Origin of the sequence: Jiangella mangrovi, from assembly GCF_014204975.1 — a bacterium.
Classification (GTDB): domain Bacteria; phylum Actinomycetota; class Actinomycetes; order Jiangellales; family Jiangellaceae; genus Jiangella; species Jiangella mangrovi.
The window spans coordinates 1,999,679-2,057,349 of record NZ_JACHMM010000001.1 but is presented as its reverse complement, the minus strand read 5'-3'; the positions used below and the strand labels follow the sequence as shown (position 1 = coordinate 2,057,349).

Sequence of the window (57,671 nt, the reverse complement as noted above, 5' to 3'; positions counted from 1 at the left end):
ACGGCGCCGACCTGGGTGCCGTCAGGGAGGACGATCCAGCCGCCGACGACCTCGGCGCCGCCGGACACGGTGTCGGCGAAGCGGTACAGCCCCTCGGGCGGGTCGACCTGCGCGATGGTGAAGGTCCAGTTCTGCCCGTCGACCGTCGTCTCCCCTTGGACGACCGTGCCGTCGAAGGCCGCCGACAGCGACCCGCGCTCGCCCGTCAGCTCGATGCGGCCGTCGCTCGCGGTGCCGGCCAGCCAGGCCTCGCGGCTCGCGCCGTCGCACACGTAGGCGATCGCCTCGGCCCCGTCGATGATCACGGCGACCGAGGCGCCGCCGCCGTCGACGTAGCCCACGTAGGTCTCGGGCTCGGCCGGAGCGGGCGGCTCGGGTGGGGGCGTGGTCGGCTCGGGCGTCTCTTCCGGTGCCTCGGTCGCCGCCTCGGTGGCGGTGGGCTCGGCGGCCGGCGTCTCCGTCTCGGCGACCGCCGGTTCGGCGTCGGCCGCCGGCTCCTCCGGCGTCGCGGCCATGCTCGCGATCAGCAGACCGGCGCCGAGCGCACCGCCGGCGAGCAGCGTCACCAGCGGACTGTTGCGAGGCATGCTCCAACCTCCGCCGTCGCTGTCGGGGCGTGCTCATGCTAGGGCCGGGCGCCCGGCCTGGGTAGGGAGTTCCTACGCAGATCCGGCACCCGAATCCCGCCATCCCGCCAATTGATCGTTTTCGCCCACCTCGCGGTGGTCTCCTCGCTAGCCTGGGAGCAGGTCACGGATGCTTCCGGTCGCGATGCCCGGCGAGTTTGCAAGCGGCATCACTATCGGTCAGGCATTCTTGACACAGGGTGGGAACGCGCCGCGGGGGTGGCGCACGAACAGACAGCGAGGAGCACCATGAGCGCACAGGTGGCCATCGTCTGCGACCAATGCGGCGACCTGGGTACCTTGGGTTCGACGCCGCACCACGCACGCGCGACGCTTTCCGGCTGGACCCGCCGGCACGGGCTCGACCTGTGCCCGCTGTGCCGGATCATCGCCGAGAACCGCGCCCGCATGGCCTCCACGGCCTGACCCGCACCGGGGCTGACCTGCGCTCGCGTGTCACACTGTCGGCGTGACTCGCACGGTCTACGGCCCTCCCACCCAGCTCGCGGTCCGCGGCGTCGGCGTGGGCGCGGCCGGCCTCGGCCTGGTCGTCATCGCACTGACGGTGGTGCTGTCGGCCGGCCTCTCGGGCTGGCTGCGCGGCACACTGCTCGTGGTCCTCGCGCTGGCCGGCCTCGTCGCGCTGGTCGTCCTGGTGGTGGGGGTGCTTCGGGTGTTCGGCCGCGGCACCCGGCTGGTGCTCGACGACGACGGCTTCGTGAACGCGACGGGGTTCGGCTTCGGCCGGCGCGTGCCCTGGCGCGACGTCCGCAAGGTGCAGACCGACGGCGCGGTCGTGTCCGTCGACCTCTCCGGCGGCCGGCAGAGCCTCATCCGCACCGCGTCCATCGACGTCGAGCCGCGGGTGCTGGCCCGCGAGCTGCGCGGCCGGCTCAACCGTGACCGCGGCTACCGGCCACTGTCCGGTCACGACGATCTCGGCTGAGGTTCGCATGTGGTCCCGGCATTCCGGGCACACTGCAACGAGTGCGTAGATCACTCGTCCTGCTGACGGCCGCCGTCCTCACGGCGGCCGGGTGTGCCGCGGGCACCGGCGTCACCGACACCGCGCGCACGCCCACACCCTGGTCCGCCTCGTCGTCGTCGCCCGGGGAGACCCGGACCCCGTCGGCCACCCCGTCGCCGTCACCCACCCCGTCACCCACCCCCAGCCCGACGCCGTCGGCCACTCTGCCCGGAGGCGGGACGACGATCCTGCCCGAGCACCGGTTGGTCGGGTTCGCCGGCGGGCGATCACCGGCGTTCGGGCGGCTCGAGCCCGACGCGCTGGACGCCGCGGCGGCACAGATCGACGCCCTCGCCGCCGAGTACGCCGTCGACGGCCGCACCGTCCTGCCGGTCTTCGAGCTGATCACCGTCGTCGCGCACGGGTCGCCGGCCGCCGACGGGCTGTACCGCACGCACGAGCCCGACGACGTCATCGCCGCCTACCTCGAGGCCGCGCGCCGCCACGGCGCGCTACTGCTGCTCAACATCCAGCCCGGCCGCGCCGACTTCCTCTCCGAGGTCACCCGGCTGGAGCACTGGCTGCTCGAGCCCGACGTCGGGCTGGCGCTGGACCCGGAGTGGGCGGTCGGGCCGGGCGAGGTGCCCGGCGACGTCTACGGCAGCACCACGGGCGCCGAGCTGGACTCCGTCGCCGCCTACTTGTCGGCGCTGGTGCAGGAGCACGACCTGCCCGAGAAGGTCATGGTGTTCCACCAGGTGCACTCGTCGGTGGTCGAGGGCGAGTCGGCCCTGGTGGCTCATCCCGGCGTCGTGCCGATCAAGAGCGTCGACGGCATCGGCAGCCGCGCCGACAAGGAGAAGACCTGGACCACGCTCATGGCGACGAAGCCGGCGACCGTGGCACCCGGCTTCAAGCTGTTCTTCGACGAGGACACCGCGCTGGGCCCGCTGATGACGCCCGCACAGGTGCTGGCGCTGGTACCGACGCCGGACTACGTGCTGTACGAGTGAGTCAGCAGACGGCGCCGGTGTCGACCGGCTCGTCGGCGGCGGGCTCCTCGGCCTCGCCGCTCTCGCCGTCGGCGGGCTCCTCGGTGGTGCCGGAGGTCTGCTGGATCGAGGCGGCCCGGTCGGTGCCGGCGTCGCTCGCGGACTGGCCGGTGGCCTCGGTCGTGTCGCTGGGCGGCGCGGTCTCACCGGCCGGCGGGGCAGCCGGGGTGGCGGCGAGGATCTCGGCGATGCGCGCGTGCAGCTCGTCGTAGTCGGGGTCGCTGGACGTGGTGCCCATGCTGCCGAAGAACTCGTTGTCGAGGGTCAGGCTCTCGAGCGGCTGCGAGCGGACCTTGACCATGAGCTTGATCAGCTCGGGGAAGAGGTCGGCCGGCACGTCGGACGTGACGATGTCGCCGGCCGCCGTCGCGAGGCTCTGGTACTGGCTGAGCAGCGTCGTGGGGTCGACCTTGTCGACGATGGCGTTCATGACGCAGCGCTGGCGCTCCATGCGCTCGTAGTCGTCGCTGCCGCACCGCGACCGCGCGAACCAGAGTGCGTGGAAACCGTCCAGGAGCTGGTCGTCGCCCTCTTGGATGTAGCCGTTGGCCTGGGTGCAGCTGCCGTCCGGGAGGCTCTTGTTGCCCCACGGGATGTCGCGCGGCACGTCGACGGTGATGCCGCCGAGCGCGTCGACGACCGCCTCGAAGCCGTTGAGGTCGACCATGATGAAGTAGTCGACCTCGATGCCGAGGGCGCCCTCGACGGCCCACTTGGTGGCGTCGGCGCCGGGGTCGCCGACCCCCGCGAACACGTCGGGGTGGTCGCGCGGGACGTTGCGGTAGACGGCGTTGAGCATCCACTCGCCGGCGTCGCCGCCGCCCACGAAGCCGTCGGGGTACGCGTCGGCGAGCGGGGTGCCCTCGGGGAACGGGAAGCGCTGGAGGTTGCGCGGCAGCGAGATCATGGTCGTCGCGCCGGTCTCGGTGTCGATGCTGGCGAGGATCTGGGTGTCCGGACGGAGTCCCTCGCGGCCCTCGCCGGCGTCGCCGCCCAGGAACAGCACGTTCAGCCGCGGCTTGTCGGCCCACGGGTCGGACACGTCGACCTCGGGCGTGGTGTTGCTGGCGCCGGACGACGCGAGGTTGCCGACCAGCTCGCGCTGGGTGAAGGCGTACCGCGAGCCGAGCGCCATGGGCGCGACGACGACCGACGCGCACAGGATGACGACGAGGGCGCCGGCCAGCCGCTTGCCGCCGGTGAGGCCCTGGGGCTCCAGCGAGCGGTGCGTGCCGAGGGCGATGAGCAGCCAGGCGAGCGCGCCGGCCGCGAGCAGCGTGCCGACGATGAGCATCATCTGCCGGTCGCCACCGTACGAGAGCAGCTCCGACCTCGGGACGAGCGCGAGCACGGCCAGGCCGAGGATGGCCAACGCCGCCAGGACCACCAGCACCGTCGTGCCCAGACGCCGCTTGCCCGCGGCGATGAGGCCGGTGCCCGGGATCAGCGAGCCGAGTGCGGTGAAGCCGATGAACCGGCCGTAGCGCTCGTTGCGCTGCTGCCGGCGCGACTGCAACCGAGCGCGTCGAGCACCCTGAGCTCGTCGGGCACGCGCCACCTGCCGGTCACCCCTCCTCGCTCTCGCGTCGTCGTCAGCTCTCATGATCCGCTCTATTCGCCGAAGCCAGGATAATCACACCGAGGCCTGGCCCAGCCGGACGTCCGTGTAACCGTCTCTGTTACAAGACGCCCGAACAGCCACAAAGGTTGCCGACGTGACGACGATCACCGGCACGATCGCCGGCACGATCAGCGGCCCTGTCACCGGCCCAGCAGACCCCGGACGTCGGCATCCTCGACCTGAGCGAAGTCGTCGTACCACTCGCCGACCGCGTTGAACGACGCCGGGATCCGCAGCACCACGACGGCGTCCACGGTGGCGGCCAGATCCTCGACGGTGTCCCTAGGCCCCACCGGCACCGCGACGAGGACGCGTCCCGGCCCCGGCTCGGCCGACGCGAGCAGCTCGGCCGCCGCCCGGATCGTCGCGCCGGTCGCGATGCCGTCGTCGACGAGGACGACGGTCCTGGCCCTCAGCCGCGGCGGCGGGCGGTCGCCGCGCAGCAGCCGCTCCCGCTCCTCGGCGGCGCCCTGCGCGCGGCTGAAGGCGTCCTCGACCTCCGCCGTCCCCAGGTGGATGCGGCGGGCGACCTCGCCGTTGACGACCCGGTGTCCCGACGCGGTGACGGCGCCCAGCGCGAGCTCCGGCTGCCACGGGACGCCGACCTTGCGCACCACCAGCACGTCCAGCTCCCCGCCGACGGCGGCGGCCACCCGTGCCGCGACGGCCACGCCGCCGCGCGGCAACCCCAGCACCAGCACGTCCTCGACGTCGCCGAGCTGCTCCTGGACCGCCGCACCGAGCTGCTCGCCCGCGTCGCGGCGGTCCCGCCAGAGTCGTGCACGAGGCCTCACACCACCTGACTTTGCCGTCTCCGGCCGTGGAACGGTAGCCTTGCGTCGCCCGGTCTTGCACCCGGGCGAAGGAGGCGTCGCCTAGCCCGGTTTATGGCGCCCGCCTGCTAAGCGGGTTGAGGGCTCAAACCCTCTCGCGGGTTCAAATCCCGCCGCCTCCGCACCACCAGCACCATCGCAGGGCCGGTCCGAGACACGGACCGGCCCGACGTGCATCCGACTGCAGTTCTCGCGAGACTCGAATCAGCCTCTTCTGCATCATCGCGACCGCGTGCGCCGCGCGGACCCGACCTCGACGGGTCAGGGCCCAACACCTGCATACTCACCGCGATGGCGCCGTGCTCATAGAGGCCTTCTGGTCCCGCACCGTGCCGTTGGCACCACGGGTGCCGCTGCGTGATCGCTACACCCACGTCGACCCACCCTGTCGAACCAACGACCCGCAGCCATGACGCCTCAGTTGGCCTGCAACTTGGCATTTCAGGTAGATTGTCGCCGTGCTTCTGGCGTACGTCGATGAATCCTTTAGTCGAGACTGGTACTATATGGCCGCATTGTTGTGTGACGGCGCAGGTGCGAAGGCCATTGGGCAGGCGCTCGACGGTGTAGTCGAGAAGGCAATTAAGGACCATGGCGTACCCGCGGACGCAGAGCTTCACGGCTACGAACTTTTCCAAGGTGAAGGCTGGTGGAAGGACCTGCCGCCGCGCGCAAGGATCGGCGTCTACAACGACGCATTCAGCGTGATCGGCGAACACGCGAGAGCAATCATCCTTCGCGGCTTGGACTCTGCGGGCCTGCGCGACCGTTATCCCCAGCCGGACCCGCCACATTCTCTCGTGCTGATGGCTCTACTCGAACGTATAGATGAGTATTCGAGGGCGGCCGGCGAACACGCACTTGTGATCGCAGATGAAGTGGGTGAGCAAGCCAAGCACCGATCCGACCTGGCTAGTTATCGGAAGTCAGGCACGTGGGGGTACCGAGCCGCGAAGATCACACAGATCGTCGATACTCTGCACTTTGCGCCGTCGAATGCCTCACGCCTCGTCCAAGCGATCGATCTGGTGGTCTTCCTGTATCGGCGAATTGAGACACATGTTGAGCCGAACGAGAAGGCGAGGCGTGCGAACGCCAACCTATGGGCGAGGATCGAGCCGAAGGTGGCTCATCGCAGATGCTGGTACCCGATGGCGAATCGCACCTAGATGCACGAAGACCCCGCACTTGAGGCGGGGTCTAAGGCGGGTTCGGAACATGTTCCTGGCTTTAAGGTTACGCTTGCTGAGCGTCGCTTGGCAAGCAGCCGGTCGGATGCGACAACTTCGAGGCTGAGGTGTCCACCTCCTGACCACCCGCAAGAATACTGGGACAGGACCCGATCGGGTCCGGCCCGACGTGCATCGGGGCCATGGACGGGGAGGCTCACGTGGCCGAGACGCTGACCGAGACGACGGTGGCCGAGGTCATGGCCGAGCTGGCCGCGCTCGAGGACCCGAAGGCGCGCGAGGTGAACGAGCGGCACGGCGACGACCACGGGGTCAACCTGAGCAAGCTGCGCGCCGTCGCGAAGCGGCTGAAGACCCAGCACGAGCTCGCCCGCCGGCTCTGGGCCACCGACGACACCGCCGCGCGGCTGCTGGCGCTGCTGATCTGCCGCCCGAAGGCGTTCGAGCGCGACGAGCTGGACGCGATGATCCGCCAGACGCGCGCCCCCAAGGTGCACGACTGGCTGGTCAACTACGTGGTGAGGAAGAGCCCGCACTGCGAAGAGCTGCGGGTGGCCTGGTTCGCCGACCCCGACCCCGTCGTCGCGAGCGCGGGCTGGGCGCTGACCACCGACCGCGTGGCGAGGCAGCCCGACGGCCTCGACCTCGACGGACTGCTCGACCTCGTCGAGGCCGGCATGAAGGACGCGCCCGAGCGCCTGCAGTGGGCGATGAACCACTGCCTCGCCCAGATCGGCATCGAGAACCCCGCCCTGCGCGCCCGGGCCATCGGCATCGGCGAGCGCCTCGAGGTGCTGAAGGACTACCCGACCTCGCCCGGCTGCATCCCACCGTTCGCGCCCACCTGGATCACCGAGATGGTCCGCCGCCAGGGGGCGTGAGGCCGGGTCAGTCGGTGTAGAGACAGAAGGGGTGGCCCACGGGGTCGAGGCAGACGCGGACGTGGGCCTGCGGCTGGAAGTCCGCCACCCGCGCACCGCAGCCGACGGCGTGGGCGACCGCCGCCTCGAGGTCGTCGACCTCGATGTCGAGGTGCATGAGCATCTGCTGGTGGTCGCCGTCGGCCGGCCAGACCGGCGGCCGGAACCGCGACTCCCGCTGGAACGCGATCGTCGGCCCGACCGCGGGGCTGCGCAGGACCACCCACTCCGGTGCGTCGTCGCGGACCTGCCAGCCGAGCAGGCGCCGATAGAAGTCGGCCAGGGCGCGCGGGTCCGGCGCCCCGATGACGAACCCCGACAGACTGAAGGTGGGCGAGTCGGACATCGCGGAGACCTCTCGACGGCGGCGTTGTTCCTGGACCGTTACCCGATCCGCCATCGATATCCGGCATTTCAGTTGCTAGTGTCAGGACCTGCTTCGACGTGCTCACGAGAGGTATCCGCAGATGCCCACTTCGTCCAAGCGGTCCGCGGTCGCGGCTGCCCTGATCGTGGCGGCCGGCGTCGCGCTGGCCGGGTGCGGTGGCGACGACCCCGCCGAGGCCTCCGGCGACCCGTCCGCAACACCCGCCTGGGACTCCACGCGCGCCCCCGGCGGCGCCACGGAGCCCGGCGCGACCCCTGCATCCGACGCACCCGCCGACGCACCGGCGGCCGACTCCGGGCAGCCCGCCGCCGAGGGCGGCGATACCCCCGGTGACCAGGCCGGCGGCGATGCCGCGGGAGCACCGGCCGGTGGCGACGCGGCCGGTGAGGCACCGGCCGGGGCCGACGGCGGCACGGGAGGGACGGGCGGCACCGGCGGTACCGCGGGCGACGGCGGCACCGAGGACCCGCCCACCGATCCCATCGCGCAGCCCGTCGACGCCTGCACGCTGGGGGTCGACGAGATCGCCGGCGTGCTCGGCGCCGGCCCGACGCCCGAGGACATGTCCGACCCGGCCGAGTTCGGGCCGGTCTGCGCCTGGACCGGCGCCAGCGGCCACGAGCTCATCGTCAACGTCGCGGGCTTCGACGAGTGGGTCGGCATCGACAGCCTGCTGGGCGGCGGCGCGGAGGAGATCGACGACCTCGGGTCCGAGGCATGGGCGTCGCTCGGAGCGCCGTCGAACGTGCAGGTGGCGTGGCGCCGCGACGACATCTCCGTGTCCGTCGCCGCCAGCCTCGAGAGCGGCGGCGACGCCGTCCTCGACGTCGCCCGCGCCATCGACGCGGCCCTGCTGGCTGCGGGCTACTGAAACGCAGCCGTCAGCTGATCTCGTACTCGTCGCCGACGGCGCGCTGCAGGTCGTCCTTCGTCACCGTGTCGTCCGGCGCCGTGATGTGCCAGCGGTGGCCGAACGGGTCGTAGAGCCAGCCGCCGCGGCCGTGCGGCGAGTCGGTGACCGGCCGGTCGACGGTGGCGCCGGCGGCGATCGCCCGCGAGAAGAAGCCGTCGACGTCGTCGACCTCGAGGACCAACGACACCGACGTCCGGCCCGGGTCGGGCGCGTACACGCCGCCGTCGGGCCACTCGTCGGCGATCATGACGCGGGCGCCCTCGACGGTGAACTCGGCGTGGCCGATGCTGCCGGTCGAGGGGTCGGTCCAGCGCGAGGTCTCGACCGCGCCGAACGCCGTCGCGTAGAAGTCGAGCGCGGCGGCGGTCTCCTTGGCGCACAGATACGGCGTGACGGTTCCCATGGCGGCCACGCTAGGCCCGAGTCGGTACAGCGGGCTTGGACGAATGTGACCCCGTCACGCGGCCGAGTACAACCCGAGGTCGACGGCGCGCAGCGCGAGCAGCAGGTCGGCCCTGATCAGCTCGTCCGGACCGGCCAGCCCGAGCAGGGACGCCACCCGGCGCAGCCGATAGGACACCGTGTTCTCGTGCACCGCGAGCCGCTCCGCCGTCCGCCGCACCGACAGCCCGGTCGCGAGGTACGCCCGGACGGTGTCGACGAGCTGCCCGTGCCCGGCCAGCGGCTCCAGCGCCCGGGCCGCCAGTCGCCGGGCGTCCAGCGGGTTGTCGATCAGCATGACGTCCGCGATGACCTGGTCGAACGGGACCACGACGCGGTCGAGCCCGGCCCGGCGTCCGGCCTCGAGCGCGGCCACCGCCTCCCGGCACGACGCCGCCGTCTCGCCCAGGCGGTCCCGCGGCTCGCCCAGCCCGATCACCGTCCCGGCCGCCACGCCCGGACGGACGGCCGCCCGCGCCAGCATGTCGCTGATGCCGGGCAGGTCGGGCAGCACCAGCAGGATCGTCGCGTCCTTCGCGCCGACCAGGATCCGCGACCGCAGCCGCGGCCGCAGGGCGTCGAGGATCTCGCGCTGCGCCCGCGCCAGCCGCAGCGGGTCGTCGCGCTGCGGGTCGTCACCGGGACCACCGCCGACGGCGACGGCGCGATGCGGCACCTGGGCGGCCACGCCGATCAGCCGGGCCCGTTCCTCGACGTGCGCCGGGTCCAGCGGCTCGCCGCCGGCCAGCCGCGACACCAGGTCGGTCGCGATCTGGTCCAGGTGCGCCGCCGCCTCGGTGCGCGTGCGCCGGTACGCCTCCGTGGACACCGCGACCATGACGTCGACGGCGGCGGCCAGCAGCCGGGCCAGCCGCGTGTACTCCTCGGGCGGCATCGGCGGGCCGGCGGCGACCAGCTGGTCCAGCAGCCGGCGCTCCGCCGAGTGCCACGACGCCACCACGCCCTCGATCGGCACGCCCTGCACCGCCCGCCGCTCGCCGAGCTGGGCCGCGGGCGTCACTTCGTCGGGGCGCAGCCCGCGGTTCCCGGCCACCGCGACGAGCAGCGCGCGCAGGTTCGGGGTCACGACGCCGACCAGATCGTCGAGGTCCATGCGCGCGTCGTCGTAGCCGGGCAACCGCTCCCACACGTCGGACACCAGCGTTTGTGCCACGTCGGAAACACGGCTGAGAAGAAGCTCGGCCCGTTGTGTCAGATCCACAAAACGTAGTGTGGCAACTTCCGGAGATACCCCATAGAGCGACGGGCGGATTGTGGACACCATGGCACCCCAACAGGCAGCCGGCCGACCGGGGAGGCATCAGTGAGCACCGAGAGTGACACCACAGCCGTCCAGAGCACCGTGGCCGCGGACATGGAGGACCACGCCCTCGAACCGGTGCCGGCCGACCGCCGCAAGCCGCTGATCCAGCTGATCGTGGTCCAGATGGGCTGGAACATCAGCGTCAGCAGCTTCCTGGTCGGCGGGGTCGTCGGCGGCGGCACCACGCTCACCGAGGGCCTGCTGGCGATCCTGCTCGGCAACGTCCTGCTCGCGATCGTGGCCAGCCTCGTCGGCATGGTCGGCTTCCGCACCGGCCTGACCAGCTACCTCACCTCGCGGGCGGTGTTCGGCGTCCACGGCGCGGTCATCGTGTCGCTGTTCCTGGGCGTGGTCGCCATGGGCTTCATCGGCGTCCTGATGGACACCTGGGGCCTGGCGGTGAACCAGCTCATCCCGGAGATCCCGAAGTGGGCGTTCATCCTCGCGTTCAGCGCGGCGATCCTGACGACGGCGATCTTCGGCTTCAAGGGCCTGCACCGGTACTCGGCCATCGCGGTGCCGGTCCAGGTGGCGATCGCCCTGTTCGCGCTGGTCCGCATCGCCGACCTCGACGGCGGTTTCGGCGAGGTCGTCGACTACGCTCCCGCGGCCCCCATCGGCTTCTCCGTGGCGATCGGCGCGGTCATCGCGACGTGGGTCACGGGCGCCGCGCTGGTCGGCGACGTGCAGCGCTACGCCGTCCGGGCCCGCGACGTCGTGATCTCCACGTTCTGCGGCTTCGCCGTGGGCGCCGCGATCTTCGAGACCATCGCCACCGTGTCGGCCATGAAGGTCGGCAACAGCAACTTCGTCGTCGTCATGCAGGGCCTCGGGCTGCTCGCGCCGGCGGCCGTCATGCTGTTCCTGGCGCTCTGGAACACGGCGGACAACAACATCTACTCCGCGTCGCTGGCCTTCACCAACGCCTCGAACACGCTCGGCCTCAAGGTGGCGAAGCCGGTGTGGACGGTCATCGCCGTCGTGATCGCGCTGCTCATCGCGTTCGCCGGGCTGGCCGCGGAGTTCCAGCGGTTCCTCGGCGTCATCTCGGTGGTGGTCCCGCCGTTCGCCGGGGTGCTGATCGCCTACTTCTGGGTGGTGGTCCGGCGCTGGGACGCGAACGAGCTGCTGCGGACGGCGCCGTCGGTGCGCTGGGAGGCGCTCGGCTGCTGGGTCGCCGGCGCACTGATCGCCCGGTACACCGACCTGCTCATCGCCGACGCCATCGAGGGCCTGGTCGCCGGCTTCGTCCTGTACGCCGTCATCGGGACCGCGATCTCCCGATGGCGTTCCCCGTCCTCGTCCTCGTCCTCGTCCCCGGCCGCGGAGGTGCGCTCGTGAGGTTCGGACTCGGTGTCCCCACCGGCACCGAAGGGCTGATGTACCCCGTCCCGTACGCCGACATCGACCAGGCCGTCGAGCTCGCGGTGACGGCGGAGCGGCTCGGCTTCGAGTCGATCTGGGGCAACGACCACCTGACGACGCAGCGCTACGTCCGCGCCGAGTTCGACCGGGCGCCGCGGTACTACGACCCGTTCGGCTACCTCAGCTACGTGGCCGCCGTCACCGAGCGGATCCGGCTCGCGACGGCGGTCATGGTGCTGCCGTTCCGGCACCCTGTGGTCGCGGCGAAGCAGGCCGCCACGCTGGACCAGCTCTCGCACGGCCGCGCAGTGCTCGGCGTCGGCATCGGCGCCTACCGCGAGGAGCTCGAGGCCGTCGAGCCCGGCCGGAAGGTCCACCGCGGCGAGCACGCCGAGGAGGCGATCCCGGCGCTGCGCGCGCTGCTCACCGAGCGGTCGGCGTCGTTCCACGGCACCTGGGTGGAGTTCACCGACGTCGAGAGCTTCCCGAAGCCCTACCGGGAGCGGCGGCTGCCGATCCTGTCCGGTGGCAACTCGCCCGGCTCTCGGTCGAGGGCGGCGCGCTACGGCGACGGCTGGCTGCCGGCCTGCCTCACGCCCGACGAGGTCCGGGTCGCGCTGGGCGCCATCGGGACCGAGGCCGCCGAGCACGGCCGCGAGCTGCCGGCGGACTTCGAGGTCGCGCTGCAGGTGGCCGTCAGCGTCGCGCAGACCCGCGAGGAGGCCTGGCGGCGGTTCGAGTCGTCGCAGGTCTTCAAGCACCTCGCGTCGCTGTCCAGGACCACGCTGAAGGACCAGGGCGTCGGCGACCTCGCCGCCCGCAACCTCATCGGCACCCCCGACGACGTCGCCGCGCAGGTGAGCGCCTACCGCGACGCCGGGGTGACGACGCTGGCCGGCCTGCTGTTCGCCACCGACACCGTCGAGGAGACGGCTGAGGCGATGGCCGGGTTCAGCGAGACGATCATCGCCGGTACGACGAGAGGCAGCCGATGACGGCAGGCACCACCCGGTTCACCGTTCCACCCCGTCCCGGTGTCGACACGGCCGCCCTCGCGCGCCACCGGCTCGACCGGCTCCGGGCCGGGCTCGCGGAGCAGCCCTACGACGCCGTCGTGCTGACCGAGCCGGAGAGCGTGCTGTACGCGACCGGCTACCGCAGCATGCCGGGACAGGTGTTCCGCACCCATCGGATGGCGGCGCTCGTGACCGCCTCCGACCTCTGGCTGGTGGCGCCGGCGGCCGACGTGCCGGCCGCCGACGCCACCTCCGTCCCGGTCGGCCGGATCTCGCCGTTCGGCCGGTTCTACGTCGAGTCCGGCTCGCCCGACCCCGTCACCGAGGTCGCCGACCGGCACGACGGGCTGGCCGCGGCGCTCGCCACCGCGGTGGCCGAGCTGCCGCAGTCGACCCGGCTGGCGGTGGAGACCCGCGACCTTCCCGCCGACGTGCTGGCCGCGTGCGGCGACGTGGTCGACGACGGCGCCGGCCTGCTGTTCGCGGCCCGGTCGCGCAAGCTCCCCGCCGAGGTGGAGCTGCTGCGCTACGCCGCCCGCCTGGCCGAGGCCGGCATCGACGCCGCGCTGGAGGCCGCCGGGCCGGGCACCACCGAGGCCGAGCTCGCCGCCGTCGTCGCCGGGACCATGGTCGCCGGGGGTGGCGACCCCCGCTTCGTCGTCGCGCTCACCGGTGAGCGGTCGGCGCTGGCCGACGCCGTCCCGTCGAACCGCGCCTGGCAGCCGGGCGAGATCGCCCGGTTCGACGTCGGCTGCGTCGTGGACGGGTACTGGTCCGACATCGGCCGCACCGCCGTGCTGGGCGAGCCGACTGCCCGGCAGCGCCACGTCTACGCCGCCGTCCGCGCGGGTGAGGACGAGCAGCTCGCGGCCGCCCGGCCCGGCCTGCCCGCCGCCGAGCTCTTCGGGATCGGGCTCGCCGCCGTCGCGCGCGGCGTCCCCCGGTACCGTCGGCAGCACTGCGGACACGGCATCGGCCTGTCGATCTACGAGCCGCCGATCGTCGCGCCCGGCGTCGGCACCGAGCTCGCGGCGGACATGACGTTCTGCTTCGAGACGCCGTACTACGAGCTGGGATGGGGCGGGATGATGGTCGAGGACGCGGTGGTCGTCACCGGCGACGGCGTCGAGGTGCTGACCCGCTCCAGCCGCGACCTGCGGGTGGTGCCGGCATGACGTACACCCGCACCCTGGCCTGCCTGCGCTGCGCGGCGACCTATCCCGACCCGTCGCTCGAGCTGGTCGGGCGCGGCTGCCCTTCGTGCGAGGCCGGCGGCGTGCCGGCCAACGTGCTGCCGGTGTACGACCTTTCCGGCCGGAACGCCGTGCCGGTGGCCGACGGCGAGCCCGGCCTGTTCCGCTATCGGGCGCTGCTCCCACTGGCGGCGGACACCCGGGCGGTGAGCCTCGCCGAGGGCGCGACCCCCGTGGTCGCTCTGCCGGCCGTCGCCGCGGAGCTGGGGGTCGGCACCGTCGTCGTGAAGGACGAGACCCGCAACCCCACGTGGTCGTACAAGGACCGGCTCGCCGCTGTCGCCGTCACCAAGGCGGTCGAGCTGGGCATCAACACCGTCGTCGTCGCGAGCACCGGCAACCACGGAGCCGCCATCGCGGCCTACGCCGCGCGGGCGGGGCTGCGCTGCGTCGTGCTGACGGTGGCCAGCGTGCCGTCGACCATGAAGACGCTCATGCAGGTGTACGGCGCGTCGGTGGTCGCCCTGCCGGAGCCGCGGCAGCGCTGGTCGCTGATGCGCGAGCTGGTCCGGACGTTCGGCTGGCTGGCGATGTCCGGGCACGCCGACCCGCCCGTGGGCTCGAACCCGTACGGCGTCGACGGCTACAAGACCATCGCCTACGAGCTGGTCGAGCAGCTCCCGTCGCCGCCGGACGTCGTGGTGGTCCCGACGGCGTACGCCGACGGCCTGGCAGGCATCGCCCGCGGGTTCGCCGACCTCGTCGCACTCGGCCTGATCGAGCGCGCGCCGCGCATGGTGGCCGCCGAGCCGTTCGGCCCGCACGCGGCCGCGCTGGCGAGCGGGTCCGAGCTGGCCGGCCCGGTGCCGTACGAACCGTCGGTCGCGTTCTCGACGGCGTCGCCGGTCGGCACGTTCCAGGGGCTGAGCGCGCTGCGCTCCACCGGAGGCAGCGCCGTCGCCGTTCCGGACGACGGTGTCACCCTGCGCGCCCAGCGCGACCTGGCCGCGTCGGCCGGGCTGTACCAGGAGGCGGCGTCGGCGACGGCGTGGCCGGCCCTGGCGACGCTGGCGGCGCAGGGTTCGCTCGGCCGGGACGCGTCGGTCGTCGTCATCGGCACGTCCACCGGGCTCAAGGACGTGGGCGCCACGGCGGCCACGCTGCCCGAGGTGCCGGTCATCGAGCCGACGGCGGACGCGCTGCTGGCCGCGATCGGGACCTGATGAAGCTCGCCTTCTCCGTGTCGGGGCACCGGCCGAGCCGGTCCGCCGTCGCGGCCGCGATCGCCGCCGAGCAGGCCGGGTTCGACGAGGTCTGGGTCACCGAGGACTACGTCGAGCGCGGCGCGTTCGCGCTGGCCGGCGCGATCGCACAGGCCACGTCGACGATCCGGGTGGGCATCGGCGTGGTCAACCCGTGGACGCGCCATCCCGTGGTGCTCGCCATGGAGTTCGCGACGCTGGACGAGCTGAGCGGCGGGCGGGCGATCGCCGGGCTCGGCGCCAGCAACGAGCGGTGGATGACAGGGCAGCTCGGCATCCCGTTCGAGCGGCCGCTGAGCCGGCTGGCCGAGTCCGTCACGCTGGTCCGGGCGCTCCTGTCGGGCGAGCCGGTGCGCCACGAGGGCGACGCGTACACCGTCGACTCCGGGTTGTCGTTCCGGCCGCTGCGGCCGGACCTGCCGATCGTGCTCGGCGTCAAGGGACCGCGGGCGATCGAGCTGGCGGCCCGGACGGCGGACGGCGTCCTGCTGTCGTTCCTGGCCGGGCCCGAGTACGTGCGGCTGGTGCGGGCGAGCGTCGGGCCGGACGTCCGGCTGGCCGGCTACATCGGGTTGTCGGTCGACGCGTCCGGAGCCGAGGCTCGCGACCGGATCCGGCCGCTGGTCGCACGGTTCCTCGGGATCCACGGCGACCACCTGATCACGCGGTCGGCCGGGCTGTCGCCGTCGTCGTGCGACGAGTTCCGCGCCGGGCTCGTCGCGGGGACGCCGCGGGTGGACCTGGTGAGCGACGAGCTGATGGGGCGGCTGGTGGCGGCCGGCACGCCCGCGGACGTGGCGGCGGCGTTCGGCCGCTTCGCCGACGCCGGCCTCGACGTCGCCGTCGTCCGCGACGACCCGGATGTCGAGCCGGAGCAGACGCTGCGGCAGGCCGCCGACGCGATGGCGGGCGGTCCGGTGGGGTCATAGCGCCACCGAACCGCCCGCCATGCGTGCCTACAGGCCCAGGCGCGCTTTGAGGCCGTCGAGCTCGGCCCAGAGCAGCGTCGGCAGGTGGTCGCCGAACTTCTCGAACCACTCGTTGATGCCCGGGACCTCGGCCCGCCACTCCTCGGGGTCGACGGCGAGGCAGGCGGCCAGCTGTTCCGCCGTCAGGTCCAGGCCCGAGGTGTCGAGCGACTCAGGCGTGGGGACGTGGCCGATCGGCGTCTCCGTCGCGGCCGCCGTGCCCTCCATGCGCTCGATGACCCACTTGAGCACGCGGCCGTTCTCGCCGAAGCCCGGCCAGAGGAAGTCGCCGTCGTCGTCGCGGCGGAACCAGTTGACGTAGAAGATCTTCGGCAGCTTGACCGCGTCGGCGTCCTTGCCCATGGCGATCCAGTGCGCGAAGTAGTCGCCGCTGTTGTAACCGATGAACGGCAGCATGGCCATGGGGTCGCGCCGGACGACGCCCACCTGGCCGGTGGCTGCCGCCGTCGTCTCCGAGGACAGCGTCGCGCCCATGAAGACACCGTGCGTCCAGTCGCGCGCCTCGGTGACCAGCGGGATCGTGGTCCGGCGGCGGCCACCGAAGAGGATCGCCGAGATCGGGACGCCGCGCGGGTCGTCGTACTCCGGCGCGATGATCGGGCACTGCTCGATGGGCGTGCAGAACCGCGAGTTCGGGTGCGAGCTGAGCTCGCCGTTGCCCGGCGTCCAGTCGCGGCCCTTCCAGTCCGTCAGGTGGGCCGGCTCCTCGTCGGTCATGCCCTCCCACCAGATGTCGCCGTCGTCGGTGAGGGCGACGTTGGTGAAGACGCTGTTGCCCTTGGCGATGGTGCGCATGGCGTTCGGGTTGGTCTTCCAGCCGGTGCCGGGCGCGACGCCGAACAGGCCGAACTCGGGGTTGACGGCGTACAGCCGTCCGTCCTCGCCGAAGCGCATCCAGGCGATGTCGTCGCCGAGCGTCTCGACCTTCCAGCCCGGGATGGTCGGCTCGAGCATCGCGAGGTTGGTCTTGCCGCAGGCCGACGGGAACGCGGCGGCGATGTAGTGGACGGCGCCGTGCGGCGCGGTGAGCTTGAGGATGAGCATGTGCTCGGCGAGCCAGCCCTCGTCGCGCGCCATGACGCTGGCGATGCGCAGCGAGTAGCACTTCTTGCCCAGCAGCGAGTTGCCGCCGTAGCCGGAGCCGTACGACCAGATCATCCGCTCCTCGGGGAACTGGGTGATGAACTTGGTCTCGTTGCACGGCCAGGCGACGTCCTGCTGACCCGGCTCCAGCGGCGCGCCCACCGAGTGCAGACACGGCACGAAGTCGGCGTCGTCGCCCATCGCCTCGAGGACGTGGGCGCCCATGCGGGCCATGATGCGCATCGACACGGTGACGTACGGCGAATCGGTCAGCTCGACGCCGAACATCGGGTTCTCGGCGGTCAGCGGGCCCATGCAGAACGGGATGACGTACATGGTGCGGCCGCGCATCGAGCCCTTGTAGAGCTCGGTCATCTCGGCCTTCATCTCGTTCGGGTCGCGCCAGTTGTTCGTCGGACCCGCGTCGGCCTCGTCGACCGAGCAGATGAAGGTGCGCTCCTCGACACGGGCGACGTCCGTCGGGTCCGTGCGAGCCCAGAACGAGTTCGGCTTCTTCTCCGGGTTCAGCCGCACGATGGTGCCGGCGTCGACGAGCTCGTCGGTGAGGGCGGTCCACTCCTCGTCGGACCCGTCGCACCAGTGGATGCGGTCCGGCTGGGTCAGTTCCGCGACCTCGCGGACCCAGGCGAGCAGGCGGGCGTGGGACGTGGGCGCGTCGTCGAGATCGTGTGCTGCTCCGGGTTCGGCGAACGTCGTCATGTAGCGGTCACCCTCTTCGTGTCGGTGCGCGCAGTCGGCCCTGCAGCGCGTTCCGGGTATGCGGAAGCCTCCCTGCCTCAGGCCATTCGGAGACGGGGAGTTGTTTCCGCGGGGATGCTCAGACGCTAGGGCCGGCATCTCAGGGACTGGAACCGACGACGGGGTGATCAGGACCACACAGGGTCCCAAAAATCAGGACAAAGCGGACACTGGTACGTACCTCACCCCACCAGTTGCGAGTGGTGGTACGTACCAGGATGGGTGTCTTGTCTCGCTAGACGACGGCGCCGGCGCGGACGACGGTGCGGCGGTCCGCGGCGCCCCACAGCAGTGACGGGTCGCTGAAGGGGTCGCCGTCGTACAGCACGACGTCGCCGGCCGCGCCCGCCCCGATGCGGCCGAGGTCGTCGCGGCCCAGCAGCAGCGCGTTGACCGACGTGGCGCTGCGCAGCGCGTCGAGCACACCGAGCACCTCGACCTGCAGGCGCAGCCCGACGAGTTGGTCGTCCTCGAGGTCGCCCATGAGGTCGCTGCCGAAGCCGACCCGCACGCCGGCGCTCTTCGCGAGCTCGATCGCGTGCTTCCCGGAGTCGAGGACCTCGCGGTTCTTCGCCTGCGACACCGGGTTCAGCCCGAGCGCGTCGCCGCGCCGGTCCAGCGCGTCGTACGCCGCCAGCGTCGGCACCAGGAACGCGTCGTGGTCGGCCATCAGCTGGGCGGTCGCCTCGTCGAGCAGGTTGCCGTGCTCGATGGAGCGCACGCCGTTCGTCACCGAGTGCTCGATCGCCTCGGGCGAGTACGCGTGCGCGGCTACGTACGACCCGCGGCGGGCCGCCTCGTCGGTGATGGCGCGCACCTCCTCGGGGCTGTACTGCGGGCGGCGGATCGGGTCGGTCAGCGACACCACCCCGCCCGATGTCATGATCTTGATCGCGTGGGCGCCGCGGCGGAACCGCTCGCGGACCGCTGTTCGCACCGCGTCCACACCGTCGACGACCTCGGTCATGTGGGTGTGGCCGACGCACAGGTCGTGGTCGCCCGGACGGGGGTCGCCGTGGCCGCCGGTCTGGGAGAGGGCGGGGCCGGTGTAGAAGTAGCGGGGCGCCGCCGTCAGGCCCTCGTCGATGGCGCAGGCCAGCCCCGGGTCCCCACCCGCGACGTCGCGGACCGTGGTGAAGCCGCGGCGGAGGGCGTTGTTCAGCCGCTGGGCCGCCTTGAGCGCGACGTAGCTCAGCGGGCTCGACTCGATGCCGACCATGTCCAGGCCCACGCCGTACGCGTGGCAGTGCGCGTCGATCAGCCCCGGGACGACGGTGCCGCCCTTCGCATCGACGACGGCGTCAGCGGTGCGGTCCGCGGCGGCGTGCGTCTCCGGGTCGACGATGACGCCGTCGACGATGTGCAGGTCGCCCTCGGTCAGCTCGGCCGAGGAGCCGTCGAAGATGCGCGCGTTCGTGATGGTCAGGCTGGCAGGCTGCTGGCCCATGGGCGGTCACCCTTCGTCTGGTTGTGTTATGTCACACGGTATAGCCGCCGTCCGCCCTGGTCGCCGTGGGTCCGCCCGGTCGTCCGCTGATCCGATTTCGGCGTGGACGCTCGGACCGGTACACTCGGTCACCGGTCCGCTTCGCGCGGATCGAGCGCCCGTAGCTCAACGGATAGAGCATCTGACTACGGATCAGAAGGTTAGGGGTTCGAATCCCTTCGGGCGCGCATCCCAACCCCAGGCCAGAGCACCATCGGCCTGGGGTTTCGTCATATACGAGATCGAGCGGCGGCACGGGATGAAGCAAGGGCGAAGCAGCGGTGAAGAGCCGGCTCCCTAGCGTCGAACCGTCCAGTCACCGATCTTGGAGTCGATCCATGCGTCTCGCCTCTCGCCTCGCCACGACCGGAGTGGTTGCCGCCTTCGCCGTCGGCGGCCTGCTCACCGGCCCCGCGCAAGCCACGCCCGACCGCGCGCCGACGACGGTCACCGCGCAGTCGTCGGGCACGGTCTGGTGCACGAAGGGCCTCGCCGACTGCCGGAGCAAGCGCAACGTCTACGTGTACCTCGGCTGCTGGGCGTCGCCGGTCCGCCCGGCGCAGTGGTACCCGGGGTGGTACCAGTTCGACTGGCGTTGCTGAGGCGCATGGGTGAGCGTCTGGTGGTGCCAGGGCACCACCAGACGCTCACCCATCGGCCCCCACCGGTTGGGCCGCCCCGGCGAGGACGGTGTCGAAGGAGGCGGCGATCGCGGTCCGCGTGCCCAGCCCGGTCCGTTCCTTGATCGCGGCGATGTGCTTGTCGACCGTCTTCTCGGTGATGCCCAGCGCCTCGGCGATGTCGACGTTGCTGGCACCCGCGGCGATCAACGCCGCAACCTGTCCCTGCCGCAGGGTCAGGTACACGGGCTCGGCCGCGGCCCCCGGCCCGGCGGCGGACCCGAGCGATACCGGCAGCGACACCGTCGCCAGGTCCTCACGCCTCGCCAGGCCCAACGCCCGCAGCACCCCCGCCACGTACCCCTCGACCGTCCGCACGCCCAGGAACAGGGCGGCGGCGATCTCGCGGTTGGTGCGCCCGGCCGCGGCCAGGGTCGCGATCTCGAGCTGCCGGGTCGACAAGACGCCTTCGGCGGCGGCGACAGGGGTCCGGAACAGCTGCACCGCCCGGGTGCGGACGGCGGCGACACGGGCCTCGCTGGCGTAGGCGTCGAGGTTCGCCAGGGCGCCCAGCGCCGCGTCGCGGCGCCCGCGGCGGACGGCGTGCGAGAGCAGCAGCCAGCGGGTCCGGAAGATCTCGAACCCGTTGCCGAGGTCCTGGACGACGACGGGGTCCAGCACGGCGCCGTCGGACAGCAGGGCCCGCATGCGCTCCCGCACGATCAGCACGTACGGCGACGGCATCATGTGCTCGACGATGCGCTGCAGCCGCTCGGCGCCGGCGGTGTCGCCGTCGGCCAGCGCGGCGGCGAACAGCATCTCCGCCGTCAGCGCCCGGTCGGCGTTGGTGAGCTCGAGCTCGTCGAGGTCGCCTTCGGCGCGCGCGATGCGGCCGGCACCGTCGACGTCGCCCAGGCTGGTCAGGACGATCGCCATCTCCATGAGCACGGAGTGACCGAGTGAGCGGCGTCCTTCCCGCCAGTCGCCGATCAGGACGAGCCGCTCCAGCTCCTCCATGTCCGCTGGCGGCTGCTCGCGCGACATGACGGCCAGGACGTGCTGGATCGACTTCGCGTGCATCCACCACGACGAGTTGCCCGACGCCGCGAAGCCGGCGAGGCCCCGCTCGACCAGCGGCGTGGCCTCGTCGACGCGCAGCTGGGTCGTGTAGACGCAGCCGATCAGGTGGTCCATGAACGGCGCCATCGCGCCGAGCCCGTGCCGAGCGGCCGCCGCCCGCGCGGCGAGACCGGCCTCGAGCGCCTCCGCGGGGAGCGACTGCGCCAGCGCGAGGGTCGGCACCCAGTAGAGCAGGTCGACGGCGTCGAGCACCTCGTCCGGGTCGTCCCGGGAGAGCAGGGCGAGGAACCCCTGCCGGGCCCGGGCCTCGAGGCCCAGCTGCTCGTCCCAGTCGTCGGCCGACGGCGTCCTGGTCCAGCCCTCCGCGGGCTCGACGCCGTCGACCATCAGCCGGTGGAACGCGACCGCGACCAGCGCGCGGACCTCCGTGGCATCGCGGGCATCGCGGGCGTCGCCGGGCGGCACAAGGTCGAACGAGCCGAAGGCCGGCTCGAACGCCACCCCGAGCTGCTGCTGGACCTCGAGGTCGCGCCGCAGTGCCGCATCGGTCACCGTCGGCAGGACGGCGGTGAGCCGGTCGTGCGCCGGCCGCTCCCGCCCGCTGAGCTGCTCGTACCGCGCCAGCCGCAGCACTCCGCGCGGCGACGAGTCCAGCTCTCGCGCCGTCGAACCCGAGCACAGCGCGGGCAGCGATCCGCTCGCGAGGGCGGCCGCCTCACCGTCGGCGAGACGCTCCGTCACCACCCCGGCCGCCGAGAAACCGTGGAAACCCCCATGCCCCGCGCGCGGCATGCGTAGGAACCCCACTCGTCCACGAAGCGCCCCCTCCCTACGGTCGAGCCCGTGACTTCGACGACCCCTGCCCGCATCAGGGCAGTTGCCACCTGCGCCGTTACCACGGCCCTGCTCGCTCTGACCCTTCCCGCCGGCCCCGCCCAAGCGCTCGGTCTGACCTGCCGCTGGACGGGAGCCGGGGCCGATGCTAACTGGTCCACGGCACCGAACTGGACCGATTGCGGCGGCGGGGCACCGGGCGACGGCGACGGCGTCGTCTTCGGGTCCGGCGCCACGCAGAAGGACGCCGTCAACGACCTCGGTGGCACGACGTTCAGCATCCTGCGCGTCGAGGAGAGCGGCTATGAGCTGTCCGGCGACGACATCGAGGTGAACTTCTTCAACGTCTCGGCGCCGACCACGCTCGGCACGAACCTGGAGCTCCCGACCGGCGCCGGCGAGCACCTGCACCACGTCGCCGCCGACTTCACCATCGCGGCGCCGTACCAGCTGCGGCTCGACCAGGCGGCGAACGCGACCGACCTGATCCAGCTGACGGACGGCGCGACGCTGCAGACCCGCGTCGGCGGCGGTCCCGAGGCGCTGCGGTTCCGCGGCACCGGCACCGTCGAGCTGCGCGGCAGCACGTATGCGGGCACGATCGGCCTGGAGGACGACGTCACGCTGCGCTGCGGTGGCGACGACTGCGGCGGCGCCGGCGGCGCGGTCACCGTCGTCGAGGACGCGTCGCTCGAGTTCACCGGCGACACCGAGTTCCAGCGGGCCATCACGCTCGGCGACGGCGGGGTGCTCGACTCGTACTCGCTGGTCACCGGCCCGCACGCCGTGACGCTGGCCGAGCCGGTCACGATCGGCGCGTGGGTGCGCGTCCAGGGCGGCACCGGCGGCGACCCGCTCGAGTTCGCCGGCGACCTGCACCTCACCGATGACATCCTGGAGGTCGACGGCGCCGCCACCGTGCCGCCGTTCGCCACCCTGACCAGCGACCCGAACGGCGAGCTCCGCGTCGGCACGAGCGAGACGCCGGGCAGCTTCGCCATCGAGGAGGGCCAGCTCGGTCACGAGGGCCTGACCTCGGCCAGCGGCCCCGAGTCGCTGCTCGTCGTGAACGACACGGTCGCGCTCGGCCCCGAGGGGTCCGGCATCACGACGGTGAGCAACGGCGCCACGCTCGGCACCACCGACACGATCACCCTGGACGAGGACCTCCGGCTCGGCGACGGCGCGGCGATCGCGACCCTCGCGCCGGGCGCGAGCCTGACCGTGACCGACCTGCAGCTGGAGACCGGCGGCGGCCGGGCCGAGACCCGCGTGACGCCGTCGGTGATCGACCTGGTGTCGGTCGAGGGGATCGACGGCCTGGAGCTGGCCAGCGCCGGCATCGACGCGCCGATCATCTTCAGCGAGGGCGGCTCGAGCACCTACGCCGGCGACACCGTGGCGGAGAGCGGCGCGGTCGCGCTGCGCCGCGACACCTCCGTCACCGGCGACTTCGAGATCCGGGACGCGCACGTCACGACGATCCACACCGACCACGCCGACCTGCACGACCTGATCCCCGACACCGCAGAGGTGTCGATCACCGGCTCCGGCGCGTTCGTGCTCAACGACAACGAGGCGATCGGCGCGCTGAGCGGCACCGACGCCGCCGGCTCCGTGCTGCTGGTCGACGCGGCGTCCGGCCTGGACGTCACGGGCTCGGCGACGACGGCGTTCGCCGGGGACCTGCGCGGCGGCGGCACGCTGACGCACAGCGGCGACGGGTCGCTCGGGCTCGGCGGCGACTGGACGCAGAACGCCGACGGGTCGCGGCTCGCGGTGGCGGCCGGCACGGTCGCGGTGGACGGCGACCTCGGCCAGACCGGCGCGACGGTCCAGGGAACGCTGCGCGGGACCGGCACGGTCGGCACGCTGACGCTCGACGGCGGAACGGTCGCGGCCGGCGCGTCCGCGGGCTGCCTCACCGTCAATGGTGAGTTCACCGGTGACGGGACCCTCGGCGTCGAGCTCGGCGGCCACGAGCCGTGCGACACGTTCGACCGCATCGCCACCGACCACCAGACCCTCGGCGACGTCACCTGGGATGTCGCGGTGCTCGACGGCTTCCACCCGGCCGAGGGCGACGAGTTCGCCGTCGTCACCACCACGGGCCCGGGCAGCACCGACCTGGCGACCCAGGAGGTCACGTCCGGCGAGTATGTGTTCGACGCGGTGTGGGACGGCACCGACGTGCTGCTGCGGGTCACCTCGGCGCCGGACCAGCCGACGCCGTCGCCGACGGACGAGCCGACCGGGTCGCCCACGGACGGTCCGGGCGGGGACGACTCCGGCGACGAGTCCGGGGACGACTCGGGCTCCGGCGACGACGACCCGGCCGGGGACGACGACCAGCTGCCCGACACCGGCGTGTGGGCGACCGGCGGGATCGTCCTCGCCGCGCTGCTCCTGGCCGGCGGTCTGTTCGCCCTGCGGGCACGCCGGCGGGCACTGGCCTGACGGTCTCGGCTCGCAGGCATCACCCCCAGGCCCCGGCTTCCGCGGCGTCGCGCATGACGTCGCGGAAGTCGCGGGCCGGTCGGCCGAGGGCCCGTTCGACACCGTCGGACAGGTAGGCGTCGATGCCGCGGCGGACCGGGCTCACGCTGATCGCGTAGCCCTCGGCGTCGGCCTCCGGCCAGCCCTGATCCACCAGCTCGCGGACGAAGTCGGCGTGCGAGACGTCCGTGTATCGGACCTCCCGGCCGGTCGCCGCCGCGATCTCCGCGACCGCCTCGCCCATCGTCAGGGCCCGCGGCCCGGACAACTCGTAGGTCTGCCCGACGTGGCCCTCCTCGGTCAGCGCGGCCACCGCGACCGCCGCGATGTCGCCGGCGTCGACGAAGCTCGCGGCGCCGTCGCCGGCGGGCAGCCGCAGCTCGCCGGCCAGGATGGCGTCGCGGAAGAAGCCCTCGCTGAAGTTCTGCGCGAACCAGCCCGGACGCAGGACCGTCCAGTCGACCGCGGCCGAGCGCAGCGCCGCCTCGCCGTCGATGTGCGGGTTGGCGTGCAGCCACTCCGGCGGCAGGTAGCCGTCGACGTCGACGCCGCGGCCCGAGAGCAGCACGATGCGCTTCACGCCGGCATCGAGCGCGGCCGCGAGGAACGGCCGGGTGAGCGGTGCGCCGTCGTACGGGACCACGAAGGCCGAGCGGACGCCGTCGAGCACGGGTCCCCAGGTCGAGTCCTCGGTCCAGTCGAACGGCGGGGTGCTGGAGCGGCCGGCGGCGCGGACCGGCCGGCCGAGGTCGCGGAGCCGGGCGGCGACCCGGCGGCCGACCTTGCCGGTGGCGCCGGTGATCAGAATCGTCATGCGTTCAGCCAACCGGCGATCGCGGAGACGCTGAATGGTCTGAACGCTCCGATTCATGCGGCATCGTCTACGGTGAGTGCATGGACTCGCTCACCGACCTGCTCGACGACGTCCGGGCGCGCGGCGCTCTGGTCGGGCGGACGGTGCTCGACCCGCGGTGGTCCGTGCGGTTCGCGACCGGGTCGGGGCTCACGCTGCTCGCCGTCCTGCGGGGGACCGCGTGGATCCTGCCGCCCGACGGCGCCCCGGTGCGGGTCGGCGCGGGTGACGTCGCCGTCGTCCGCGGGCCCGAGCCGTACACCGTCGCCGTCGACCCGGCGTCGAAGCCCGAGGACGCCGTCACGCTGGCCGACTACTGCGCACGGAGCGTCCGGGCCGGGGCGGCCGGGCGGACCTGCGACCCGGGGGCCGACGGCGACACCGTCGTGCTGACCGGGGACTACGACGGCGCGGCCGGCATCAGCGAACGCCTGCTCGAGGCGCTGCCGCGGGTGCTCGTCATCGCCGACGCCGAGTGCCCGTGCCCCCTGCTGGACGTCGTCGCCGACGAGGTCGCCGCCGAGCGGCCGGGGCAGCAGGTGGTGCTCGACCGCCTGCTCGACCTCATGCTGGTGTCGACGCTGCGCGGCTGGTTCGACCGGCCGCAGGCGCGGGCGCCGCACTGGTACCGGCGGCTCGACGACTCTCCGGTGAGCCGGGCGCTGCGGCTGCTGCACGACGATCCTTCGCGGGCATGGACGGTGGCGTCGCTGGCGACGGCCGCCGGGGTGTCGCGGGCGTTCCTGGCCCGCGAGTTCACCACTCAGGTGGGCGAGCCACCCATGGCCTACCTCGCCGGCTGGCGGCTGGCGATGGCCGCCGACCTGCTGCGCGAGACCGACGCGACCATCGAGGCGATCGCCCGGCGGGTCGGCTACGGCAGCGCGTTCGCGCTCAGCGCCGCGTTCAAGCGGCGGCGCGGGCTGACGCCGTCACATCACCGGGCGGTCAGCCGGCCAGCGCCGCGGCGAGCAGCTCCCGCCGCCGATCCGACGTCGGTCCGAGGAGCCTGAGCGCCTCGTCGTAGGCCGGCCGCGCGTCACCGGGGCGGCCCAGCGCCGCCTTGATGCGCACCTGGGTGAGCAGCACGTCGACCAGTCCGTCGGTCGCGCCCATCGTGCGCAGCACCGCCGTCGCGTCGGCGGCGTACGTCTCGGCGTGGCCGAGATCGCCGGTGAGCAGCGACGCCTCGGCCAGGGTGCCCAGACTCAGGCCCTCGATGATCCGGTTCCCGTCCCGGCGCGACAGCTCCAGCGCGGTGCGGGACTCGGCGGTCCCCTCGTCGAGGCGGCCCAGCTCCGTGAGGATGTGGCCGAGGTTGAAGTGGCAGGCCGCGACCGCGGGTGCGAGCATGGCCGGCGTCGGGTCGGCCTCCCACCGTGCCGCCGCCTCGAGCGCGGCGCGACAGCTGCCGGCCGCGCCCTCCTTGTCGCCGCTCCGGTTCTGCGTGATCGCCAGGTTCACCAGCACGGCCGACTCGGTGCCGACGTCGCCCGCGGCCCGGCACCCGGCCAGGGCCGCCCGCAGGCTCGCGGCTGCGTTGGCGCTGTCGCCGCTGCGGTGGTATGCGTTCCCGAGGTTGTTGTGGGCGATGTACAGCGCCGCCGCGCCGACGTGCGACGCGGCCGCGACCCCGAGCTCGGCGAGGTCGACGCGCAGGTCGCTGTGCGCGGTGCCGATGAGCAGGATGCGGCCGAAGTCCCAGGAGAGCCGCCAGGCGTGCTCGTACATCCCGAAGTCGTGGGCGCGCCGCGTGGCGAACGCCAGGGCCCGGACCTCCGTGGCGCACCACTGCCAAGCCGACTCGGGATCGTCGAAGGTCATCGGCCGCACGTCGGGGGCCGGGGCCGGCAGCGGGTGCTCCTGCCGCCGGGGGCGCAGGCGGCGGGCGGCGTTGCGGACGCTGTGGACGTACCAGTCAAGGGCGCGGACCGACCTCGCGCTGCGCTCCTCGGCGTCATCGGTCCTCTCGGAGAGCATCGCGGCGTAGACCCGCACGAGGTCGTGGAAGCGGTAGCGGCCCCGGACGCTGGACAGCAGCGACAGGTCGGCGAGGTGGTCGAGCAGCCGGCGGGCCACGGGGACCGGGCGGGCGGCGACGGTGCCGGCGAGCTCGGCGCTGAACTCCAGCGGCGTCAGGTAGGCCATCAGGCGGAAGATGCGGGCGGCCTCCGGCTCCAGCGCGGCGTACGACCACGACAGCACCGCCCGCACGCTCGCCGTCGGTCCGTCGCCGAGGTCGTCTAGTGCCTCCAGCCGGGTCTGGTCGTCACGCAGCTCGCGGACCAGCGCCGACAGGTCCAGGTCGCGATGCCGGGCGAGGTACTCGGCGGCGATGACGAGGGCGAGCGGCAGCCGTTCGCACAGTTCGGCCAGCTCGGCGAGCGTGGAGTCGCCGGGGCCGAGGGTGAGGCCGTGCCGGCGCAGGCGCTCACCGAACAGGGCGACGGCGTCGCCGGCGGCCAGCTGGTCGACCGCGATCGGGCGGGCGCCCTCGCGCGCCGACAGTCCGCGCAACGCGCTCCGGCTGGTGACCAGCACCCGGCCGGCCGCGCCGGGGAGCAGTGGCCGGACCTGCTCGGAGTCGCGCACGTTGTCGAGCACGACGAGCATGCGGCGGTCGGCGAGGAGGGTGCGGTAGAGCGCCGCGCGCGCGTCCAGTCCGGCCGGCACCTGGTCGGCCGGGACGCCGAGGCTGCTCAGGACCTCGCCGAGCGCAGTGAGCGGCTCGACGGGCCGGCGGTCGGCGAAGCCGCGCAGGTCGAGGAAGATCTGGCCGTGGGGGAACCAGTCCTGCCGGCGGTGCCCCCAGTGCACAGCCAGCGCGGTCTTGCCGGCCCCGCCCTGCCCCGTCATCGCGACGACCACCGTTCCGGGAGCGGCCGCCGGGTCGTCGACGCGGAAGGCGTCGTCCAGCGTGGCGAGCAGGTCGGCGCGCCCGACGAGGTCGACGTCGGCTGGGAGCTGCCGCGGAGGCACCGTGCCGACGTCGACCTCGGCAGCGGCCGAGCCGTCCGTCACCGCCGAGCCGGCCGTCGCCGCGCTACCCGTCACCGCCGCGCTACCCGTCACCGCAGTGCGGCCCACCGGCGCCGGCGAGCCGCCGGGGTCCAGCAGCTCCGCGTACAGCCGCCGCAGCTCGGGGCCCGGGTCGGCGCCGAGCTCCTCGGCCAACCGCTGCCGCACCTGCTCGTACGTCGCCAGGGCCTCGGCATCACGGCCGCCGGCGGTCAGGAGCCGCAGGTGCCGGGCCCAGAGCGACTCGCGCAGCGGATGCCGCGCGACCTCGGCGCGGATCCGGCCGGCCGCCTCGTCGATCTCGCCGGCCGCGAGCGAGAGGTCGACGGCGCGCTCGAGGGCACCCAGGTAGCGCTCGGTCAGCCGCGGGACCTCGACCGACGCCAGCGCGCCGGCCTCGACCCCGTCGTAGGGGGTGCCGCGCCAGAGCTCCAGCGCCTGGCCGAGGAGCTTGCGCTCGGTGTGCGGGTCGGCGGTCGCCGCGGCCTCGTCGAGCAGCGCCTCGAACCGCAGCGCGTCGACCTGGCCCGGGCCGATGCGGAGCACGTACCCGCCCGGCCGGCTCGCGACCACATCGTCGGGCAGGGTGGCGCGCAGCCGCGCGACCCACGTCTGCACCGTCCGGCGCAGGTTGACCGGCGGCGAGTCGCCCCACACGTGCTCGCCGATGGCGTCCGCCGACACCGTCCGCCCCGCCGACGCCGCCAGCACTGCGAGGATCCCGCGCAGCCGGTCACTGCTGACCAACACCGGGACGCCGCAGCGCAGCAGCTCGAACGGACCGAGCAGGCCGATCGACACCTCGCTGCCGTCGTGGCCCGAGGCTCCGGCGCCGGCGTTCGGCGGAGCGATCACCCGTCCAGCATTGCCGTAGTCGGGTGACGATGTCATCCTCCCTCGTCAATCCCCGGAGGTGACCGCCCGCGAGGCGGTGCTGCCGCCGAGTCGGCCCGGGTGAAACGTCCGGGCCGGGTCGGGACACATCACCAGTGACGGAACTCTCCGACTACGGCAGGAAGGAGCGGCGTGCCGGCCTGGAGTCGACCCCACCGCGACCATGACCCCGCGTCTGGACGGACCCGGTCCGAGACGAGGTTCGAGACCCTGTTCGCGGCGGAGTCGCGCGCGATCCTGGGCTACGCCCTGCGCCGCGTCGACGCCGCAGAGGACGCGGCGGACGTGGTCGCCGAGACCTTCCTGGTCGCCTGGCGCCGCATCGACGACGTCCCTGCCGGTTCCGACGCCCGGCCCTGGCTCTACGGCGTCGCCCGGAGGGTGGTGGCGAACCAGGTCCGTGGGACACGGCGCCGGACCCGGCTGGGCGAACGGCTCCGCGACGAGCTGCTGACCAGGCCGGACGTGATCCGCCACGACGAGGACGACGCGGCCGCGACGGTCCGGGAGGCGATGCTGCGCCTGTCGGACGACGACCGCGAGCTGCTCCGGCTGACCAGCTGGGAGGGCCTCGGGCCGGCCGAGCTGGCGACTGCGATGTCGGTGCCGCCGGCCACCGTGCGGACCCGGTTGCACCGTGCCCGCCACCGGCTGCGGACGGAGCTCGAGGCGCTCGGCTGGGCCGGCGAACGCCAGGCGCTGACCGGACATGTGAACGGTGACGGACGGCTGTCCGTCCGGCTGGAGGAGGGGACATGAGGGATGAGCTGGACGCGCTGGTCGAGCGGACCTCACGGGTCAGCGACGCCGATGCCGAGGCGTTGCCCCTTCGCGCGGCCGAAGCCGACCTGATGGAGGAGATCATGTCCACATCCGTTCTGGAGTCCTTGCCGGGGACAGAGCCGCCACGACGGCACCGCGGTGCCCGGCGGCTGGTGGCACTGGCCGGTGCCGCGGCCGCGGTGACCGCCGGTGTGCTCGTCGTCCAGCCCGGCGGCGACGAGCAGCCCGCCTGGGCGGCCGAGGTGCTCGAGGTCGCCGAGTCGGCGCCCCGGTTGATCGTCGACGATCCGGACTGGCGGATCACTCGCGCCGACGAGTTCGGCGTGGAGCGCGGGGAGACGACCTTCTCGGACGGCACCGACGAGCTGGAGCTCTCGTGGTTGCCCGGGGACTCCTACGACGACGTGATCGCCGACCGCCACTACAACATGGGTCACGAGGACTCCATCGTCGTCGCCGGTCACGAGGCGGCTCTCATGCAGTACGCCGACAGCTCGGTCTTCACGACGGTCTGGCAGCAGAACGGCTACACGATGCAGGCCGTGGGCCGCACCTTCGACGACCAGGACTCGTACGAGGACGTTCTGCGTGGGCTCACCGAGACCGACGTCGACACCTGGCTGTCGGCCATGCCCGAGAACGTCGTGCAACCGGACCAAGGGGAGTCCGTCGTGACCGAGATGCTCGACGGCCTGCCGCTGCCGGCGGGCTTCGACTCGAGCACACTGGCCGAGGACGGCGTCCGCGACCGGTACCACGTGGGTGCGCGGGTCGCCGGCGCCGTGGCCTGTGCCTGGATCGCGCAGTGGGCGGAGGCCACCGAGACCGGCGACACCGCCGCGGCGGACCAGGCCGTCGCCGCCATGGCCACGTCGCGGGACTGGCCGGTGCTCCAAGAGCTGCAGGCCGGCGGCGACTACCCCGACGTCCTCTGGGAGTACGCCGATGCGGTGGCCAACGGCGGGCTCGACGCCGAGGGCCGCAGCATCACCGCTGAGGTGACCGGTGGCGACAGCGACGCCGTCGGCATCGCCTACCGCGAGGTGCTCGGCTGCTCCTGACCGCCCATCGCCGTAGGTCCCCCGGCGCCGCCCTGACACTCGCGTCCGAGTGCCGGGGCGGTGGCGACTGCGGCCGCCTCGCCGGGGCCGCCGCAAGCAGCAGACGTCGAGGAATCGTCCGCCGCTCGGCAGCGACCGGTCTCAGCTCATGGGCATCACCTGCCTCACCGCACAGGCCGTGCGGGCGAGGTCGCGCTGGTCGACCTGCTCGCCGCCGCCGAACACCCGCACCGCGACGCCGGGGGCGGCCAGCCAGAACAGCTCGCCGGCACCGGTGAACCCTGGGCCGTCGGGATGGTCGAACGGCTCGGTGGCCCAGGCGGCGGGATCGCGCTCGAGGTACTCGGCCAGGAACCCGCGCAGTGCCGCCGCGTCGGTGAAGGACGGGCTGCGCATGACCGTGACCTGGAGGTCGACCCGGTAGGACTCGTCGGGGTAGGGCCCGGACTCCCAGACCCGCGAGCGGAAGCCGACGTCGTCCCACTCGTAGGCGAAGTCGGTGACGAGCGGCCCGATGCCCGGCGGCACCCACCTGAGGGCGAAGCCGTCGAGCCAGCGGAGATGTCGCGGCGGCCGCACGGGGCCACAGTCCGCGGACCCGTCCTTCGCGGGCACCGCGGCCGCAACCCCCGCCATCGGCGCAACCCCCGCCGCCGGCGCAACCCCTGCAATCGCCGCCGCACCCGCCGACCCGCCCGCGACCAGCGCGGCGACCGTGAGACCGCACACCGCGGCACCCCTGATGAACTGCATGGATGGAGTCCTCTCACCCGACGATGACGAGACCCGGGGGCCTCGGTCCGGCTACCCGGCCGGACCCCTTCATCGTTCGCCGATCACCCACCCGCCCGCATCCGCCGAACCCCGAAATGTGGATGAGCCGTCATATCCGTCGAGCCTGTGGACAACCCCGATCCGCGTGGCGTCCCCGTCGTCACGAACCGATGACGGTTACGATCCGCTGTGATCGACATGTCTCTGGGGGGAGGCGACGTGGCGGGCGCGAGTCCCGTCACGCCTCGATGGGTGCGGGAGTAGGGAATCGATGCCGCTGACGCTGCGCTACGTCGCGCGCTCTGACGTCGGCCTGGTCCGGGAGGGCAACGAGGACTCCGGCTACGCCGGGCCCTACCTCCTGGCCGTCGCCGACGGCATGGGCGGGCACGCAGCCGGCGAGGTCGCCAGCCGAGCCACCATCGAGGAGCTCCTCAACGCCGACCACCTGCCCGACGGCGACCCCATCGACGCCCTGTCCGCGGCGGTCAGCGCCGCCAACAGCCGCATCGACCAGCTCGCCCGGGCCGACCCGACGCGCGCCGGCATGGGCACCACCAGCACCTCGCTGCTCTGGAACGGCCTGCAGCTGGCGCTCGGCCACATCGGCGACTCCCGGGCCTACCTGCTGCGCGACGGCGCGCTGACGCAGATCACCCGCGACCACACCTTCGTCCAGTCGCTGGTCGACGACGGCCGCATCACGCCCGACGACGCCCGCGAGCATCCGGCCCGCTCCGTCGTCACGAAGGTGCTGCAGGGCCAGTCGCCCATCCATCCTGACTACTCGATCATCGACGTCCAGCCCGGCGACCGCGTGCTCATCTGCAGCGACGGCCTCACCGACGTGGTGACCGACCGCGAGATCGAGGACACGCTGGCCCGCGCACGCACCGTCGAGGACGCCGCCGACCAGCTCGTCGCGATGACGCTCGACGCCGGCGCGCCGGACAACGTCACGGTCGTCATCGGCGAGCTCGCCGAGGTCGACGCCGCCGACACCGTCGTCGACGCCCGCGAGTCGATCATCGTCGGGTCGGCCGCCGAGGACCACGAGGACGGCGAGCCGGCCGAGTACGAGCACGACCCCGAGGCGATGCGCTACGCACCGCGAGCCCGGCGCCGGCGGCGACGGCGCTGGCTGCGCCCGGTCATCGCCGTGGCCGCCGTGGTGGCGGTCGGCTGGGCCGGGCTCACGTACGCCAACGACTGGGTCCGCGACCAGTACTACATCGGCGCGAGCGGCGGTCAGGTCGCGATCTACCAGGGCGTCCGGCACGAGCTGGGGCCGGTCCACCTGTCCGAGCTGTACGACGTCCCCGGCGACCTGCCGCTGGAGGCCCTTCCCGACGTCTACCGCAACGAGGTGGGCGCGACCATCGCCGCCGACGACCTCGACGAGGCCGAGCAGCTGGTCCACACCCTCCGGCTGCGCGCCTGCCGGGCCCAGGAGCGCGGGGCCGGCACGGCCACAGCCGGCAACGACGCCGGCGACGACGCCGACTTCCCCGGCCTGGACTGCACCGAGTAGCGGTCAGACCAGGACCACCTTGCCGGTCGTCCGGCGGCTCTCGAGCGCGGCGTGCGCGTCGGCGGCGTTCTCGAGCGGGAACCGCTGCACCCGCGGCACCAGCTCACCGGCGGCGGCCGCGGCCAGCGCCCGCGTCTCGAGGTCGCGCAGCGCCCCCGGCCGAGCGGTCAGGCGCCGCCCGACGGCCCAGGTGGCGGTCAGCCCGCGATCGACCAGATCGACCGGCTCGAACGGCACCATGACGCCGGACGACCAGCCGAACATCACCAGCCTGCCGCCCACGCCCATCAGGTCCATGGCCGCCCGCCCGATGGTCCCGCCGACGCCGTCGAGCACCACCGTGACCGCACGATCACCGAGCGCACGACGAACCGCCTCCGGCCACCCCGGCGCCTCGTAGGAGACCGCGACCGACGCGCCCGACGCCCGCACGAGAGCCACCTTCTCGGCCCCGCCCGCCACCCCGCCGACGACGGCGCCGGCATTGTGGCCCGCCTGGACGAAGAGGCTCCCCAACCCGCCCGCCGCGGCCGTCACCAGCACGACGTCATCGGCCCGCAACCCGGCGACGTCCAGCACGCCGACCGCGGTCCGTCCCGTCCCGATCATCGCCACCGCCGCGTCGGACCCCAGCCCGTCCGGCACCTCGTGCAGCGACGCCACGGGCGCCACCGCGAGCCGCGCGTACCCGGCGCTCGCCGCGCCCAGGTGCGCCACCACCCGCCGCCCCACCCAGGCCGCGCTGACGCCGTCGCCGACCAGGTCCACCGTGCCGGCGACCTCGCGCCCCGGAATGGCCGGCAGCGACGGCGCCGCCAGCGGACCCCCGCCGGACGAGCCTGCCCGCAGCGCGGTGTCGACCAGGTGCACGCCGCTGGCCTCGACAGCGATGCGCACCTGGCCCGCCGCCGGAACCGGATCGGGCACCTCCTCGTAGCGCAGGTTCGTGGCCGGGCCGAACTCGTGCAACCGGATCGCATGCATGACCGTTACGCTAGAACCTGAACCTTCATTGAGGTCAAGCAGAGGACGCCGCATGGACACCGTCGCGTGGAACAAGTCCGAGCTGAGCGTCGGCGAGCTGTCGCAGCGCAGCGGCGTCGCGGTGTCGGCGCTGCACTTCTACGAGCGGCAGGGGCTGATCAGCTCGCGGCGCACGGCCGGCAACCAGCGCCGGTACCTGCGGCCGACGCTGCGCCGGGTCGCGCTGATCCGCATCGCGCAGCGCGTCGGCATCCCGCTGGCCGACATCAACCGCGCGCTGGCGAGCCTCCCCGACGGCCGCACGCCCAACCAGAAGGACTGGGAGAAGCTGTCCCGGCAGTGGCGGGCCGAGCTGGACGAGCGGATCCGGCGGCTGCAGCAGCTGCGCGACGACTTCACCGACTGCATCGGCTGCGGCTGCCTGTCGATGCGCAACTGCGGGCTGGCCAACTCCCACGACGAGCTGGGGGAACACGGTCCGGGCCCGCGGCGGCTCATCGAGGTCGACGACGGCGGCAGCTGCGGCTGATCACGTCCCGGCCGGGGCCACGCCGCCCAGGAGCTGCTCGCAGGCCAGCAGCAGCACCCCGGCGCTCCACGCGTGCGACAGCGTCAGCAGCATGCCCTTCGGCTGGAAGCACTCCGTCTGGTAGTACCGCTCGGTGATCATCCCGCGGTAGGCGTTGACCTCGCCGTCGGCGGCCGGGACCAGCTGGCGGAAGCAGGCCACCGCCTCCTCGGCCCGCTCGCGGTAGTGCGGGTCGCCGGTCGCCGCGGACAGCTCGGCCAGCTCCTCCGTGCAGACCAGGCCGTAGGCGTGCAGGTGCTGGTTCGACGGCGACGCCTGGTCGCCGCCGCGGGTGGCGAAGCCGTAGATCCCCAGCGGCGTCCGCGGCGCGAAGCGCACGTTGTAGGTGTAGCGGAACGTCAGCATCCAGTCCGCGGCCCGCGTCGCCAGCTCGAGCCAGCGCGCGGCACCGGTCCGCCGGTACAACGCCACGTACGCCATGACGGCCGCGTAGCCGTCCTCCGACGTCGGCGCGAGGTCGACGTCCTCCGGGGCACCGTGGATGAACTCGCGCTCGACGAAGCGCGCGTAGTACTCGCCGGCGCGTTCGGCCGCCGCCAGGTAGGACCCGTCGGCGTCGAGGCCCGCGGCAGAGCAGAACGCGGCGATCCAGGTCAGCCCGGACGCGCCCGCCCACGAGAGCACCCGGCCGTCCTCGGCGTGGTGGACGGAGCCCAGGTTGCCGTCGGCGCGCTGCCGGTCGCGGATCACGTCGAGGTTGGACCGCGCCGCCGTGATCCACTCGGCGCGGTCGTCGAGGTCCAGCGCGCGCAGCAGGAACAGCGTCGCCTCGCCGAGCGTCCGGGCGTGCAGGCCGTCCTTGATGGGCGTCCAGCTCTGCGTCCACCCGCGGGACCGCTCCCACCGTCCCCAGAAGGTGCCCGACGGCGACAGGGTCGCGCAGCAGAAGTCGATGACCCGTGTCGCGGCCTCGACGGCGGCGGCCGAACCGGTCCGCCGGCCATGCGCCAGCAGCGCGTACGCCCACGGGATGCCGCTGACCCAGCCGACGTGCATGGCCTGCCGGTCGACGGGACGGCCGTCGTTGCCGCTGACCTCGCGGTCGAAGCCGACGGTCTCGAGCAGCACGCCGGGGTCGGGATCGTAGTGCCAGCGGACCAGCCCTTCGGCGGCGATCGTGGCCGCGTCGGGCACGGACACCCAGGGCTCGACGGGGTGAAGCGGCCGGTTGCGCTCGTGGACGGCACGCAGGACCGGGGCGTAGGCGTGCCGGTCGGGCGGCAGCGCCCCGGCGGAGATCCGCAGCTCGACCCGCTCGCCGGGTCGCCAGACGTGCGCCGCCGCCTGCGCCGGCAGCGGCGTGCCGGACCCGTAGTACGTGACGGGGTCCTCGCGGAACGGCACGACGACGTGCACGTCGGCGTCGTCGGCGCGGTGGGCGAACCCGATCCCGGCCGGACCGGCCGCCGTCACCTCGTCCGTGGCGACCACCACACCGCCCGCCGCGCCCCACGCGAACACCGCGGGCGTCGCGGCGCGGTCGGCCCGGAAGGACCAGTGATCGCTGACCATGCCGGCGGGGTCGTCGGCGCCGGCCTCGAACCGCGGGAACCGGCGGTCGCAGTCGGCCGGGCGGTTCTCGCCGTAGAACAGGCCGGGGATCATCCACCAGGGATCGGCGGCGCCGGCCACGGACGCGACCAGCCGCAGGTGCCCGGTGACCGGATCCGGCCCGGTGGGCAGCACGGACAGCGCGACCTCCGCGAGCCCCGTCGGCGACGCCGTCCCGATCGACACCGCGACGGCGAACGGCCCGACGACGACCTTCCCGTCACCCGGCCCGACCGCAGCCGACCCCGTCACCACCCCCGACGCGTCGAGCGCCTCGAGCCGCAGGACCGGCAGCGCCGGCAGGTCAGTCATCCGCGCCGGACGCGGGCGGGTCGCCGTCGACCGGCCACTCGAGCAGGTCGACCTCGACGATCGGCTCGGCCGGGTCGCGTGGGACGCGGAACGTCCGCAGCTGGTACGGCCCGAAGTCGGCCTCGACCACGCGGTCCAGCACCGGCACCGCCAGCCGGACCCCGTCGGCCGCGACCCCCGTCGTCTCCACCGCCCGCACGATCAGGTCCGGAGCCGACGCGTCGCCGTCCTCCCAGCCCTTGACCGCGGTGATCATGACCGAGCCGCCGCCGTCGGCCGCAAACGAGCCCGCGCCCGGCAAGGCACCGTCGTGGAAGCTCTCCAGCATCGCCCGCGGCGCCGAGCCCAGCACCGCCGCCCGCCGCGACAGCGCCGCCGTCCGCCAGTCGCCCGCGTGCGGCACCAGCAGGTAGCTGAACCGCTGCACGCCCTGGTCCTGGAACGAGTAGAAGCCGTCGGGGTCGAGCAGCCGCGGGTCGTGCCACGAGTAGACCGGGCTGCGCACGGCGGTGATGCCGATGGACGGCGACACCCCGTCGGCCGCCGGGGACACGTCGTACCCGTGCTTGGCGTTGTTCACGACGGCCAGGCCGGCCCCCGCGTCAGAGGACGAGAGATCCACCCACGACTGTCCGGGCTCCTCGGCGCCGTCGACCGGTCGTTCCAGCGTGCCGAACGGGATCTCGTAGGTCGCCGCCGGGTCGTCGAGCGCGACCGGGAAGCGCAGCTTGAGCAGGTGCGCCTGCTCGCGCCAGTCGATGGTCACCCGGACCTCGAGCTCGTCGGCGCCCTGCCGCAGGATGAACTCCTCGGTCATGGTCGAGCGGCCCCACGCGCGCTCGACCCGCAGCCGGGCCCGCTCCGGGCCGCTCTCGCGCAGCACCACGCGCGTGGTCCGCATCGCCTCGCCCGGCCACGCGTACGTCACCACGCCGTGGCCCCAGGTGTCGGTCGGGTCCTCGCTGACCTGTGTGTGCTCGCCGGTCGCGCCGGCCACCAGGTCGACGCCGGTGCGCTTGTCCAGCAGACTCGACAGCCAGCCGGTCGACGGGTCCAGCTCGACCCGCAGCACGTCGTTCTCGAGGACCGTCTCCGACGCCGTCAGCGCGCCGGCCGGGACCGGCACCCGCCCGGGCCGCAGCCGGTAGAGCCGGTAGCCCAGCGGCGGCAGCTCGGCCCGGAACACCACGGCGCCACGGCCCTTGTCGTTCGTCGTCGCGACCGACTGGGTCGGCTGCGACGGCGTCAGCGCACCGCCCGCGTCGACCACGTGCACGCCGGTGGGCTGCACGCCGTACTGAAGCTCGACGTCGGTCACGACCGGCCACGGGTGCGGGTTGAACACCAGCACCGGCTGGGTGCCGTCCTCGAACGGGACGGCGACGTCGCGGGCGATCTGGTTGTGGACGCGGGTGATGATCCGCTTGGCGATCGCCACCGCCTCGCCGAGCTGGTCGCGCGCGTCGTCGTAGGCGGGCTCGATGGCCGAACCGGGCAGGATGTCGTGGAACTGGTTGAACAGCAGCTGCTTCCAGGCGTGCCCGAGCTCGTCGCGCGGGTACGCGGCGCCGTGCGTCACCGAGCCGACCGCGGCCCAGCGCTCCGCCGACAGCAGCGCCGCCTGCGTCCGCCGTACCCACTGCTTGATGCCGGAGTGCGCCGAGTAGCAGCCGGACGCGTGGTGCTGCAGGTCGTCGCGCCAGACGGGCAGCGCGTCGGCCGGGCCGAGCCGGGTGATCAGCTCGTCGAAGTAGCGCCGCGGCGAGGACATGATCATCCTTCCGTACGAACCGCGCTGGTCGTGGCGGTGGATGGACTCGATGTTCGCCTTGGTCGGGCCGCCGCCGTGGTTGCCGACGCCGTAGAAGATCATGACGTCGCCGAGCGACCGGTCCAGCTGGCCGAGCGACTTCTCCGTCTGGTGGGCGACGTCGCCGGGCGGGCTGCAGTACTCGAACGGGATCCGGTACGCGAGCACGCGGCTGCCGTCGGGCGCCTCCCACCAGAACGCGGTGCCGTCGAGGTCGCTCTCGTGCGGGCCGGGACGCAGGAACGTGTAGGAGTCCATCCGCTGGCCGCGCAGGATCGCCGGCAGCATGGCGTGGTGGCCGAACGGGTCGGCGTTCATGCCGACGCTCGCCACCACGCCGAACCGTTCGTGCAGGTAGCGCTGGCCGTAGAGGCCCTGCCGGACGAACGACTCGCCGCCGGGCGTGTTGCAGTCGGGCTCGACCCACCAGCCGCCGGTCATGACCCAGCGGCCCTCGGCGACGCGCTTGCGGATCTGCTCGAACAGGTCCGGGTCCTGCTCCTCGACCCAGGACAGCAGCACGACCTGGTCGCAGGTGAACACGAAGTCCGGGTACTCGTCCAGGCGGTGGACGGCAGACCAGAAGGTCGCACGGGCCTCCTGGTAGCCCTCCTGCCACGGCCAGAGCCAGACCGGGTCGAGGTGGGCGTTGCCGACCATGTGCAGCGTGCGCTTGCGCGCGGCCGGCGGCCGGTGGGCGTCGTCGCTCATGCGGTCCGATCCTCCGGTGCTGTCTTGGCGGTCGCGGCCGCCCAGTCGTCGGCGATCTCGCTGATCAGGTGCAGCGCGAGGGTGTGCATCTCCTGGATCCGCGGGGTCTGCGTCGACGGCGCCAGCAGCGCGTGGTCGGCGTACGCCCGGGCCGGCCCGCCGTCGCCGCCACCGAACAGCACCGTCGTGGCGCCGTTCTTGCGGGCGGCCTCGAGCGCGGCGACGACGTTGGGCGAGCGCCCGCTGGTCGTGAACGCCGCGACGACGTCGCCCGGCCGGGCCAGCGCCTCGACCTGGCGGGCGAACACGTCGTCGTAGGAGTAGTCGTTGGCGATGCAGGTCATGACGGTGGGGTCGGTGGTGAGCGTGACGGCGGGCAGCGGCCGGCGGTCGTGCCGGTAGTGCCCGATCAGCTCGCCGGCGAGGTGCTGGGCGTCGGCGGCGCTGCCCCCGTTGCCGAAGGTGTAGAGGACGCCACCGGACGCGAACGCCGCGCAGATCAGGCTACCCACCTCGCGGACGACGGGCGCCAGCTGGCGCATCGCCTCGGCGACGGCGACGTGGTCGCTCAGCTGCTGGTCGACCTGGTCAGGCATGCTCGCCCTCCTGCGCGTCCAGCGCGACCACGCCGGCACCGACCACGCAGACCACGTCGCCGAGCCCGGCCAGCACCACGCGGGCCGCCTTGGCCGCCGGCGGCATCGCGTCGCGCGCCACGGCTTCGGCGACCGGCTCGAGCAGCATGGCGCCGGAGCGCGTGACCCCGCCGCCGAGCACCACGAGCTCGGGCTCGAACACGTTCACGAGGTCCGTCAGCGCCTGGCCCAGCACGTCGGTCGTCTCGGTCCAGATCGCCCGCGCGTACCCGTCACCCGCGAGTGCCGCCGCGGCGACGTCGGCCGCCGTCGGCTGCTCGATCGCGGCGAGGCTCGACGGCGAGCCGTCCGGCGACACCCGCCCCGCGCGCAGCCCCTCGACCGCCCGCTCGGCGATGTTCGTGCCGGAGACGTACGCCTCGAGGCAGCCGCGCCGGCCGCACGTGCAGGGCCGCCCGCCGGGGCGGACCATGAGGTGGCCGAGCTCGCCGCCGTTGCCGGCCGCGCCCCGGTGCAGCTGCCCGTCGATGACGGCGCCCCCGCCGACGCCCGTCGAGATGGTGAGGTAGATCATCGTGCTCACACCGCGGGCCGCGCCGAAGCGGTGCTCGCCCAGGGCCGCGGCGGTGGCGTCGTTCTCGAGGTAGGCCGGCACCCCGAACTCGTCGCTCGTCATCGACCCGAGCGGCACGTCCAGCCAGCCCGGCAGGTGCGGCGGCGAGATGAGGACGCCGGTGCCGCTGTCGAGCGGCCCGCCGCACGAGATGCCGACGGCGTCGACCGGCCGGTCCAGCCCGGCGGCGGCGATGGCCCGATGGCCCAGCTCGAACAGCCGCGGGATCACGACGTCGGGCCCCTCCCAGCGGCGGGTCGGCTCGACGACCAGCCCGTGCACCTCGCCGTCGGCCGTGACGACGCCGACCGCCAGCTTGGTGCCGCCGATGTCCAGCGACAGCACCGCCCGCCCCGGTGCGTGGGAATCCTGCTCGTCGGTCATGCGGTCCGCTTCTCCGTCCCTGCGCGTCACGTGGGATCGATCCCAGGTGGCCCATCGCATCATGACAACTGATCCCCACTCAGGTCAAGAGGGATCGTTCCCACAAGCCTTTGACCAAGATTTGTCCTTACGGCGTCACCTGCGGTTCCGCTGTGGTCGCCCGAGAGGTTCAAGCCGGGCGGACGTTTCTTGCAGCGGGGCGTGCGCCGCAGGCAGAGGCCCGGGCCCGAGCCGTCGCCGGGCCCGAGCCGTCGCCGGGGCGGGGGGTGAGGTCAGGCGGGGAGGCGGCGGGTGGAGGCGCGCTCGACGAAGGTCGTCGACACCTCGACGGTGACCGGTGCGGCGTCCGGCTCGGCGATGCGGTCCAGCAGCCGGCGTACGGCGGTCTCGCCGAGCGCGGCCTCGTCCTGCGCGACGGCGGTGAGGCCGGGGGTGACCAGGCTCATCCAGGGCGCGTCGTCGAAAGAGACCAGGCTGACGTCGTCGGGGATGCTCAGGCCGAGGTCGTTCGCGGCCCGCCAGACGCCCTCAGCGAGGACGTTGTTGGCCGCGAACACGGCGGTCGGCCGCTCGTCCGGACCGAGCAGCGCCCGAGCCGCGGCCCGGGCGGCGTCGACGTCCCAGCCGGAGGAGACGACGAGGTCGGGGTCGAGCGCGATGCCGGCCGCCGCCAGCGCCGTCTGGTAGCCGGCGTGCCGGTCGCGCCCGGTGGTCCACGTGGTCTCGTCGATGAACAGCGCGATGCGCCGGTGCCCGAGCCCGACCAGGTGCTCGATGACCTGCTGCGAGGCACCCTGGTTGTCGACGACGACGGCGTCGCAGTCACCGGCCGCGAACTGCCGGTCGATCTCGACCACGGGGATGCGGTGCCGGGAGAGGTAGGTGGTGACGTCGGCCGAGACCGGCGTGACGACGACCCCGGCGACCCGCGTGGCGACGAACGTCTCGGCGGCCTCGACCTGGGCCTCGGCGGAGCCGCCGTCCTCGGCGAGCACGAGGCTGTAGCCCTGGGTGCGGGCGGCCTGGCCCACGCCGGCGGCGAGCCGCGCGTAGAACGAGTTGCGCAGGTCCGACACCAGCACGCCGAGCGAGAGGCTGACCTGCTGCTTGAGGTAGCGGGCGGTGGCGTCGGGGACGTAGCGCAGGTTCTCGGCGGCGGCGAGGACGCGTTCGCGCACGTCGGTGGCGACGTAGCCCCGGCCCGTGAGCGCGCGCGACGCCGTCGACCGCGAGACCCCGGCGGCCACGGCGACGTCCTTGATGGTCGCGCGCCGCATCAGCTCCGGCGCGGCCGCAGCCCCGGCGCCCACGACGGCAGCCGAACCAGCGCCGTCACCGTTGGCCTGTCGCCCCACTTGCGCCACCCCCTCGTCACGGCTCCACGACGTCGACGAACGCCTCGACGTGCTGACCGAGGCGCAGCTCGCCGGCCGTCACGTCGGCCGCGATCGGTGTGCGGCGACGCGGCGGGCCGCCGGCCGTGACGTCGAACGTGGCGGTGGCCACTTCGCCCGCCGCCAGCGTGAGCACCTGCTCGGCCGGTGCCGCCGCCCAGCCTATAGGGATCACCATCCGCACGCTGACCTCCGCCTTCTCGCGGAGTGGGTTGCGTACCATCACGTCGAAACGCTGCGTCCGTCCGGCCCTCACCGCACTGCGGTACGGCGTGATCGCCGCGGCGACCCCGCCGGCGCCGAAGTCGACGGCGTCGAGCGGCAGCAGCTCCTCGTGCAGCTCGACCAGCTCGTCGCCCAGCTCGGTCAGCAGGTCGAGGTAGGCGTCGTCGACCCAACGTGGCTCCCAGTGACCGGTCACCATGAGCCCAGGCGCGACCCGCCGGTACAGCGCCGCGCTGCGCTGGTAGTCGCCGATGCGGAACAGGTTGCGGTACTGGTAGTTCAGCAGCTCGCGACGCCCGCCGCCGGGCACGCCGAGCCCCTCCTGCTGGTCCCCGGTCGCCAGCACCCGCACGCCGTCGACCATGAACTCGAAGCCCGCGTGGTACAGCGTGTGACCGGGCAGGTCGTGCACCGTGATCTCGTACTCGTGCCACCGGAACCACTCGCCGAGGGGCAGCGACCGGTCGACCGGAATCGGGTCGTACCAGAGGCACGGCAGGTCGTAGCGCTCCGGCCGCTCGAGGATCGGCGTCACGTGCGCCGGCGCCCAGATCTCGGTCCCCTCCACGTCGCGCAGCAGCGGCATCCCGGCCACGTGGTCGTCGTGGTAGTGCGTGGGCAGCGCGACCTCGATCTTCGTGACGCCGTACTGACGGCGCAGCGCCGGCAGCGACGCGAGCCACGGCCGCCGCGACGCACGGTCGGTACCCGACGGCAGCCCCGTCGTCATGTCGTAGCCGTAGTCGATGACCAGAGCGTTCCCCGTCTCGGACAGCAGCACGTACGAGCACGAGTTGGCGGTGCGGTTGAGCAGCAGGTGCGGGGTCAGCTCCCGGAACGGCTCGTCGAGGCGGGTGCGGAGGTCCCACGGCTGCGGCCGGCGGGCGTCGACGTAGCGCTGCATCCGCTCGGCCAGCAGCTCCAGAGCAGCCCGGGGGTCGGGCATCGGCTCGCCGTGCGACGGCAGCAGCAGGTCCAGCGGCTGCTCGAGCAGCTGGTAGCAGCTGAGCACCGTCATGGCCGGGCCCTCGTTCTCGGTGTAGGACCACTGCGTGGCGGCCAGCGACCACACCTTGCCCGGCGCGTGGATGAGGTCGCCGGTGAACGCGATGCCGCCGACGACGTAGGTGACCGAGCCGGTCGTGTGCCCGGGCGTCGGCAGCACCCGGACCTCCACGCCCCCGTACGTGGCTGTGCGGTACTCCGGGACGGTGCTCGCCACGGCGACCGGTTCCAGGATCGAGAACTTGTCCTGCCGCAGGTTGTAGTCGTTGACGATCGGCCGACCCGCCCACATGTCGTCGACGTGGGCGAACAGGTCCTGCTCCACCGGCGGCACGTGGACGGCGATGCCGGCCGCCACGGCGCGCGGCAGCCCCTGGCCCTGGTCGCGGTGGTGGTGCGTCATGAGCACGTCGGTCAGCCGCTCGATGCCCATGTCGGCGAGGTGGTCGAGGACCGCGCCGGACCCGAAGTCGACGGCGACGCCGTCGCGCCCGTTCGGCGAACGGACGACGTAGACGTTGCAGGTGTCCCGGACCCGGAACACCCCTGGCGCGACCTCGTTCCACGACATAGCCCTGATGGTATCGTTCCCACAATGCTGACTCCCCAGCCCAGGAACCTCCAGACCAGGGGGAACGACGGCGTCAGCATCGGTTCCGTCGTGGTCGACGCGCCCGGCACCTGCGCGAACGCCGCCGCCGTCCTGACGTCGCTCCCGACCACGGACCGGGGTGAGCCGGTCACCGTCGTCGTCGAGATCTCGCCGGGCGGTCCCTCCGAGGGTTACCGGCTGACCGTCGAGGGCACGACCGCGACGATCACCGCGTCGGACCCGGCCGGTGCGTTCTACGGCGCCCAGACGCTGCGGTCCCTGGTACAGGCCGACGGCGACGGCGTGCTGCCGCCCGTCACCGTCGAGGACCACCCCGAGCTGCGCTGGCGCGGCACCATCGAGGGCTTCTACGGCCCGCCGTGGTCGCACGCGGACCGGCTGTCGCACCTGGAGTTCGCCGGACGGCACAAGCTCAACACCTACGTCTACGCACCCAAGGACGACCCGTACCACCGCAAGCAGTGGCGCGAGCCGTATCCGCCGGCCGAGCTGGACCGCATCGGCGAGCTGGCCGCGGCGGCGCGGCGGTCGCACGTGCGGTTCGTGTTCGCCGTCTCGCCCGGCCTCTCGATGGTCTACAGCGACCCGGCCGAGCTGGAGCTGCTGGTGGCGAAGCTCGAGCAGGTCCGGAGCGTCGGCGTGGACGACGTCGCGCTGCTGTTCGACGACATCCCGCCGGACCTCTCGCACGAGGCGGACGTGGCGGCGTTCGGCGACGCGCCCGGGTCGGCGGCGCGAGCGCACGCCGCGGTCTGCCGCTCCGTCATCGAGCGGCTGGGCCGGCCACTGATCATGGTGCCGACCGACTACGCGGGCACCGAGCCGACGCCGCACCGCGATCTGCTGGCCGCCGAACTGCCGCCCGAGGTGCTGGTCTGGTGGACCGGCCGCGACATCGTGGTCGGCGACATCACCCGCGCGGAGATCGACGCGGCCGCGGCGTCGTACGGGCACGAGCTGCTGCTCTGGGACAACTTCCCGGTCAACGACTTCGACTTCCCGCGGCTGTTCCTCGGCCCGCTGGTCGGGCGGCCGGCTTCACTCGACGGTGCCCGCTTCGCCGGGATCACCGCGAACCCGATGCCGCACGAGGCCGCATCGCGCATCGCCGTGGCCACGGTGGCGGACTGGGCGTGGAACCCGGGTGGGTACGACGCGCTCGCCGCACACCATCGGGCGCTGGACGCCGTCGGGGCGACGGAAGCGGTCCGGACGCTGGCCCGCGCGTGCGCGTCCTGGCCGCCGTCGGCGCCGCAGGACCCGGCGCTCTCGGCGCTGTGCGACGCCGCGCTGGGTGGGTCGCTCGCGGCGGCCGAGGCGCTGCGGGACCGGTTCGCGGCCATGGTGGCGGCGGCCCCCGACGGCGAGCGCGAGCCGGCCGACCGGATCGAGCGCGAGGTCATGCCGTGGCTGGTCGCGCTGGCCGACACCGGCCGTGCCGGGCTCGCCGCCCTGGTCGCGCTGGCGCCGTCGGCCGGTGAGGTGGAACGCGCGGCGGCGGCCGACGCCCTCGCCGTCGCCGAATCGCACGAGGAACAGAACGTGCTCAGGACCGTCGTCCCGCCGTTCGTCCGGGCCGTGCTCCGTTGGCCCCGGCGATGGAACGACTAGTCAAGTGTCTATACGTTGCGTAGGCTTGTAGGTGCCGAAGGCAGTAGCCCGAAGGTATGGGAGCCTCGCGGCCAGGCGGAATGACTGGTAGGCGGGGCTTCACGCTATCCGGCTTCTATGACCGTCAATCGGTCGGGCACCATCGCGTGCAGACAGTTCTCGCGTGCGCTATGCCGAGACCGGCAGATGTAGAGCCGGCAGTCCTCGGTGACCTCGAGGACGGTCTCGAGGATCTGCGCCTTCCGCGTCGGCCGTGTTTCGGCCTTGAAGTGAATTCGCTGCTGCTTTCCCACCAGGAGTTCGCGCAGGGCCTGACGGGCGGCCGTGACCTCGCCGCCCGCGATCACCGTGGCGGCGACGATGTAGTCGCCCTTCTTCGATTCGTCGGCGTATGCGTGCAGCGCCAAGCGCGCACCCCCTTCCCGGATTGTCGATCTTCACCACCTTCCAGTGTGCCTTGGGGCGCTGACATTCCCCGTCGGGCGATAGGGCGAACGGGCGTGAGGTGGGCACCAGGCTTCAGCGTGCGTTCTCGGGACTCCTGACCGGGGCCGGTTCCGCCGGTGCCTCGCGCAGGCCGAGCCGGTCGTACACGCGACGCAGCGGACGGGGCGCCCACCACGCCGCCGATCCGAGCAGCGCGAGCCCGGCCGGCACCAGCACGCCGCGGACCAGCGTCGCGTCGATGAGGATGGCGATGCCGCTGCCGATGCCGAACATCTGGATGAAGCTCACGCCGCTGGTGCCGAACGCGAAGAAGTTGACCGCCAGCAGGATCGCCGCCGTGGTGACGATGCGGCCGGTGTGCGACAGGCCGTCGACCACGGCGGGCACCGGGGCCGCGCCGGCGTCGTGGCGCTCCTTGACCCGGCTGACCACGAACACCTCGTAGTCCATGGACAGCCCGAACGCGATGCAGAAGAGCAGCACGAGCATGCTGATGTCGAGCGGCAGCGGGGTGAAGCCGAGCGGCGAGGAGAACCAGCCCTCCTGGAAGACCAGCACCATCAGGCCGAGCGTCGCCGACAGCGCGAACAGGTTGAACAGCAGCGCCCGCAGCGGCTGCAGGATCCCGCCGGTGAACAGGAAGAGCAGAACGATCATGATGACCGCGATGGCGCCGGCCGCGAACCAGAGCCGGCTGCCGATCGCCTCCTTGCTGTCGACCAGCCGAGCCGCCTCGCCGCCGACCATCGCCGTCACGCCGTCCGGCGGCTCGACGTCGCGGATCGCGCCGACGAGGTCCTGCGCCTCGGCCGAGCGCGGGTCGGCGTCGGTGCGGACGAGCAGCAGCGTGGCGTCCGATCCCTCCGTAGCGGTCACCTTCGTCACGCCCGGCAGCCCGGACAGCTCGCCGGTGTAGGCGTCGACGGCGTCGGCGGAGAGTTCCGGGGTCGTCACCACCTGGATCGCCCGGGTGTCGTCGGCCGGGAAGGACTCGCGCATCGCGTCGCCGACCACGCGGCTGTCGCTGGCCGTGGTGAGGACCCGATCGTCCGGGGTGCCGAACTCGACCTTCAGCAGCGGCGCGGCGGCCAGCAGGAGCAGCGCGACGACGGGGAGCGCCGTCAGCACCGGGCGGCGGGTGACCGCGACGGCGACCCGCCGCCAGAACGTCGACTCCGTGCTCGTGGACCGGCTCCGCGCCCACGGCAGCCGGCCCTTGTCGACCCGCGGCCCCATGACCGCCAGTAGCGCCGGCAGCACCAGCAGCGCGCTGACCATCGCGATCACGACGACGGCGATGCCGGCGTAGGCGAACGAGCGCAGGAAGTAGAGCGGGAAGACCAGCAGGACGGCCAGTGCCGCCGCGACCGTCGCCGCGCTGAAGGCGATGGTCCGCCCGGCCGTCTCGACCGTGCGCACGACGGCGCCGGTGACGTCGCGGCCGGCGGCGAGCTCCTCGCGGAACCGGCTGACCATGAGCAGCGCGTAGTCGACGGCGAGGCCGAGGCCGAGCGCGGTGGTGAGGTTGATCGAGAACACCGACACGTCGGTCAGCGACCCGATCACGGAGAGCGCGGCGAACGTGCCGAACACCGCCATCGCGCCGAGGGCCAGCGGCAGGGACGCCGCGACCAGGCTGCCGAACGCGAACAGCAGCAGGATGAGGATCAGCGGGACGGCGATCGCCTCGGCCAAGGCGAGGTCGGCCTTCACCTGGTCGCGGATGTCCAGCCCGACGGCCGCGCCGCCGCCGAGCGTCACCTCGATCGGACCCTCGTCGGTGGCGTACGTGTTCCGCAGGTCGGCGACGGCGCCGTCGTCGCCGCTTTCGTCGCTGCCCAGGTGGGCGACGATCAGCGCGTACCGGCCGTCGTCGGAGCGCAGCGGCGGCGCGCCGGTGCCGAAGTAGGACGTCACCTCGTCCAGCGCCGGGTCGTCGGTCAGCCGCTCGGTCAGCTCCTCCCCGGCCGCGGCGACGGCGGGATCGTCGACCCCCGCCTCGCCCGCGTCGACCAGGAACACCAGGTCGGCGCTGCCCCCGAACCGCTCGTCCACCAGATCGTCGGCCGTGGTCGACTCCGCGCCGGGGTCGGTGAAGCCCTCGGTCTGGAGCTTCCCGAACGCGGTGAAGCCGAACCCCGCCGCCCCGGCCAGCAGGACCACGGTGACGACGAGGACGGCGCGCGCGTGCCGCGCGGCGAGCAGCCCGATGCGAGTGAACATGGACGACCTCATTCGGTCCCGGGTGCCCGTCCTGAATCCGTCGGATCGGAGGATTTCAGCGCCGCCGCGCCCACCACCAGGGGCCGAGCGGCCGGTGACCCGAATCCTGGGAAACCTGGCCCACCAGCGCGGACCCCGTGCAGGACGGCTGGGCAAACCTGCGTGATGTTGCGTAGACTTGCGGGAGCCGAGGGCAGTAGCCCGAGGAAGTGGACCCCGCGGCCAGCCGGAATGACTGGTAGGCGGGGTCTCGCGCTATCCGGCCTCGATCACGGCGACTCGTTCTGCCACCTTCTGCCGCCACGCCCCGCCGGCGGCCCAGCACCAGGCGATCGCGTCCGGTGCCCAGAGCAGCGGCTCCTGATGTGGCATGTCGTGCTGATATGTCATCACCGTGCCGGCCTTGCGAGTCGCCTCGAACAACACCCGACGATCCAGCTTCTCCGTCGACGAGTCCCGCTCGAGCACGAGCCTGTCCACACCCATGTCGACGAGGTCGGGCACCATGGCGCGGAGGCAGTTCTCGCGTGCGCTGTGCCTGGTTCGGCACACATAGATCCGTACCTCGACGCTGAGGTCGAGGGCGATGGTGACGATCTGGTCCTTCCGAGAGTCCTTCTCGTCCCTGAAGTGAATCCGCGGCTGCTTGGGAAGCAGAAGCGCCCGCATCGCCCGCCGGGCGGTCGAGACCTCGCCAGCCGCGACGACCGCAGCGGCCACGACGTAGTCACGCCTCTTTGATTCATCGACGAAGGCGTGCAACGCCACGCGGTGACCTCCTTCCTGGGTGCCCAACCAATGCTCAGGTCAGTCTGCCCGCCACCGCTGACAGCCACCCTCGGACGTTCGGGGTCTCATCCAGGACGCCTTTCGGCCGATGGACCGTCCGGAAGGGACACATCGGGCGGGTTCCAGCCAGGTCAGAGGGCGAGGACCTGACCGGCCGCCCGCAACGCGTCCTGGAGGCGGGACACGTCGACCGACTGGACGGGGCGGCCGGTGCGCGCGGCCTCGACGGCGGCGAGCCCGGCTGCGTGGCCGAGCAGCTGGTACTGCACCTCCATGCGCACCGACGAGAAGGCGACGTGCGAGGCGGAGAGGCAGACCGGGACCAGCAGGTTCGTGCAGTCGGCGAATCGGGGCACCAGCGACCGGTACGGGATCGGGTACGGCCGCACCGGCACGGACAGGTAGCCCTCGGTGAAGACCATCCCGACCGGTTGCGGGTGCTCGGCGACCCAGCGCCATGTGCGCTGCACCTCGCGGATGTCGACGTGGTACGAGCCCATCGCGACGACGTCGTGCTGCGGCCGCGGGGTGGGCAGCAGGTCGTGCTCGGTCAGCACGTACTCGCCGAGCATCCGGCGCGCCTCGCGGACGTAGAGCTGGTGCGGCAGGTGGCCGGTGTCGGCGAACTCGTCGGCGGCGTACCCCCACGCGGACAGCTCCGCCCGCACCGCCGACGGCACCGCCGCGTCGTGCGAGAGGAACCACAGGAAGTCCTGCGCATGATGCAGGTGGTGCAGCCGGATCCGCTCCCGCTCCGCAGGCCCGGCCGACGGGTACGCCCACGCCGACCCGTCCAGCACGCTGAGCGAGAACGGCCCGATCGAGTTGCCGTCGCACTTGCCGTTCGGCAGGTTCAGCTCCAGCCCGAGCAGCTGACCGGCCCGTACCTCGACCCCGTCGCGCCGCCACCGGTCGAAGATGCGCCGGCCCAGCTCCCAGTACGCCTCGTCGTAGCCGTCGCGGCGCTCGAACGGGACCCGGTCCACCGCCTGTGTCAGGCAGACCCGGTAGCCGTAGGACATGACCCCGCCGTCGCCGCTCCCGACCGGCGCCAGCGGGCGGTCGTGCAGCTGCGGCAGCAGGTCGCCGTCGTCGGAGAAGGGCGAGATCCACGGCGGGACGGTGTGCCGGCCCGGCACCAGCTCCTGCCGCCCGGCGTAGCGCTCGCCGTACAGCGACCGGTCCTCGCGCCCGACGGCGTGCGGCACACCCGCCGCCGCGAGCAGGTCGCCCTCGTAGGACGCGTCCACGAACACCGCGCCGCCCGCCGACGACCCGTCCGCGAGCACGACCGACCCGATGGCGCCGTCCGGCCCGAGGGACGCGGCGGCGAGCGACACGCCGAACCGGACGTCGACCCCGGCCTCCTCCAGCCAGCGCGTATAGATGGCCTCGGCGACGTGCGGCTCCGGCCCGGCGAAGCGCCCGACCGGCACGCCGTAGTGGTCGGCGACGGCGCGCCGCAGGTCGCCGGCCATCCCGCCCACCACGCGCGCGTCGCCGACGTCGGTGTAGCCGAGCCCGCCGGACGTCATGCCGCCGACGTGCCGGCCGGGCTCGAGCAGCACCACGGATGCGCCGGCCCGGGCGGCCGCGACCGCCGCGCACACCCCGCCCGAGGTGGCGCCGTAGACGACGACGTCGGTCACGACCGGTACCGCGCCCAGGTCAGCGCCACCAGCGCGAGGTCGTCGGCGGTCAGCTCCTCGCCGGAGTTGTCGATCGACTCGGCGTAGTAGAGCGCAGGCACGGAGCCGGGCCCGAGCGACGCCTGCGCCTCGACGTAGGCCCGCCACTGCTCGCGGCTCGGCATCGGCCACTGGTCGGTGTCGATCAGATGACCCGGCAGACTCGCCGACACGACCGCGTGCCGGAACCGCAGCTGATCGACGACGGCGACCGGCTCACCTGAGGTGTCGCGTTCGAGCACGTCGTTGAGACGGACCATGTCGGTGACGTCGCCGAACGAGGGGTGCGGCGTGTGCGTCACGACCAGCGCGTCCGGCTTGGCCGCCTTCGCCGCGGCGCTCATCGTCGCGAGCAACCGGTGCAGGGCCGCGATGCCCCACGGCCCGTCGGTGGCCCGCAGCGACTCGCCCGACGGCGCCCGCTGGGTGAAGTCGACCTTGAAGCCGTCGGCGTCGAGGCCGTCCGGGCCGATCAGCTCGGTGACGATCCGGGTGAGCCGGGCGAGGTACGCCGGGTTCGCGACGTCGACGGCGACCGCGCGACCGGCCGGGTCGGTGACGCACTCGTCCGCCGGCAGCCCGGCCGGGTCCCAGGCCTTCCACCACAGCAGGACGCGGCGGCCGGAGGCGTGCTGCTTCGCGATCCAGCCGCGCAGGTCCGGCCAGTGGTCCCGGTCGACGGCGCCGGTGCCGTACGAGGCCTGCCAGCGGTCGTCGATGACGACGGTGCCCGGGTCGACGCCGGCCTCGTGCAGCACGCCGAGCAGCTCGTCGTAGACGTCCTGCCTGGCCAGGTCCGCGGCGGCGACGGGGACGGCCGCGGCCGCCGCTCGCGCGCACTGGGCGCCCCAGCCGCAGAAGATCGGTTCCGCCCACCAAGCGGCTCCTGGCGGCGGGTCCGACGGGGCCAGCCCGTGCCCGGCCAGGTCGGCCCGGTGGTCGGCCAGCGCCTGCCACGGGGTGTCGGCCGGCCGCAGCACCAGCGTCGGGGTGCGGAACGAACCGTCCACCGCGGTGTGCCCCTCGTAGTCCAGCCGCAGCAGGAAGCCGCCGTCGAGCGGGTCGTACCGGACGGCGGTCATCGTCAGCTCGTCGACGGGCGCGCGCACCGACATCCCCCACCACTCGCCGGCCGGGACGTCGGCCGGACCGTCGGCGAGCCGCGAGCCCAGCGCCCAGCACAGCGGCGGCGGCGAGAAGATCCCGTGCAGCCGGCCCGGCTCCGCGTCCCCGACGACGCCCAGCGACGATGCGGCGGTCGCCGGGCGGACGACGCTCACGGGCTCCGTCGGAGTGGGGCTGAACAGCGACGCGAACCGGATCGCCGACCGGAACGTGCCCGCGGCACCGCTGGCCAGCACCGCCCGGCCGCCGAGCAGCGACACGTCCGCCAGGCGGCCGGTCCCCGAGACCGTCGCCCACACCTCGATCGCACCGTCGGTGCAGCGCACGTGCACCGCCTTGCGCTCCCACACCGAGCTCGACGCCTCGATCACCAGCTCGACGGCGTCATCCGCCGCAGCGACGACGCGGACGGGCGCGATGTCGTACGACTCGTCCCGGCCGCCGACGAGGTCCAGGCTCGCGAGCAGCGACAGCTCGGTCCAGACCCGCCCCTCGGCATCGCGCAGCACGGCCCGCGGCTGCGCGGGGTGCACCTCCAGCCGGTAGCCGGGGGCGACCACGGTGGTTCCGTCGACGGTCAGCGTCATGTGAACTCCAGATCAGCGGGTTCGGCGTTCCACGACTCCAGCAGCAGCCGCCGGGGTCCGGCATCGTGCCGCCACTCGACGGTGAAGCGGCGGCGCTCGCCCGGCAGGAGCGGCCGCGGGTCGCCGTCGACCACGGCCCAGCCGGTCGACTCCGGTGGCCGGTCGTCGCTGAGCTGCAACCCGATCACCGCCGGGCCGCCGACGTGCGCGACCTCCACCGATTCGCCCCGATGTTCCACGTGGAACCAGATCGTGGCGGGCTCGAGGTCCAGCAGCGGGGTGAGGTCGGCCGCCGTCGACAACGGCAGGCACTCCCGGTCGATCAGCGCCCCGTCGGCATCGGTCCAGCTCAGCTCTACCAGCACGACGGCGGCCGACGGTGTCGTCTCGACGACGAGCCGGCCGATTGCACGAGGGGTGCCGACGGCGTCATCGACCGGCCAGCGTCGCTCGGCCAGCACCTCGCCGGACGCGGAGAGCAGCCGCGCGGTCACCGTCCCGCCCGCCGCGCGGCCGGACCCGGACCAGACCCAGGCCTCCACCTCGACCGGTGCCCCGTCGAACGCGAGCCGGTCCAGCCGGGCCGTCACGCGCTCCGGGGCGAACGCGCGGGCGACGGCGTGGAAGGCCGGCTTCGGCTCGCCGGCGTGGTCGACCACCGCCGTGCACCAGGCGTTCGGGTAGGACTCCGCCAGCTGCCACGGCAGCACCATGCTCGCCCGCGGCCAGCGCCGGCGATCCGCCTCGACGGCGTACGCCAGCCCGCTGGCCTGCAGGAACTGGCTGGCCCGGCGGAACTCGTCCGGCGTGGACAGCCGGCCGCCGAAGCACTCCCGGACCAGCACCGCGTTGTTCCACCAGTCGCCGAGGTGCCGGTAGACGGGATTCTCGCGGCCGACCGGCCAGCGGTCGTCGGGCGGCACCAGCGCGCTCCAGAGCCGCCGGTTGGCCATGCCCTCGACGCCGAACTCGGTGTGCGCCAGCGCGCTGCCGCCGTTGTAGAGCGCGTAGTGCGCTGTCAGCCCCTGGTGCTCCCAAGGCCCGTGCACGTCGTGCCCGCCGTCGCGGAAGTGGAAGCGCGGCCCGGTCGGCGACGTCGGCACCCAGTGCCGGCCCGGGTCCAGCCGCGCCACCTCGTCGCGCAGCGCCGCCAGCGCGGGGGAGCGCTCATCGGCCAGCGGCCCGGCATCGTCCTCGAGCTCGTTGCCGCCGCCCCACATCAGCAGCGACGGGCGATGAACGCGCGGGGGCACGACGGCGTCCGCTTCGGCCCGCAGGTGGGCGACGAACGCCGGGTCGTCCGAGGGCGCGCTCTGCATACCCGAGCTGGACTGCGAGAACTCCTGCCAGACGAACAGTCCGGCCCGGTCGCAGGCGGCGTAGAACTCCGGCGTCTCGACCAGCCCGCCGCCCCAGACCCGGAGCAGCCGCGCCCCGGAGCGCCGGGCCAGGCCGACCAGGTGCTCGACCTTCGCGTCGGTGATCTCGCCGTACAGCGCGTCGGCCGGCGCCCAGTTCCAGCCGGTCAGCTCGACCGGCCGGCCGTTGACGACCGCCGTGCAGGGGAGCGCGCCGGCCGGCGCGTCCTCGTTGCCCACGAAGCGCACGTGCCGGAACCCCGTCACGACGCGGTGGGCGGCGTCGGCACCCACGCGCACCACCACCTCGTACAGCGGCTGCTCGCCGAGCCCGTTCGGCCACCACAGCGCCGGCTCCGGCACCACGACGGCGCCGCCGATGACGCCGTCGGCGCCCATCTCGAGCGGCCCGGACGCGACGACGGCGCCCTCGAACCGGACCTCGACGGAACCGTCGGCTGCCGCCGTCGCCCCACCGGAGACGTGCACCGTCGCGCTCGCCAGATCCGAAGCGACGACCGGCCGCACCGAAACGCCGTCCAGGTGCACCGTGCCGATCTCCAGCCGCACTCCGCGCCAGATGCCCTGGTGCACCAGCCGCGGGCAGAAGTCCCAGCCGTAGCCCATCCGCGGCGCGTGCACGCGGACCCGGTCGGTGCGGCCGACCTGTGGCTCGGTCGCCGGCGCGGGGTCGACCACGACCGCCAGCCGGTGCTCGCCACCGTCGGCCACCAGCGCCGTCACGTCGAACCGGGCGGAGCGGTACAGCCCGCCCACGGCACCCACGCGCGCGCCGTCGACGAACACCGTCCCGCCGGGGTCGACGCCGTCGAGGCACAGCACGGCACGCTCGCCGTCCCGCAACGGCCGTGGGAGACCGAACGAGCGCCGGTACACCCACGACCGCGTGCTCACCCACTCAGCGAACCGCGAGTGGCGCCCCACGTACGGCGACGGCAGCTCGCCGGCCCGGTGCAGGTCGGCGATGACCGCACCGGGCACCCGGGCCGCCAGCCATCCCGGCGCCTGTGCCACGACGCCGGCCGCGGCACCGGCGTTGTTGCGTGCCGCGACCGGCTGGTCCACGTACCACTGCCAGGTGTCGCCGAGCGCTTCCCGAACCGACCACGCACCACCGAGGTCGACCGTCGTCACCCCTTGCTGCCGGTCGTCGCGATGCCCTGCACGAAGTGCCGCTGACCCAGGAAGAACAGGATGATCATCGGGACCGTCGTGATGACGCTCGCGGTGACCACGATCTCCCAGTGCCACTCGCCGCCGAAGCCGTACTGGTCCAGCAGCGCCTTCAGGCCGCGCGGGACGGTGAAGTTGTCGCTGTCGCGCAGGTAGATCAGCGGACGCAGCAGGTCGGTCCAGATCGCCTGGAACTCGAAGAGCAGCGTGATGATCAGCGCCGGTTTGCACAGCGGCATGGCGATGCGGGTGAAGATCGTCCAGTTGTTCGCGCCGTCGATCCTGGCCGCGTCGAACAGCTCCCGTGGCAGGCCGAGGAAGAACTGGCGCAGCAGGAAGATGTAGAACGCGCTGCCGAACAGGTTCTGCGCCCACAGCGGCGTCAACGTGTCGACCATGCCCAGGCTGTTCCAGATGAGGAACTGCGGGATCATCGTCACCGCGCCCGGCAACATCATCGTCGCGAGCACCACGCCGAACAGGAAGTTGCGGGCCCGGAACCGGAAGTACGCGAAGCCCCAGGCCACCATCGCGCTGCTGATCGTCACCGTCACTGCCGCGAGCACCGTCACCAGGACGGTGTTCCACAGCCACAGCGCCATGGGCGCTTCCTGCCAGACGTTCAGGTAGTTGTCGAACGTGAACGTCTCGGGGATGAGCCGGTTGTCGAACACGTCGCCACGGGGCTTGAACGACGCGCTGAGCAGCCAGAGGAACGGGTAGATGAAGACCAGCGTGGCCAGGATGAGCCCGGCCCAGATCAGCACCTTGCCGACCGTGACCCTGAGCCGGCGCGGCGGGCGCGGGGGTACCTGCCGTTCGGGCTCCGTCGTCGCCGCATCGAGCCGCGTCTGCGTCGTCATCGCTGCTCACCCTCGTAGTAGACGAAGCGCCGGCTGACCTTGATCTGGATCGCGGTGAAGATCATGATGATCACGAACAGCAGCCAGGCCATCGCCGAGGCGTAGCCCATGTTCAGGAACTCGAACGCCTGGCGGAACAGGTAGATCACGTAGAAGAGCGCCGCGTCGTTGCTGTAGGTCGTGTTGCCCGAGCCGAAGAACGCCGTGTACGCCTCGGTGAACGTCTGGAACCCCGCGATCGTGTTGACGATGACGATGAAGAACAGCGCGCCGCTGATCATCGGCACGGTGATCCGCATCGTGGTCTTCCACCAGCCGGCGCCGTCGACCTTCGCGGAGTCGTAGAGCTCCTGTGGCACGTTGCGCAACGCCGCCAGCAGGATGATCACCGACGAGCCGACCGACCACAGGCTCATGAGGATCAGGCCGGGCTTCACCCAGTTCGGGTCCGTGGTCCAGTCGGGACCGTCGATGCCGAACCAGCTCAGGCCCTCGTTGATCAGGCCGCTCTGCCCGTTGAACAGCAGCAGGAGCAGGATGCCGACGGCGACCGGCGGCGTCATCTTCGGCAGGAAGAAGGCGGTGCGGAAGAACCCGGACGCCCGCCCGGCCCTGTCCAGCAGCAGCGCCAGGGCCAGCGACACGACGACGTAGACCGGCACCTGGATGACGGTGAAGAAGAAGGTGTTCCACAGCGCCGTCGCGAGCTTGGGGTCGCGGAACAGCTCCTCGTAGTTCTCGAACCCGACGAAGTTCGGGTCGTTGATCACGTCGTAGTCGGTCAGCGACAGATACGCGCTGTAGATGATCGGCCACGCCGTGAAGATCAGGAACCCGAGGATCCACGGGCTGATGAACAGCAGCGCCGCCCTGGTCTCCCGCCGGCGGCCGATGCGGCGCGCCCGGGCCGCTCGGTCATCACCGAGCGTCCCGGGCGCGTTGACCTGCGTGCGGGCCAAGGCGTCAGCCCTCTTCTTTCTCGTCCCAGGTCGCCCACGCCTCGTCCAGCGCGGACTGGGCCTCCTCCTGGGCCTGCGCGAGCGCGTCGGCCGGCTCCTGCTGGCCGTTGAGGACCCGGTTCACGGCGTCCTGCCACGCGGTCTTGAACTCCGCGTCGGCCGGGTTGGCCGGGAGGGTGAACGTGTGCTCGTTGGCGTCGTAGGTCGCCTGGACCGCGGCGTCCCACTTCTCGTCACCGCTGGGCGTCACGAACTGGTCCTGGATCTCCTGGTCGGCCTCGGCGTTGCCGGTCAGCAGGCCGGTGAACGGCTTGCCGTCGGCCTCGCGCAGGTCGACGCGCGCCTGGGCAGCGGCGATCCAGCTGTCGGTCTGCGTCATGGTCTTGATGAACCGGCAGGCGGCCTCGGGGTTGGAGCTGTTGTCCGGGATCGCCCAGGCCGAGCCCGACGCGTAGGCCAGCGGCTCGCCCTCGCGGTCGCGCACGGTGTCATAGGCCATCGGCGCGTCCGGCGACACGTCGTTGACCACGTTGACGTACCACTGCTCCATCGGCATGGCGCCCAGCACGTTGGTGGCGAACTGGTTGCCGGCGCCGAAGAAGTCCGCGGAGTCGCGGAACGCCTTGACCGTGCCGAAGCCGCCTTGGGCGTCGTAGATGCCGACCGCC

47 protein-coding genes and 2 tRNA genes (2 of these 49 running past the window's edge) are annotated in these 57,671 nt (G+C 73.0%); 21 read left to right on the top strand and 28 right to left on the bottom strand.

All coding sequences use genetic code 11. The annotated features are described in order from the left end of the window. Positions 1 to 587, bottom strand: partial view of a hypothetical protein gene (locus HD601_RS09525; RefSeq protein WP_184821331.1) — the 5' portion only. The gene continues 112 nt to the left of window position 1, outside the view; the window shows 587 of its 699 coding nt (coding positions 1-587); it begins with the start codon at positions 585 to 587; its stop codon lies beyond the left edge, outside the window. A gap of 288 nt (positions 588 to 875) precedes the next feature. Between HD601_RS09525 and HD601_RS09520 the strand changes: the two genes are divergently transcribed. Genes HD601_RS09520 through HD601_RS09510 form a run of 3 tightly spaced genes read left to right on the top strand, consistent with a single transcriptional unit; the run spans position 876 to position 2,606 of the window. Then, positions 876 to 1,052: a hypothetical protein gene (locus HD601_RS09520; RefSeq protein ID WP_184821330.1), complete on the top strand. Its 177-nt coding sequence runs from the start codon at positions 876 to 878 to the stop codon at positions 1,050 to 1,052. A 43-nt stretch (positions 1,053 to 1,095) separates the two neighbouring features. After that, positions 1,096 to 1,572 (top strand): hypothetical protein, encoded by a 477-nt coding sequence (locus HD601_RS09515; protein ID WP_184821328.1) that lies wholly within the window; start codon positions 1,096 to 1,098, stop codon positions 1,570 to 1,572. 41 nt (positions 1,573 to 1,613) lie between these two features. Then, on the top strand, positions 1,614 to 2,606 hold the full coding sequence (locus HD601_RS09510; RefSeq protein ID WP_184821326.1) for a hypothetical protein: 993 nt from the start codon (positions 1,614 to 1,616) through the stop codon (positions 2,604 to 2,606). A 1-nt stretch (position 2,607) separates the two neighbouring features. Here HD601_RS09510 and HD601_RS09505 read toward each other — a convergent pair whose 3' ends face one another. After that, positions 2,608 to 4,161: an LCP family protein gene (locus tag HD601_RS09505; RefSeq protein ID WP_184821324.1), complete on the bottom strand. Its 1,554-nt coding sequence runs from the start codon at positions 4,159 to 4,161 to the stop codon at positions 2,608 to 2,610. Positions 4,162 to 4,406: 245 nt separating this feature from the next. Beyond that, positions 4,407 to 5,060 (bottom strand): phosphoribosyltransferase family protein, encoded by a 654-nt coding sequence (locus HD601_RS09500; RefSeq protein WP_184821322.1) that lies wholly within the window; start codon positions 5,058 to 5,060, stop codon positions 4,407 to 4,409. Positions 5,061 to 5,130: 70 nt separating this feature from the next. On the opposite strand from HD601_RS09500, the gene HD601_RS09495 reads away from it, so the two are divergent. The 3 genes from HD601_RS09495 to HD601_RS09485 all read left to right on the top strand — a co-directional run bounded on the left by HD601_RS09495 (position 5,131) and on the right by HD601_RS09485 (position 7,170). Continuing rightward, a tRNA-Ser gene (locus HD601_RS09495) sits at positions 5,131 to 5,221 on the top strand. A 336-nt stretch (positions 5,222 to 5,557) separates the two neighbouring features. Next, complete coding sequence (locus HD601_RS09490) at positions 5,558 to 6,268, top strand: DUF3800 domain-containing protein (RefSeq protein ID WP_184821320.1); 711 nt, start codon at positions 5,558 to 5,560, stop codon at positions 6,266 to 6,268. Between the two features lie 221 nt (positions 6,269 to 6,489). Then, a complete protein-coding gene (locus HD601_RS09485) occupies positions 6,490 to 7,170 on the top strand; it encodes a DNA alkylation repair protein (protein ID WP_184821318.1) in 681 nt (226 codons plus the stop codon). 7 nt (positions 7,171 to 7,177) lie between these two features. Here HD601_RS09485 and HD601_RS09480 read toward each other — a convergent pair whose 3' ends face one another. Then, positions 7,178 to 7,555 (bottom strand): VOC family protein, encoded by a 378-nt coding sequence (locus HD601_RS09480; RefSeq protein ID WP_184821316.1) that lies wholly within the window; start codon positions 7,553 to 7,555, stop codon positions 7,178 to 7,180. Between the two features lie 121 nt (positions 7,556 to 7,676). Here HD601_RS09480 and HD601_RS09475 point away from each other — a divergent pair, with 121 nt between their 5' ends. Further along, positions 7,677 to 8,468 (top strand): hypothetical protein, encoded by a 792-nt coding sequence (locus tag HD601_RS09475; RefSeq protein ID WP_184821314.1) that lies wholly within the window; start codon positions 7,677 to 7,679, stop codon positions 8,466 to 8,468. 10 nt (positions 8,469 to 8,478) lie between these two features. On the opposite strand, the gene HD601_RS09470 is transcribed toward HD601_RS09475, so the two are convergent. Beyond that, on the bottom strand, positions 8,479 to 8,913 hold the full coding sequence (locus HD601_RS09470) for a VOC family protein (protein WP_184821312.1): 435 nt from the start codon (positions 8,911 to 8,913) through the stop codon (positions 8,479 to 8,481). 54 nt (positions 8,914 to 8,967) lie between these two features. Beyond that, a complete protein-coding gene (locus tag HD601_RS34695) occupies positions 8,968 to 10,125 on the bottom strand; it encodes an RsbRD N-terminal domain-containing protein (RefSeq protein ID WP_184821310.1) in 1,158 nt (385 codons plus the stop codon). 150 nt (positions 10,126 to 10,275) lie between these two features. Here HD601_RS34695 and HD601_RS09460 point away from each other — a divergent pair, with 150 nt between their 5' ends. The 5 genes from HD601_RS09460 to HD601_RS09440 are packed head-to-tail and all read left to right on the top strand — an operon-like array spanning position 10,276 to position 16,040. Continuing rightward, positions 10,276 to 11,616, top strand: coding sequence for a cytosine permease (locus tag HD601_RS09460; protein WP_184821308.1), 1,341 nt, complete (start codon positions 10,276 to 10,278; stop codon positions 11,614 to 11,616). Next, a complete protein-coding gene (locus HD601_RS09455) occupies positions 11,613 to 12,635 on the top strand; it encodes a TIGR03619 family F420-dependent LLM class oxidoreductase (protein ID WP_184821306.1) in 1,023 nt (340 codons plus the stop codon). Before HD601_RS09460 ends, HD601_RS09455 begins: the two co-directional genes overlap by 4 nt. Continuing rightward, complete coding sequence (locus HD601_RS09450; protein ID WP_184821304.1) at positions 12,632 to 13,831, top strand: M24 family metallopeptidase; 1,200 nt, start codon at positions 12,632 to 12,634, stop codon at positions 13,829 to 13,831. The genes HD601_RS09455 and HD601_RS09450 overlap by 4 nt, the downstream gene beginning before the upstream one ends. After that, positions 13,828 to 15,072: a threonine synthase gene (locus HD601_RS09445; RefSeq protein ID WP_184821302.1), complete on the top strand. Its 1,245-nt coding sequence runs from the start codon at positions 13,828 to 13,830 to the stop codon at positions 15,070 to 15,072. Before HD601_RS09450 ends, HD601_RS09445 begins: the two co-directional genes overlap by 4 nt. Beyond that, positions 15,072 to 16,040 (top strand): LLM class flavin-dependent oxidoreductase, encoded by a 969-nt coding sequence (locus HD601_RS09440; RefSeq protein ID WP_184821300.1) that lies wholly within the window; start codon positions 15,072 to 15,074, stop codon positions 16,038 to 16,040. Before HD601_RS09445 ends, HD601_RS09440 begins: the two co-directional genes overlap by 1 nt. A 27-nt stretch (positions 16,041 to 16,067) precedes the next feature. On the opposite strand, the gene HD601_RS09435 is transcribed toward HD601_RS09440, so the two are convergent. Together HD601_RS09435 and HD601_RS09430 are read right to left on the bottom strand one after the other, a co-directional pair. After that, the gene (locus HD601_RS09435; protein ID WP_184821297.1) at positions 16,068 to 17,903 is read right to left on the bottom strand and encodes a phosphoenolpyruvate carboxykinase (GTP); all 1,836 of its coding nucleotides are present in this window, start codon (positions 17,901 to 17,903) and stop codon (positions 16,068 to 16,070) included. Between the two features lie 274 nt (positions 17,904 to 18,177). Then, positions 18,178 to 19,389 carry a metal-dependent hydrolase family protein gene (locus HD601_RS09430; protein WP_184821295.1) on the bottom strand — a complete coding sequence of 404 codons (1,212 nt, stop codon included), beginning with the start codon at positions 19,387 to 19,389 and terminating at the stop codon, positions 18,178 to 18,180. A 154-nt stretch (positions 19,390 to 19,543) separates the two neighbouring features. Between HD601_RS09430 and HD601_RS09425 the strand changes: the two genes are divergently transcribed. Together HD601_RS09425 and HD601_RS09420 are read left to right on the top strand one after the other, a co-directional pair. Beyond that, positions 19,544 to 19,616, top strand: a tRNA-Arg gene (locus tag HD601_RS09425). Positions 19,617 to 19,766: 150 nt separating this feature from the next. Beyond that, positions 19,767 to 20,030 carry a hypothetical protein gene (locus tag HD601_RS09420; protein ID WP_184821293.1) on the top strand — a complete coding sequence of 88 codons (264 nt, stop codon included), beginning with the start codon at positions 19,767 to 19,769 and terminating at the stop codon, positions 20,028 to 20,030. A 45-nt stretch (positions 20,031 to 20,075) separates the two neighbouring features. Here the strand turns inward: HD601_RS09420 and HD601_RS35585 are convergent, their stop codons facing one another. Continuing rightward, entirely contained in the window at positions 20,076 to 21,869 is a 1,794-nt protein-coding gene (locus HD601_RS35585) for a LuxR C-terminal-related transcriptional regulator (RefSeq protein ID WP_184821292.1), read from the bottom strand. A 102-nt stretch (positions 21,870 to 21,971) separates the two neighbouring features. On the opposite strand from HD601_RS35585, the gene HD601_RS09410 reads away from it, so the two are divergent. After that, entirely contained in the window at positions 21,972 to 24,419 is a 2,448-nt protein-coding gene (locus HD601_RS09410; protein WP_184821291.1) for a hypothetical protein, read from the top strand. 19 nt (positions 24,420 to 24,438) lie between these two features. On the opposite strand, the gene HD601_RS09405 is transcribed toward HD601_RS09410, so the two are convergent. Beyond that, entirely contained in the window at positions 24,439 to 25,272 is an 834-nt protein-coding gene (locus tag HD601_RS09405) for an NmrA family NAD(P)-binding protein (protein ID WP_184821290.1), read from the bottom strand. Between the two features lie 80 nt (positions 25,273 to 25,352). Between HD601_RS09405 and HD601_RS09400 the strand changes: the two genes are divergently transcribed. Then, positions 25,353 to 26,324, top strand: coding sequence for an AraC family transcriptional regulator (locus tag HD601_RS09400; protein WP_184821289.1), 972 nt, complete (start codon positions 25,353 to 25,355; stop codon positions 26,322 to 26,324). Here HD601_RS09400 and HD601_RS09395 read toward each other — a convergent pair. After that, on the bottom strand, positions 26,260 to 29,184 hold the full coding sequence (locus HD601_RS09395) for a BTAD domain-containing putative transcriptional regulator (protein WP_184821288.1): 2,925 nt from the start codon (positions 29,182 to 29,184) through the stop codon (positions 26,260 to 26,262). The two genes, HD601_RS09400 and HD601_RS09395, sit on opposite strands and share 65 nt — an antisense overlap. Positions 29,185 to 29,355: 171 nt before the next feature. Between HD601_RS09395 and HD601_RS09390 the strand changes: the two genes are divergently transcribed. Both HD601_RS09390 and HD601_RS09385 read left to right on the top strand, forming a co-directional pair. Continuing rightward, on the top strand, positions 29,356 to 29,982 hold the full coding sequence (locus HD601_RS09390) for a sigma-70 family RNA polymerase sigma factor (RefSeq protein WP_184821287.1): 627 nt from the start codon (positions 29,356 to 29,358) through the stop codon (positions 29,980 to 29,982). Beyond that, a complete protein-coding gene (locus tag HD601_RS09385; RefSeq protein ID WP_184821286.1) occupies positions 29,979 to 31,067 on the top strand; it encodes a hypothetical protein in 1,089 nt (362 codons plus the stop codon). The genes HD601_RS09390 and HD601_RS09385 overlap by 4 nt, the downstream gene beginning before the upstream one ends. 141 nt (positions 31,068 to 31,208) lie before the next feature. Here HD601_RS09385 and HD601_RS09380 read toward each other — a convergent pair whose 3' ends face one another. After that, the gene (locus HD601_RS09380) at positions 31,209 to 31,820 is read right to left on the bottom strand and encodes a hypothetical protein (protein WP_184821284.1); all 612 of its coding nucleotides are present in this window, start codon (positions 31,818 to 31,820) and stop codon (positions 31,209 to 31,211) included. A 292-nt stretch (positions 31,821 to 32,112) separates the two neighbouring features. Between HD601_RS09380 and HD601_RS09375 the strand changes: the two genes are divergently transcribed. After that, positions 32,113 to 33,372 (top strand): PP2C family protein-serine/threonine phosphatase, encoded by a 1,260-nt coding sequence (locus HD601_RS09375; protein ID WP_184821282.1) that lies wholly within the window; start codon positions 32,113 to 32,115, stop codon positions 33,370 to 33,372. 3 nt (positions 33,373 to 33,375) lie between these two features. Here HD601_RS09375 and HD601_RS09370 read toward each other — a convergent pair whose 3' ends face one another. Then, positions 33,376 to 34,356: a zinc-binding dehydrogenase gene (locus HD601_RS09370; protein ID WP_184821280.1), complete on the bottom strand. Its 981-nt coding sequence runs from the start codon at positions 34,354 to 34,356 to the stop codon at positions 33,376 to 33,378. Positions 34,357 to 34,408: 52 nt separating this feature from the next. Here HD601_RS09370 and soxR point away from each other — a divergent pair, with 52 nt between their 5' ends. Next, the gene (gene soxR, locus HD601_RS09365) at positions 34,409 to 34,885 is read left to right on the top strand and encodes a redox-sensitive transcriptional activator SoxR (protein ID WP_184821278.1); all 477 of its coding nucleotides are present in this window, start codon (positions 34,409 to 34,411) and stop codon (positions 34,883 to 34,885) included. Here soxR and HD601_RS09360 read toward each other — a convergent pair whose 3' ends face one another. From HD601_RS09360 to HD601_RS09335, 6 genes are all read right to left on the bottom strand, one after another. Further along, positions 34,886 to 36,808 (bottom strand): YyaL domain-containing protein, encoded by a 1,923-nt coding sequence (locus tag HD601_RS09360; RefSeq protein WP_184821276.1) that lies wholly within the window; start codon positions 36,806 to 36,808, stop codon positions 34,886 to 34,888. Continuing rightward, the gene (locus tag HD601_RS09355; protein WP_184821274.1) at positions 36,801 to 39,329 is read right to left on the bottom strand and encodes an alpha-mannosidase; all 2,529 of its coding nucleotides are present in this window, start codon (positions 39,327 to 39,329) and stop codon (positions 36,801 to 36,803) included. Before HD601_RS09355 ends, HD601_RS09360 begins: the two co-directional genes overlap by 8 nt. Continuing rightward, positions 39,326 to 39,925 (bottom strand): D-sedoheptulose-7-phosphate isomerase, encoded by a 600-nt coding sequence (locus HD601_RS09350; protein ID WP_184821272.1) that lies wholly within the window; start codon positions 39,923 to 39,925, stop codon positions 39,326 to 39,328. The genes HD601_RS09355 and HD601_RS09350 overlap by 4 nt, the downstream gene beginning before the upstream one ends. Next, positions 39,918 to 40,922, bottom strand: a complete 1,005-nt coding sequence (locus HD601_RS09345; protein WP_184821270.1) for an ROK family protein — start codon at positions 40,920 to 40,922, stop codon at positions 39,918 to 39,920. The genes HD601_RS09350 and HD601_RS09345 overlap by 8 nt, the downstream gene beginning before the upstream one ends. Before the next feature lie 272 nt (positions 40,923 to 41,194). Further along, positions 41,195 to 42,277 carry a substrate-binding domain-containing protein gene (locus tag HD601_RS09340; RefSeq protein ID WP_221440738.1) on the bottom strand — a complete coding sequence of 361 codons (1,083 nt, stop codon included), beginning with the start codon at positions 42,275 to 42,277 and terminating at the stop codon, positions 41,195 to 41,197. Between the two features lie 16 nt (positions 42,278 to 42,293). After that, a complete protein-coding gene (locus HD601_RS09335) occupies positions 42,294 to 44,117 on the bottom strand; it encodes an MBL fold metallo-hydrolase (protein ID WP_184821267.1) in 1,824 nt (607 codons plus the stop codon). A 24-nt stretch (positions 44,118 to 44,141) separates the two neighbouring features. On the opposite strand from HD601_RS09335, the gene HD601_RS09330 reads away from it, so the two are divergent. Next, a complete protein-coding gene (locus HD601_RS09330) occupies positions 44,142 to 45,770 on the top strand; it encodes a protein O-GlcNAcase (RefSeq protein ID WP_184821265.1) in 1,629 nt (542 codons plus the stop codon). A 104-nt stretch (positions 45,771 to 45,874) separates the two neighbouring features. Here HD601_RS09330 and HD601_RS09325 read toward each other — a convergent pair whose 3' ends face one another. The 9 genes from HD601_RS09325 to HD601_RS09285 all read right to left on the bottom strand — a co-directional run. Beyond that, positions 45,875 to 46,177: a hypothetical protein gene (locus tag HD601_RS09325; RefSeq protein WP_184821263.1), complete on the bottom strand. Its 303-nt coding sequence runs from the start codon at positions 46,175 to 46,177 to the stop codon at positions 45,875 to 45,877. A 112-nt stretch (positions 46,178 to 46,289) separates the two neighbouring features. Then, the gene (locus tag HD601_RS09320; RefSeq protein WP_184821261.1) at positions 46,290 to 48,440 is read right to left on the bottom strand and encodes an MMPL family transporter; all 2,151 of its coding nucleotides are present in this window, start codon (positions 48,438 to 48,440) and stop codon (positions 46,290 to 46,292) included. Between the two features lie 255 nt (positions 48,441 to 48,695). Then, positions 48,696 to 49,208, bottom strand: a complete 513-nt coding sequence (locus HD601_RS09315; protein WP_184821259.1) for a hypothetical protein — start codon at positions 49,206 to 49,208, stop codon at positions 48,696 to 48,698. Positions 49,209 to 49,360: 152 nt separating this feature from the next. After that, positions 49,361 to 50,878 carry an FAD-dependent oxidoreductase gene (locus tag HD601_RS09310; protein ID WP_221440736.1) on the bottom strand — a complete coding sequence of 506 codons (1,518 nt, stop codon included), beginning with the start codon at positions 50,876 to 50,878 and terminating at the stop codon, positions 49,361 to 49,363. Continuing rightward, positions 50,875 to 52,629 (bottom strand): alpha-amylase family protein, encoded by a 1,755-nt coding sequence (locus tag HD601_RS09305; protein ID WP_184821257.1) that lies wholly within the window; start codon positions 52,627 to 52,629, stop codon positions 50,875 to 50,877. Before HD601_RS09305 ends, HD601_RS09310 begins: the two co-directional genes overlap by 4 nt. After that, positions 52,626 to 55,142 carry a glycosyl hydrolase 2 galactose-binding domain-containing protein gene (locus tag HD601_RS09300; RefSeq protein WP_184821255.1) on the bottom strand — a complete coding sequence of 839 codons (2,517 nt, stop codon included), beginning with the start codon at positions 55,140 to 55,142 and terminating at the stop codon, positions 52,626 to 52,628. Before HD601_RS09300 ends, HD601_RS09305 begins: the two co-directional genes overlap by 4 nt. Next, complete coding sequence (locus tag HD601_RS09295) at positions 55,139 to 56,044, bottom strand: carbohydrate ABC transporter permease (protein WP_184821253.1); 906 nt, start codon at positions 56,042 to 56,044, stop codon at positions 55,139 to 55,141. The genes HD601_RS09300 and HD601_RS09295 overlap by 4 nt, the downstream gene beginning before the upstream one ends. Then, positions 56,041 to 57,003 (bottom strand): carbohydrate ABC transporter permease, encoded by a 963-nt coding sequence (locus HD601_RS09290; RefSeq protein ID WP_184821251.1) that lies wholly within the window; start codon positions 57,001 to 57,003, stop codon positions 56,041 to 56,043. Before HD601_RS09290 ends, HD601_RS09295 begins: the two co-directional genes overlap by 4 nt. A gap of 4 nt (positions 57,004 to 57,007) precedes the next feature. Continuing rightward, positions 57,008 to 57,671, bottom strand: the final stretch of a protein-coding gene (locus HD601_RS09285) for an extracellular solute-binding protein (RefSeq protein WP_184821249.1). The gene runs 743 nt beyond the window's last position; 664 of the gene's 1,407 nt are visible here — the last part of the coding sequence; its start codon lies beyond the right edge, outside the window; it ends in the stop codon at positions 57,008 to 57,010.

Bases quoted from the DNA above. Each gene is read 5' to 3' on its own strand.
- HD601_RS09520 (WP_184821330.1), top strand. From the start codon at position 876: ATGAGCGCACAGGTGGCCATCGTCTGCGACCAATGCGGCGACCTGGGT.
- HD601_RS09480 (WP_184821316.1), bottom strand. From the start codon at position 7,555: ATGTCCGACTCGCCCACCTTCAGTCTGTCGGGGTTCGTCATCGGGGCG.
- HD601_RS09475 (WP_184821314.1), top strand. From the start codon at position 7,677: ATGCCCACTTCGTCCAAGCGGTCCGCGGTCGCGGCTGCCCTGATCGTG.
- HD601_RS09470 (WP_184821312.1), bottom strand. From the start codon at position 8,913: ATGGGAACCGTCACGCCGTATCTGTGCGCCAAGGAGACCGCCGCCGCG.
- HD601_RS09450 (WP_184821304.1), top strand. From the start codon at position 12,632: ATGACGGCAGGCACCACCCGGTTCACCGTTCCACCCCGTCCCGGTGTC.
- HD601_RS09445 (WP_184821302.1), top strand. From the start codon at position 13,828: ATGACGTACACCCGCACCCTGGCCTGCCTGCGCTGCGCGGCGACCTAT.
- HD601_RS09440 (WP_184821300.1), top strand. From the start codon at position 15,072: ATGAAGCTCGCCTTCTCCGTGTCGGGGCACCGGCCGAGCCGGTCCGCC.
- HD601_RS09435 (WP_184821297.1), bottom strand. From the start codon at position 17,903: ATGACGACGTTCGCCGAACCCGGAGCAGCACACGATCTCGACGACGCG.
- HD601_RS09430 (WP_184821295.1), bottom strand. From the start codon at position 19,389: ATGGGCCAGCAGCCTGCCAGCCTGACCATCACGAACGCGCGCATCTTC.
- HD601_RS09420 (WP_184821293.1), top strand. From the start codon at position 19,767: ATGCGTCTCGCCTCTCGCCTCGCCACGACCGGAGTGGTTGCCGCCTTC.
- HD601_RS09405 (WP_184821290.1), bottom strand. From the start codon at position 25,272: ATGACGATTCTGATCACCGGCGCCACCGGCAAGGTCGGCCGCCGGGTC.
- HD601_RS09400 (WP_184821289.1), top strand. From the start codon at position 25,353: ATGGACTCGCTCACCGACCTGCTCGACGACGTCCGGGCGCGCGGCGCT.
- HD601_RS09385 (WP_184821286.1), top strand. From the start codon at position 29,979: ATGAGGGATGAGCTGGACGCGCTGGTCGAGCGGACCTCACGGGTCAGC.
- HD601_RS09380 (WP_184821284.1), bottom strand. From the start codon at position 31,820: ATGCAGTTCATCAGGGGTGCCGCGGTGTGCGGTCTCACGGTCGCCGCG.
- HD601_RS09375 (WP_184821282.1), top strand. From the start codon at position 32,113: ATGCCGCTGACGCTGCGCTACGTCGCGCGCTCTGACGTCGGCCTGGTC.
- HD601_RS09370 (WP_184821280.1), bottom strand. From the start codon at position 34,356: ATGCATGCGATCCGGTTGCACGAGTTCGGCCCGGCCACGAACCTGCGC.
- soxR (WP_184821278.1), top strand. From the start codon at position 34,409: ATGGACACCGTCGCGTGGAACAAGTCCGAGCTGAGCGTCGGCGAGCTG.
- HD601_RS09360 (WP_184821276.1), bottom strand. From the start codon at position 36,808: ATGACTGACCTGCCGGCGCTGCCGGTCCTGCGGCTCGAGGCGCTCGAC.
- HD601_RS09355 (WP_184821274.1), bottom strand. From the start codon at position 39,329: ATGAGCGACGACGCCCACCGGCCGCCGGCCGCGCGCAAGCGCACGCTG.
- HD601_RS09350 (WP_184821272.1), bottom strand. From the start codon at position 39,925: ATGCCTGACCAGGTCGACCAGCAGCTGAGCGACCACGTCGCCGTCGCC.
- HD601_RS09345 (WP_184821270.1), bottom strand. From the start codon at position 40,922: ATGACCGACGAGCAGGATTCCCACGCACCGGGGCGGGCGGTGCTGTCG.
- HD601_RS09335 (WP_184821267.1), bottom strand. From the start codon at position 44,117: ATGTCGTGGAACGAGGTCGCGCCAGGGGTGTTCCGGGTCCGGGACACC.
- HD601_RS09330 (WP_184821265.1), top strand. From the start codon at position 44,142: ATGCTGACTCCCCAGCCCAGGAACCTCCAGACCAGGGGGAACGACGGC.
- HD601_RS09320 (WP_184821261.1), bottom strand. From the start codon at position 48,440: ATGTTCACTCGCATCGGGCTGCTCGCCGCGCGGCACGCGCGCGCCGTC.
- HD601_RS09305 (WP_184821257.1), bottom strand. From the start codon at position 52,629: ATGACGCTGACCGTCGACGGAACCACCGTGGTCGCCCCCGGCTACCGG.
- HD601_RS09295 (WP_184821253.1), bottom strand. From the start codon at position 56,044: ATGACGACGCAGACGCGGCTCGATGCGGCGACGACGGAGCCCGAACGG.